The organism is Halomonas fontilapidosi (genome assembly GCF_014192285.1).
GTDB lineage: Bacteria > Pseudomonadota > Gammaproteobacteria > Pseudomonadales > Halomonadaceae > Halomonas > Halomonas fontilapidosi.
In genome coordinates, this window is record NZ_JACHXQ010000001.1 from 453,375 (window position 1) to 510,587 (window position 57,213).

Genomic DNA, 57,213 nt, shown 5'->3' on the forward strand with positions numbered 1-57,213 from the left:
GGAAGCCGCCTACCAGAACCTCTGGGACACCCTGGCGGATGGAGAGAGCTGGAAAGGCCTGGTCAAGAATCGGCGCAAGAACGGTGACCACTATTGGGTCGAGGCCAGCGTCTCCCCGATTGTCGAGAATGATCAGGTCGTCGGCTACGCATCGGTACGGGTCAAGCCGTCCCGGCAGGATGTCGAGAAGGCGGATAAGGCCTACGCACTGATCCGCGAGGGCAAAGGTAGACGCTTTGCCCTCGAGCGTGGGCAGCTGCGCCGCCGCGGTCTTGCCGGCCGCCTGTCGAGACTCAATTTTCACAGCTTGCGAGCACGTGTCGTGACCATGGTGGTGGTAGCCGGCGTGTTGCTCTCGGCGAGTGGCGCCATGGGGCTTTTCGGCCTGCAAGTCTCCGGTGAGCGCCTTCAGGCACTGGACCGAGACGGCCTGCAAGATGTTGCCCGTCTGCAGCAGATCGACCAGTTGGCCACCCGAGCTCACCAATCGCTCTCTCGAAGCGAGCGATTCATGCTGTTGGAGAACAGGGACCAGCATGCCGAAGAGCTTCAGGAGATCGAGACATCCCTGGAGACACTATGGGCCAACTACCGAGCCCGAGCGGTCAACCAAGGTGGACAGGGCGACACCTTCGATGACGTCCTCACGCAGTACCTGGAAGAAGGCATTGGACGGGCCATCACCCTGCTCCAGAGTGACGACAAGTTTGACTTGTTCACCAACCTGCCACCACACATTGAAGAGATGCAGACGATGGGCGGTGCGCTCTCCTCTGCCGTCAATACGCTCATTGAAGGCAAACAGGTGGATGCGGCAACGCTGGCCAATGAGGCCCGAGCAGAGCAACAGAAGATGCTGATGGTGCAAGCCAGCATGCTGGCCATCGGCCTCTTGGTGCTGTTGGTGATTGGTGCCTTGACCCTGCGCGCCATGTTGCGCCCGCTACGTGATGCAGAAGCCTTCACCATGCAGATTGCCTCGGGCAACCTGGCGGCCGACGTGCCAGCGCGGAGACGCGACGAACTAGGTCGCCTGCTGGAGGCCCTGAACATCATGCGCAAGAGCCTTGGCAGCATTGTCGATGACGTCAGCGGCGGCATCCGCGTGGTGACGCCGGCAGCGCGCGACATCGCCTCGGGCAACGAGGACCTCTCTGCCCGCACCGAGCAACAGGCCGCCTCGCTGCAACAGACGGCCTCGAGCATGGAAGAGATGACCACGACGGTTCAGCACAATTCCGACAATGCCCGCCAGGCCAGTGGCCTGGCCTCCGAGAATGCCGCTCGCACCCAGGAAACCGGCGAGTTGATGCACCAGGTCGTGGACACCATGGGGCAGATTACCGCCGAGTCACGCAAGATGACGGAAATCATCAATGTCATCGACTCGATCGCTTTCCAGACCAACATCCTGGCCTTGAATGCATCGGTCGAAGCCGCTCGGGCCGGTGAGCAGGGACGCGGCTTCGCCGTGGTGGCCGGCGAAGTTCGCAAGCTGGCCGGCCGCAGTGCCGATGCGGCCAGCGAGATTCGTGAGCTGATCGATGGTTCGGCCCGACAGATCGATGGTGGCGCCGACCTGGTTCGCAAGGCGGAGACGTCTCTCAATGCGGTCATGGAGGCCTCCACTCGTGTGAACGACATCATGGGCGAGATCACCGCCGCCTCCGAGGAACAGAGCAACGGTATCGGGCAGATCAACCAGGCAGTCGTGGAAATGGATCAGGTAACTCAGCAAAACGCTGTCCGCGTCCAGGCCTCGGCGCGCGCCGCCAGCGAGCTCGAGCAGCAGGCCAGCCTTCTCGGCAATGCCATTTCGGCCTTCCGCCTACGCGGCGCGGGCATGGAGCGAGCCCTCTCCAAGGCGGAGCGTCACGCTCGCCACACGGCCCCCGAAAGCAAGCCAAAACCTGGATCAAACGCTGATCAAGGGGACAACCGCCGGACGCGTCGCAACGACACGGAGCACCTGAGCGAGGCCGCCGAGGAATGGGAGGCGTTTTGAGCGATCCCCGAGACATCGCCGTGGCGGCGGAGGAAAAAGGCTGGGGTAGCGGGCGGCACGAGCGAGACCTCGAACTTACCGATGAGGATTTCGGCAGAATCCGCCAGCTTATCTACCAGCGGGCCGGCATTGTGCTCGCGGAGCACAAACGCGAGATGGTCTACAGCCGCCTGGCAAAGCGCTTGCGCCATCATGGCCTGACGCGTTTCGTCGATTATCTGGCTCGCCTCGAGCGGCAGCCCGATGCCCGAGAGTGGGAAGCCTTCACCAATGCCCTGACCACTAACCTCACGGCGTTCTTCCGCGAGGCGCACCATTTCCCGCTGCTGGCCGAGCATGTGCAACGACACTCCGGGAAGGTACGTATCTGGTGTGCCGCGGCGTCGACGGGAGAAGAGCCCTACTCCATTGCCATGACGCTGATGGAAGCCATGGGCTCGAGGGCCAGCCAGGCAGAGGTCATAGCGACGGATATCGATACCGAGGCCTTGGCCAGGGCCCGGGCCGGTATCTATCCCCTTGAGCAGGTTTGCAAGCTCGAGGATTCGAGGGTCAAGCGCTTCTTTCAGCGCGGCAAGGGAGCCCACAAGGGCTTCGCGCGCCTGCGCCCGGAAGTCACCGGCCTGCTTGACTTTCAGCCTCTCAACCTACTTGCCCCCCAGTGGCCTGTCTCGGGGCCCTTCGATGCCATCTTCTGCCGCAACACCATGATCTATTTCGACAAGACAACCCAGGCCCGGATTCTCGAACGCTTTGCTCCACTGCTCAAACCCGATGGTCTGCTGTTTGCCGGCCATTCCGAGAGCTTTTCCTACATTACCGAGGCCTTCCAGTTGCGCGGACAGACCGTCTATACGCGCAGAGGCCAACGGTAAACGTGGTGCACTATTAAAGTCTCGCCAGTTATGGCCGATAGAGGTCTCGTGGCCGGCCCGCACGGCTCCCCCGCGGGCTGCTGAGAGAACAGGAGATAACCTCTTGAGCGCCAAAAGAATCAAGGTCCTGTGTGTCGACGATTCGGCGCTGATACGTGACCTGCTGACAGAAATCATCAATCAACAGCCCGACATGGAAGTCGTGGCCGTCGCACCGGACCCCATTGCCGCTCGTGATCTGATCAAGCGTCACGATCCGGACGTGCTGACGCTGGATGTGGAAATGCCGCGCATGGATGGTCTCGATTTCCTCGAACGACTGATGCGTCTTCGCCCCATGCCGGTATTGATGGTCTCATCGCTGACCCAGGCCGGCTCTGAGGTGACACTGCGTGCCCTGGAGCTTGGCGCGGTGGATTTCGTGGCCAAGCCCTCCTTGGGTATCCGCAATGGCATGAGAGAGTATGCGTCAGAGATTGCCGATAAGCTCCGGGCGGCAGCGCGCGCTCGGCCACGCACGGCGAGGCGGTCAGACACCCCGGGACCCAGGCCGCTCAAGGCCCCCATGGTATCCAGTGAAAAGCTGATCATCATCGGTGCCTCCACCGGTGGCACCGAGGCCATTCGTCATGTGCTCGAGCCACTGCCCGCCAATAGCCCGGCCATCCTGATTACCCAGCACATGCCGGGCGGCTTTACTCGCTCCTTCGCCGAGCGCCTCGACCGGCTTTGCCAGATCACCGTTAAGGAGGCAGCAGACGGCGAACGCATTCTGCCCGGCCATGCCTACATCGCTCCCGGTGACGTCCATCTGAAGGTGGCTCGCAGTGGTGCCAATTACGTCGCACGACTCGACGACGGTCCGCCGGTCAATCGACACCGTCCCTCGGTGGATGTGCTCTTCCACTCTGCCGCCACCCAGGCTGGGCGCAATGCCATCGGCGTGTTGCTCACCGGCATGGGCAAGGATGGCGCCGCCGGCCTTCTGGAGATGCGCGAAGCAGGAGCCCCGACCATCGCCCAGGACGAAGCCAGTTGCGTGGTCTATGGCATGCCGCGCGAGGCGGTCTCGCTTGGGGCGGCGGCCGAGATAATGGCCCTGGAGGACATCGCCCCCCACCTGCTCTCTCTAGCATCGACCTCGGGGCGCGCCCAGCGGGTATAGATCCCTCCTACCGGCGCCAGGCAAGGCGCCTCATCGAAATGCATGAGGAAACTGGCATGACACGTCTCTTGCGCAACATCAGCATACATGCCGCCATGGTGACCATCCTGGCAGCATTCGTGGTGTTCCTTGCGTTGGTGGCCATTGTGGGTCAAGTGATCAATCATTCGGCCAACGACACTCTGGAGACCCTCGATCAGGTCAACGTGACCCAACTCAACGAGATCAACAGGGCGGATGCCCTGCTGAGTGGCGCCATGCTTGACCTAGAGGTAGCAGCAAACCACTTCATGCTGGGCAAGCGAGGACAAGGCGATGAGCGCCTTGCCTCGGCATTGGACCAACTCGATCGAGCGCAGGCTCGCTTCGACACCTTTGTCAGCGCACCTCGAACGGACCAGGGAAAAGCACTTGGCGCCCAGGTCGCGTCCAACTTCGCCGAACTGCTCGCGCTGGTCCGCCAGCAACACCAATCGCTTGACCAGATGGACACGACGGGCTTCAACGTCCTGCGAGAACAGATGGTGGCCCCGGCCGAAGCGCAGGAGTCGACCCTCACCGAATTCGTTCATTATGCCGACCAGCGCGGCGACATGATGCTGGCCGAGCACAGGCAGACGTCGGCCATGTTCCAGCGCGTCGAGATCGGCTTGCTGGCAGTGGTGTTGCTGATAGTGGCCATGATCTACGTGGGACTGCGCAGAATCGTCATTACGCCGCTCCAGGTAGCCGTGGATACGCTGGAGACCATCGCCAAAGCAGACCTCTCCGACGAGATTCGAGTGATCGGCCGTAACGAGATCAGCAAGCTGTTTGCCGCTATGCGCGATATGCAGCAGAACTTGACGAGAATCGTGACTGATGTCCGGGAGAGTAGTGGCTCGATCCATGTGGGCAGTCGCGAGATTGCCAGCGGCAATGCCGATCTTTCCTCGCGAACCGAACAACAAGCCGCTTCCCTGGAAGAGACCGCCTCGAGCATGGAAGAGCTCACTACCACGGTGAAACAGAATGCCGACAACGCCCGCCAAGCCAGCAGCCTGGCCCTGGATGCGTCCACCACGGCAGAGCGCGGCGGCGAAGTGGTAGAGCGTGTGGTCAGGACCATGCACGGCATTTCCGGTAGCTCGAAACAGATCGCCGATATCATTGGCGTGATCGACTCGATCGCATTCCAGACCAATATCCTGGCGCTGAATGCCTCTGTCGAAGCGGCTCGTGCCGGTGAACAAGGCCGCGGCTTTGCCGTGGTAGCGGGCGAGGTGCGCAACCTTGCAAGTCGCAGCGCCGACGCCGCCAAGGAGATCAAGGGGCTGATCGAGGGCTCGGTGAGCCAGGTGCAGGAAGGTTCGACCCTTGTGGAACAGGCTGGGGAGACCATGCATGAGGTAGTCGCTGCCGTTCGCCGCGTTACCGATATCATGGACGAAATCTCAGCGGCCTCGCAGGAGCAGAGCGATGGCATCGAACAGGTCAATCAAGCGGTAGGACAGATGGACCAGGTCACTCAACAAAACGCCTCGCTGGTACAAGAAGCGTCGGCCGCTGCCTCTTCGCTGGAAGAGCAGGCCAACCGCCTGGAGCAGGCGGTGACCGTCTTCAAGCTGACGGAGACCGTAAACACCCCGCAGTCATCTCCTGTCGCCGGTCACTCCGAGGCGCAGTCGATGAGTACCGCGCCACAATCGACGCCCTCCTCGCCTCGGCGTCCTGTGCGCCAGGCAGCAGCAGAAGAAGAGTGGGAAGAATTCTGAATTCTGTCGGCACTGAGGTGCCGGCGCCTGCACATCACAATTGAAGAGGATATCCAATGGCAAACAAGGACATGAGCATCCTGGTGGTGGATGACTTCCCGACCATGCGACGCATCGTTCGCAGCCTGTTGAAGGAACTCGGCTTCACCAACGTGGAGGAGGCCGAGGATGGTCAGGATGCCCTGAACAAGCTCAAGAATGGCAGTTTCGAGTTCGTGGTCTCCGACTGGAACATGCCCAACCTGGACGGGCTGGAGATGCTCAAGCAGATCCGAGCGGATAGCGCGCTAAAGGATCTGCCCGTGTTGATGGTCACTGCGGAGGCCAAGAAGGAGAACATTATCGCGGCGGCCCAGGCGGGCGCCAGCGGCTATGTCGTCAAGCCCTTCACCTCGGCCACCCTGGAAGAAAAGCTCAACAAGATTTTTGAAAAACTGGGCATGTAAGGCGGCCGGGAAGGGTTCGACATCGAGGAGCGAGGATCATGAGTAACGAGATGCCATCGCAGGATCTCCCCGGAGAGTCCAGCGACGAGCTGGTACAGCGTATCGGGCAGCTGACCCGCATGTTGCGTGAGAGCATGCGTGAGTTGGGGCTCGACAAGGAGATAGAGAGAGCTGCCGAGGCCATACCCGATGCCCGCGACCGTCTCAGCTACGTGGCGACGATGACCGAACAGGCAGCGGAACGGGCACTCAATGCCATCGACCGCGCGCAACCGCTGCAGGATGAGCTCAGCGAACGGGCAGTGGCGCTGGACAACCGTTGGGCGGAGTGGTTTGCCGAGCCCAAGGAGCTCGACGAGGCACGCGACCTGGTTCGTGACACTCGGGGTTATCTAGCCGAGGTACCGAAACGCACCCAGGCAACCAACCAGGAACTGCTCGAGATCATGATGGCGCAGGACTTTCAGGACCTGACGGGCCAAGTGATCAAGAAGATGATGGACGTGATCCGGGAGATCGAACATCAGCTCGTGCAGGTGCTGATCGATACCGTACCTCAGGGCAAGGCGCGCGAGGACTTCCAGAAACGTGCCACGAGTCAGCGACACAGCGATGAGCGACGCCGTGAGGAGGAACTACTCAATGGTCCCCAGGTCAAGCCAGAGGGCGAGAACATCGTCACCGGCCAGGACCAGGTCGACGACCTGCTGGATCAGCTCGGTTTCTAGCTCCCGCCGCCCTACTCTTTTCAGATGAGGCCAGCAGTCGCGGATAAGGCCGCGATTACTGGCCCTTTTTGACGCATCATTGCTTTCCCTTCCCCGACACAATGGCCAAGGTCCGCACGACTGCCCGGTGAATGGCCATGGCCGACCAAGATAGCGACCAGGAAAAGACCGAAGAGGCCACCCCGCGACGACTGGAAAAATCCCGCGAGGAGGGCCAGGTCGCCCGTTCTCGGGAACTGGCCACGTTCATGCTGCTGCTGGGCGGCGTCGCCGGACTGTGGTCGATGGGCGGCATGCTCTATGACCAACTTGGACTGGTCATGGAACAGGCCTTTCTGTTCGAGAGACGTCATGCGCTGGAAACCACCCCGATGCTTGCGCACGCCCTTGACCTGGGCCAGCGCACGCTGTACGCGCTACTGCCCCTGTTCCTGTTGCTCACCGTTGTCGCGCTGGTGGCACCGGCCCTGCTCGGCGGCTGGTTGATCTCGGCCAAGTCACTCAAGCCACAGCTGTCCAAGCTCAACCCTCTCAAAGGGCTTAAACGCCTGTTCGGTGTCCAGGCGCTGGTGGAACTGGCCAAGGCCATCGCCAAGTCGCTGCTGGTCGGCAGTGTGGCGGTGATATTTCTTTACCTGAACCGTGGTGACTTCATGGCCTTGATGGACCAGCCAATTCAGCAGGCTCTTGCCAAGGCGATGTGGATGGCCGCCCAGGCCAGCGGCCTGATGGTCCTGACACTGCTGGTCGTCATTCTGATTGATGTGCCGTACCAGTTATGGAGCCACGCCAAGAAACTCCGCATGAGCAAGGACGAAGTGAAGCGCGAACACAAGGAGTCGGAAGGGGACCCCCAGGTGAAGGGTCGCATCCGCCAGCAGCAGCAGGCGATGGCTAGAGGTCGCATGATGAGCAAGGTGCCGGAGGCCGATGTGATCATCACCAATCCCTCCCACTATGCGGTGGCTCTGCAATATCAGGAGAGCGGCATGTCGGCTCCCAGGGTTGTCGCCAAGGGAGCCGATGCGGTGGCCGCTCGTATTCGGGAAGTCGGTGAAGAACATGGGGTTCCGCGATTATCGGCGCCACCCTTGGCACGGGCTCTTTACCGTCACGTGGATCTCGATGCCGAGATTCCCGTCGACTTGTATACCGTGGTCGCGGAGGTCCTGGCTTGGGCGTTTGGCCTGAAAAGAGCCACCAGGGAGGGCGGCGAGGCACCGCCCTCCCCTGACAACCTTGCCGTGCCAGCGGCTCTGGAGGTTCCTGCAGACGACGACACCGACACCGACGAGGCACGTTCATGAAGGCCTTGAACCACTACCTGGGCCAACGCGACTGGATGGGCAATGTGCCCATGAAGCTGCTGGCCGGCCCAGTGCTGATCCTCATGATTCTCTCCATGATGATCCTGCCGCTGCCGCCCTTCGCCCTGGACCTGCTTTTCACGTTCAATATTGCCCTGGCGGTGATGGTACTGCTGGTAAGCATGTTCACTCAGAAGCCACTGGATTTCGCTGCGTTCCCGGCCGTATTGCTGTTCACTACCTTATTAAGGCTGTCACTGAACGTTGCGTCCACTCGCGTCATCTTGATGGAAGGACATCAGGGCGGCGACGCAGCGGGCAAGGTGATCGAGGCCTTCGGGGAATTTCTGGTCGGCGGCAACTTTGCTGTGGGCCTGGTGGTATTCCTGATCCTTGTCATCATCAATTTCATGGTTATCACCAAGGGAGCCGGACGCATCGCTGAGGTCGGCGCCCGATTCATGCTCGACGCCATGCCGGGCAAGCAAATGGCCATCGATGCCGACCTCAATGCCGGGCTGATCGGCGAGGACGATGCACGGCAACGGCGCAGCGACGTGGCTCAAGAAGCCGATTTCTACGGTTCCATGGACGGTGCCAGCAAGTTTGTGCGCGGCGACGCCATGGCCGGCCTGGTCATCATGGTGGTCAATGTGATTGGCGGCCTGTTGATTGGCATGCTTCAGCACGACATGGATTTCGGGAGCGCGGCGCGTACCTACACGCTGATGACCATCGGCGACGGCCTGGTTGCCCAGATTCCCGCTCTGGTGATCTCCACGGCTGCCGGCGTGACCGTCTCGCGCGTCACCACCGACCAGGACGTCGGTCAACAGATGATCAGTCAGCTGTTCGTCAACCCGCAGGTGATGATCCTGGCAGCGGCAGTGATGGGGCTGCTGGGACTCGTACCGGGGATGCCCAACCTGGTGTTCCTGATCTTCACGGCATTGCTGGGGGGGCTGGCCTGGTGGCTGCTTCGCGAGAAGGAGCGCCGCCTTGTCGAGGAAGAAATCGCCACGGAGCCTGAACCAAGGCCTGAAGCACCGGAAGCCAGTTGGGAGGACGTTCAACTCGTCGATACGCTGGGGCTTGAAGTAGGACATCGTCTTATTCCCCTCGTTGATGCTCGCCAACAAGGAGAGTTGCTGGGCCGAATCAAGAGCGTACGCAAGAAATTCGCCCAGGAGGTGGGCTTTCTCCCTCCCGTGGTCCACATCCGCGACAACCTGGAGCTGGGCGCCAACACCTATCTGCTGACGTTGAAAGGCGCCGAGATCGGCCGTGCGGAAGCCTTCCCCGGCCAATGGCTGGCCATCGATCCAGGCCAGGTGACCGGTGAGCTCAAGGGCATGATGACCCAGGATCCGGCCTTCGGTTTGCCGGCCGTCTGGGTGGACACCAGCCAACGTGAACATGCTCAGGTCTATGGCTATACCGTGGTCGATGCCAGCACGGTGATCGCCACCCACCTCAATCACCTGCTCCATCGGCATGCCGCCGAGATGCTCGGACGCTCGGAAGTGCAAAAGCTGCTCGACAAGCTGAGCCAAGAACAGCAGAGCCTGGTGGAAGACGTGGTGCCCAAGGCCATTTCCCTCACGGTTCTGCAGCGTCTGCTGCAGAACCTGCTCGAGGAAGACGTCTCGATTCGCGACATGCGCACCATTCTCGACACCCTCGCCGAACATGCACCGCATCAGCAGGATGCCAATGAACTGACGGCTCTGGTACGTATCGCGCTGGGCAGGAGCATTACCCAGCAGTGGTTTGCCGGCCGCGAGGTGCTCAATGTCATCGGCCTGGAAAACCAGCTCGAGCAAATACTGACCCAGGCTATGAACGGCAACGGCGGACTCGAACCGGGGCTGGCCGAGACGCTGATGACCCAGGCCGAACAGGCCCTTGAGCGCCATGAGGCAAGCGGCGAACCACCGGTTCTGGTGGTCCAGCACGGCCTACGGGCGCTGCTGTCACGCTTCCTGCGGCGACGCTTGCGCCACCTGGTGGTGATGTCTCAGGCAGAAATTCCCGACGACCGCACGCTGCGCGTCACCACGCTGCTAGGAGGCCGCTGATAGATGAGTGTCATTCGATTCTCGGGCAACACCACTCGAGACGCCATGCGCCAGGTGCGTGAGTCGCTTGGAGATGATGCCTTGATCCTCGCCAACCGGCGCACCGAGCAGGGCGTGGAAATTCTGGCGATGGCTGACGAAGCCATGGAAGGCATCACAGCAACTTCGGTACAGGAATCGCTCGATGGCCCCTTCATACCAGAGGTTCCAGAGGCTGGCACTGCGCCCATGGACGAGCGCTCCCTGCAGTCCATGAGCGAGCAACTGCTTCGCGAGATGCAGGACATGCGCGCTCTGCTGGCTCGGGAGCAGGCACGCCATGTTCCGCCCCGGGATGGCCGCACGCGACTCAAGCGGCTGCTGCAAGAAGCCGGATTCAGTGTTGCTTTGGCCGATGAACTGCTGCAAGCGCTCCCTGCCGAACTCGATGACGGCAATATTGATGACCCTCGTGCCCTTGCCTGGCTGCAACGTCGACTGGCAGCCAGGTTGCCTACCCTCGAGCAGGAAGCACGTTTCTTCGACCCACCTGGCGTCGTGTCGCTGGTCGGCCCGACTGGGGTGGGCAAGACCACCACGACGGCCAAGTTAGCGGCTCGCTTCGTTCAACGCCACGGGGCCGAGCAGGTCGCGCTGATCACTACCGACAGTTTCCGCATTGGTGCCCACGAACAGCTGCGGATCTATGCCGAGCTGCTGGGGATACCCATGCACGCCCTCGCCCCCGGCCAACCCGTCGACAGCCTGGCTCGCCACCTCCAAGGTCGCCGCTGGGTCATCATCGATACGGTTGGCATGAGCCAGCGCGACCAGCGCATCATCGAGCAGGTTGCTCAGCTGCAGGCGGGCCGCGTCAGGGTACGAATGGTGCTCCTGCTCAACGCGGCCAGCCAGCCGGAGACCCTTGACGAGGTGGCCACTCGCTACCGTCAGGCTGCGAGAGCGACAGGTGCCGAACTCAATGATTGCCTGCTGACCAAGGAGGACGAGGCGGCGAGATTGGCACCAGCGCTGGAGACGGTGATACGCCATGGTCTGCGATTGACATTCGTCTCTCACGGACAGCGCGTCCCCGAGGATCTGGCCCCGGGTGATCCGATGGCGCTGATCATCCAGGCCCTGGCCACGCGCACGCCGCTTCCTCTGACTGAACCATCGGCCTCTCAGCAGCCCCGGACGCCGCCAGGGAACTTCGCGGGAGGTGACCTGCTCGGTCAGGGACGGCGGCTGTCGTCCACCCTCCAAGGGCTTCGTCAGCGACTGGTGGGCTTCCGTGACCTTGAGTCCGCCTGGGACATCTCCGCGCTGCCCGATGAACTTCAGGCAGCTCGTCTCGATACCCTGCTCCTGCAGGCTGCCAAGAGATGCGACCGCGTGGGCATGCTATGGAGCTCCCGGCGAACCTTGAAGGGCCATGACTGGGCAATGCCCGACCTGGGGGTAGACGCACAGGGCCATTGGTTAGCCCTACCGAACCTGCAACACAGACAACCCATCGGCCAGGTCAACCGGCTGGCCATGTCAGACGAAGTGCAGGGCGTCAGTGTCCATCTGCTCCCCTCCCTACCGGATACCGATGCCTGGCAGTGGCTTGATGGAGCGCAGGTCGCCTGGTCCAGCCAGGTCCGCGCTGGGCAGCGGGTGATCCATGGCGCAGAACGTCACGCCCTTTCAGAACTTGCCCAACTTGCCACACCATCCGTGCAGGCCAGTTGCCGACTCCGCGGCCAACCTTGCCAAGTAGCGCTGTCACAACTCACTGTCACGGCGTCTCCGGCCCGTCGAAAGGAAAGCGTGTCCGGAAAACCCCTGGAAGCCTGGTTCGGCATACTGAGCGATCCTGAAAGTGGCAAGGACCTTGGGCGTCGCTATTGGATGTCGACCGTCAGCCATCACGAGGACGCGTTGCCCCTTTTGCTTGGCCACCTACGGGCCGAAGGGCTTGCACAGCAGACTCGCCGTACCATGGAGCGTTTGACACGCCTGCTGCCTGCACCGACACGACCGGAATTAAGATTGCTGCTGGCGGCCGGCATGACCGCCACCGCCAGTCATCTCGAGCATGGCTGCGACCAAGCCGCCATGGATCTGCGCGCTGAACTCCTGGGGCTCGTGAAGGGGCGTCGTCGGCGCCGTGATGTCGCCCTGCTGGAAGCGTTGATCTATCTCTTCGGCGCCCGAGATGCCATTCGTCACGTCGGCTCAGCCGCGCTGGAGGAGCTGAGGTGATAGTCGCCGATCAGGCAGCTGGACTTCGTCAATGGGCAGACACCCAACCCGCGCTCCCCTCTCTCTCCAGGAGAGAGACAAGCGCTGCGCTTGCCCACAGAACACTCGTTGTGGTGGGTTTGCCGGGCACTTCACCGCACCAGACTCGACGGGTCATGGATCTGCTGGATCACTGGGCGGCGCAAGGACGCCGCTGGGTCGGGTCAGCCACTCAGTGGCGCGTGGTCCCGGTGACGCTCAGCAGTCCCTGTCTGCCAGAGCTGCTCATACAACAGCCACGTTGGGCCCTCTGGGTCGGCAACGACCCGGAGGCCTTCCGCCGGGCTTTCGGAGTATTGGCAAGTCTCAAGGACCGAGAAGGTCCCTGCAGACTCCTGGCCGTGCATGCGCCGGACATGCCGCGCAGGGGCCTACTGGACAACCTGCAACAGGCAGCCTGGAGCCGCCTGGGCATCGAGCTACTGGTGATGGCGAAATGAGACGCTATGCTCGAGTGGCTCTGGGACTGCTGGTTGCCGTCGTGTTCGGCGATCTGCAGGCCGCCGGCAGCTGGGTCGCCAATGCACCCGAGACGAGGGTCAGCCTGACGGGCCGCGAAACAGCGTCCGACGCCTTGAGACCGGTCGGCATGCAGGCCAGTGATCAGGCCATACACAGCCTCACCTGGCGCTATCGACTGGCGCCGGGAAGCAACCTGAGCGTCAGACTCTGCCATCCGGCCGGCTGTGTTCCCTTGTCAGCCATGCGTGGTACCACCCACGCTCTGGAAGGGCTAGCAGCCGATGAGGCGCTGGAGTTCCGTTTCTTCCTACCGGAAGGGCAGCGCCCCGAAACGGTAGGCGACCTTCAGGTGATCGTGAACCATCGATAAACCGAGTTCGGCAAGACCACCCCGCCAAGGGGACTGCCGCCCAGCTGTGAGGCAAGAGGATGTATACGGCACAAGGGAAGATCGATCAGGGCGAACTGTTGACAGAGTACTTGCCCATGGTTCGCCGACAGGCACTCGCCCTGCAGGTACGGCTGCCATCCAGCATCGAACTCGACGACCTGATTCAGGCAGGCACCGTGGGCTTGCTGGAAGCCATGGGACGCTTCAACTCGGGACAGGGCGCCAGCTTTGCCACCTTTGCCAACCAGCGTATCCGAGGCGCCATGCTGGATGAGCTGCGCAGCAGAGACTGGCTGCCACGCAGCGTGCGACGCAGCGCCAGGGCCGTTGACGAGACGGTTCGCCGATTGGAACAGCAACTGGGGCGCTCGCCGGAAGAGACGGAGATTGCGGCTGCGCTTGATATGCCCCTGCCGGAGTACCGGCGCCTGCTGAACGATACTAACAGTGGCCAGTTGCTGCCCTTCGAGGAACTGATGGCCGAAGGGGGTGAGTCTCGGCTGGAAAACCGAACACTGGAAAGCCCCTTCTCCCGACTGATGGATCAGGAGAAACGCCAGCAACTGATCCAGGCCATTGAGGCGCTGCCCGAACGCGAGAAGCTGCTCATGGCCCTCTACTACCAGGAAGAGCTGAATCTGAAAGAGATCGGGGCGGTGCTGGGTGTATCGGAATCACGCGTCTGCCAGCTGCACAGCCAAGCGGTCAGCCGCCTGCGAGCAAAGCTCCACGATTGACCATCCCCTCCGCCTGCCGCCGGAAGGCTACCCGGTTGTTGTCTTCCGGGTTAGGGCCAGGCAAGGAAGACGACCTACCTCAAACCACTGGGCCTTGCAGAGGGCTAGAACGGCTCATGCTGTACAAGAAAACGGTACAAAATAAATATATTGTATAAGTTATGTATCGGTATTAGGCTGCGACATGAGCAGGGGCGCGCTATCACCAGGCGCCCTCACCCGCCGCATCGCACAAGGAAACACTAACAATGAATTCACTCATGGCCAGAGTGGCACGCCTCGGCATCCGCGTCCGTCTCGTCTGCGGATTTTCCGCCGTCCTCGCTCTGATTGTCGTGCTCACCGTCATCGGCATCGAGCAGGTCAACCGCATCGACCGCAACCTGACCACCATTAATGACGTCAACGGCGTCAAGTTAAGGCATGCTATCGACTGGCGAGGCAGCGTCCACGACCGCGCCATCCTGCTGCGTGACATGACGCTGGTCACCTCAGAGGCTGAACTGGAGCGATTGCAGGCCGACTATCGAGTGCTTAGCGACAACTACCAGGCCGCCGTACAAGGCATGGAAAGCTCGCTGGAAGCCAGCGCTCCCAGCCAGCAAGAGCGTCGCCTGCTGGCGGCGATCGACACCCAGGCAGAACGCACCAACGCCCTGGCCAGTGACATCATTGCCTCACGCGATATAGCGGCAACATTGCCGAGTCGCGCGATGTCCTGCTCAGCGCCGCCGGCCCCGCCTTCTTCCAATGGCTCGATGATATCAATGCCTTCATCGACCATCAGGAAGCAGCCACGGCCGTCGACACGGCCAGTGCTCGCGACACCGCTTCCGGATTTCAGATGTTGATGCTCGGCCTATGCCTGGCGGCCCTGGTGATCGGGGGCCTCATCGCCTTCCTGCTGTCACGGCAGTTACCGAGGGAGTTGGGAGCGGAACCCTATGAGGTCAAAGCATTCGCTGAAGCCATAGGCCGCGGTGATTTGGCCACCGAGGGCCATCTGCGCAAGGGAGATACGCATAGCATCATGGCCGCCCAGGTGACGATGTCCCGCCAGCTTCAGGGCATCGTCGCTCAGGTACGCGCCGCTGCTGATTCATTAGCCATCAACAGCGAGCAGATCGCCGAGGGTAACGGTGACCTTGCTTCCCGTACCGAACAGCAGGCGAGCGCCCTGACGCAGACGGCATCGGCCATGGAAGAGTTGAACAGCACCGTCACTCAGAACACTGACAACGCCGAGCAGGCGAGTCGCGAAGCCGCAGGCGCCAGCAACACAGCCAAGCAAGGCGGCGAGGCAGTGCACGACATGACCCTTACCATGCATGAGCTCGACGAAAGCTCTAACGAGATCGCCAGCATCATCTCAACCATCGACAGCATTGCCTTCCAGACCAACATCCTGGCGCTCAATGCCTCAGTGGAGGCGGCTCGGGCCGGCAAGCATGGCCGCGGGTTTGCGGTCGTTGCGGCCGAAGTGCGAAAGCTGGCTCAGAGCAGTGCCGATGCAGCACGCGACATCGGCGATCTGATCCAGCGCAACGGTGAACGCGTCGAGCAGGGCAACCAGCGCGCCGCCGAGGCGAGCCAGGCCACGGAAGACATTGTGTCTTCCATCGGCCGGGTCAGCCAGATAATGCAGGAGATCAGCCATGCCAGCGCTGAACAGCGCGCCGGCGTCCAGGAAGCCGGCGCTGCGGTCACTCAGATGGATCGCGTGACCCAGCAGAATGCCGGACTGGTCAAGGAGAGTGCGACTGCCGCGGACCACCTGCGTCAGCATGCCCAGCAGCTCATGGCAGCCATGTCGGCATTTCGATTGCCGGAGAGCTCAACGGCGGTCGATTGCGACACGGCTGGCAGGATGGCGAGTATGTCGCCAAAACCTCAATCCCCCCAAAAGGGCACGAGGAACGTGGACTCTTCGGAGTTGGAGTGGGCAAGCTTCTGAGCCCGGCCGGGACTCTGTGATCTCCCATGAAAGCGCCCACTCAAGGAGTGGGCGCTTTGACTCTCTGAACTGCTACCAATGACCACCTGAGGTGAACCGCTGACGTCGAAACCGCCGGTGATCTGGTGGCCTCTGCGGCGCGCGGAAGAAAAGCCCATAGTGGCATATTGCCGTGGCTGCCTTACGCTTGCGTCCTTTTCAATCCAGTGAGCTATAAAGGCTTTAAACCTTGATAATATTTCTTTAGTGACTCGTCGGAGCTAGAAGCGCCCCATCAGGATATCGGTCTTTTCCAGGGCATCGATATAACACGCCTGCAGCCGCTGAACCGAATGTTCGGAGGTATTCTCCGCTAACTGCTGCTCGTACTCCTCGCAGATGGCCAGAATGGCGCCGAGGTGACCTTCATGCTGCTCGAGCGCCTGAAGGATTCTCTCGGCAAGAGGCAACTCGGCTAGCAGAGCCTCCTGATCCTCGTCGAGCAGCGCCGACATCATCGAGAACAGGCCCGTGGTGAAGGCCTCTTCGGGATCAATCGTGCGGAAGGGCTCGGCAAGGTTCTGGCACATGAAGGCTCGGATCAAGGCCATCCTGAGCGTGATCCGTGATGATGGCATGTAACTGGCCAGCGACATCGTCATCACCAGCCTGCGAAGCTCATTGAGTCCGATCACCTGTATCGCCCGGCGCAGGTCCGACTGCTGCTGGCGCTGGCCGAAATAGCTCGAATTGGCGCGACGCAGGATGGCCACATGCAAATGCGGCATCTGCAGAAGAAGGTCATGAAGACGAGCGAGGTCAACGTCGTCGCGATAGAGCTCATTGATAAGCCTGAGCTGCGCAGCACGATTGCCGTGCCGTCCCCGCGGCTTGGATACGTGGTAGTGTGGCCGTGACAGATAGCGACCATTCACATAATCGCAGCCACCCGCAAGGCATTGCTCGAGCTGTTCATGGTCCTGAACATGTTCGGCAAGCAATCGAAACCCCCTCACCTTGAGGGATTGCAACCTCTCCACGTCGAGAGGGCGAGAAGCATCGATCTCGATAATGTCGGCAATGCTCTCCCCGTCGGCATCCAACACACCATCAATGGTGTCGGGTACAGCGATGCGGTATCTCCGCTCACGAATCCTTCTCAGGCTGTCAGCCACCTCCGGCGTAATCTCCAGACTAGGGGGCAAGCAGATAACGACGCGAGCGGCTGGCGTCGGCAGAAGATCCTGACGCACCAGCCACTCGCTGGGCAGTTCGATGAACAGCTCTCTTGAAGCCAATCGCTGTCCATCATCAATTTCATACAGGGCCGCACTCAAGGCTCTCGCCGTGTTGCTCACAGGATCATCATGATCACTGTCATGCTGCTGATAGACGAGACGGTCGGCCACGTGAGAATAGTCAGCGTCGTGGATCGGGTGCATTGCGATGGTAAAATTGTCCGCCCCCTCTTGTCCTGCCATTCTCTCTCACTCCCTTCGATGAATAGCTGCTCCAAGCAGGCTGGAAAGCCGTTCTGGGCAGCTGATGCAGAGCCAAGGTTATCACCCTTTCCAGGAAGTGTCCGTGCGCAGCAGCAGCAAGATTAAAGTATCCTGCTCGCCGTCCGATAACGTCTATATGCCTTTGCCGCCTACTCTCCGGAGCCGTGTATGAACCCCTCGACACTGATCGGAATACTGGCCAGCTGCGTGCTGCTCGCCAGCGTTCTGCTCTTCACCGCCGAATCACCGCAAAGCTTCATCAACCTGCCGGGCCTCGGGATCGTCGTGGCTGGCACGCTGGCCGCAACGTTCATCAGCTACCCCCTCAAGGAAGTACTCAGGGTCGTTCGCCTGGTGGCCATCGTCTTTCGCCGCGAAAACACCTATATTCGCGACGATATCAAGGAGTTGGTGGATATCTCCCGGCTCTGGCTCAAGGGAGATGTGCGCGCGGTAGAGGCCTCCCTGGAGCAGACTCGCAACCCTTTCCTGCGCACCGGCATACAACTGGTGATTGCCAATACCAAGGAAGATGAGATTTTCGACCTCCTGCGCTGGCGAATCTCCCGGCTAAAGGCCCGCGAACACGCTGAAGCTCAGATCTTCCGTACCATGGCTACCTATGCCCCCGCCTTCGGGATGATTGGCACCCTGGTAGGCCTGGTCAACATGTTGGAGGTCATGGAAGCCGGTGACCTGCATGTGATCGGACCACGCATGGCCGTTGCTCTGCTCACTACCTTCTACGGCATACTGCTGGCTAACCTGGTGTTCAAGCCCGTGGCCGTGAAGCTCGAGCGTCGCACCGAGGAGCGCCTGATTGCAATGAACATGGTGCTCGAAGGCATCTCCCTGATCACCAAGCGCCGCCTGCCATCGTTCATCGAGGAGACGCTGAACTCCTTTGTCGCCAACTACCATGACGAGATTCGCGACCCGGAATCTCCAGCCGAGCGTCGTGACAAAGGTGAGACCGGTCAGCATGCGTGACAGGGACATCCGCCAGGCGCTCAGCCCGCCTGGCCAGGGTCATGATGACGGAGAAAGCTGGCTCATGAGCTATCTGGACGTCCTGACCCTGCTGATCACGCTCTTCGTCCTTCTACTGTCGATGACAGGCAATGGCCAGGCCACCCGCGGTAGCCAGCTCTCCGGCGATCACGCACAAGCGATTTCCCCTGCGGCGCAATCAGCCGCCATGGACATCTCGCCAGGACTCGCGCCGATGGCCTCCGGTATAAAGCCCCGCCATGAGGGACTGCAGCCTGGATTTACCGATTTGGGTATTGAGGGCGTCAGCGTGGCCGAGGGCGATAGGGGGATCACGCTACGCATAGACAATAACCTGCTGTTCTCCAGTGGGCAGGCCAGCCTCACCCCCCGTGGACAGAGGGTATTGCAAGACCTGATGGAAACGCTTGAGACATTTGACGGACGGATATCGGTCGAGGGGCATACTGACAACATCCCCATTTCCACCAACCGCTTTCCCTCTAACTGGGAGCTATCCACCGGGCGGGCGACCTCGGTACTTCGCTACCTCGCTGACGCTGGCCTGCTTGAAACGCGACTGCGAGCCATCGGCTATGCCGATACACAGCCCTTGGAGAGCAACGACACACCCCGTGGACGCGCAGCCAACCGCCGAGTTGAGCTACTCCTGACCCGGGAACCATGAAGATCAATTCAGCGGTGAGGCGCTGAGGAAAAGGGCAAGCCTATGAGTTATTGCGCAATGACGGAGGGTCGCTGCGGGCGGTGTGAAGGGGACCTCCCTTTCGAGTTCACCATGGCATTCCAGCCGATCGTCGACGTCAGTGAAGCACGCATCATCATGTACGAAGCGCTTGTACGCGGCCCGCAAGGGGAGTCGGCGTGGAGCATACTCTCCCGCGTGACCGACGATCTCCTTTACCGCTTCGACCAGGCCTGCAGGGTCCGCGCCATCGAGCTGGCCAGCAGACTGGGTATGCAGCAAGACCTCTCGATCAATTTTTTGCCCAACGCGGTCTACGAACCCGAGGCGTGCATCCAGGCCACGCTCGAGGTCTGCGATCGCGTGGCCTGGCCCACCAGCCGGATAGTGTTCGAGATCACCGAGACGGAGCGTGTCAACGACCGGCGCCACCTGCACCGAATCATCGAAAGCTATCGCGCCAAGGGATTCAAGACCGCGCTTGACGACTTCGGCAACGGCTTTGCCAACCTGGACATGCTGACGGACCTCAGGCCTGACCACCTCAAGGTCGACCGCGACCTGGTGATGGGCTGCAACAAGGACCTCAGACGACAGGCGCTGATTCGGGCCGTCAAGGGTCTGGGGGATGAATTGGGTATGCTGCTGGTCGCGGAAGGTGTCGAAACCCGCGGCGAGGCGATATGGCTGGCCAGCGTGGGCATCACACGACAGCAGGGCTTTTATTACGCACGGCCGGCGGTCGAGTCCTTAAGCGAGAACCTAGGTCCCATGCTGGCCAACCTGAAGGAAGCGGCAGAAGCTTATAAGTCACCAAGAGATGCAAGCTGAGCTCTGCGAGCCAACTTGCCGCAACTCGCGGCTCAAGCGATGCCCCCAGGGCAATCGCACGTCGAGATCCCAGGGCTATCGCAGTTGAGCGAACTGACGAATGAGGCTCAGTATTTAGTCGTCATTCCAGCCTGCTTGCTTTCGCTTGCCTTTCATTGACCCTTTGGAAGGCTCCAACTTGGCGACGTTGAACGCCAGTCGGCGCGGCAGGGCCAGGTTCTCAGGGCCATGATCTCGGGGATGGCGGCTCTGGTCTTCCTGCATCGTGACGTCCAGCACCCAGTGGAGGCGATTTTACCGACAACGACACGCTGGAGGCCTTGGAAGAACGCGGCATCGAGTACGTGGGGCGACTGCGCAGTCACTCGGGGCTTCAGAAGCTAGCGGCACCGTACCTGAAGCGCCCACCAGGCCGGACACCCGAACAGCCACGGGAGTGGTGCCACGGCCTTGAGTCCCAAGCCGGTTCCTGGCCAACGCCGCGGCGCGTCGTGCTGGTGGTGCAGGAGCTCCCCGATGACCTACTGCTTCATGCCTTCTTCCTGGTCACCAACCTCGGCAAGTTCGACTGGCCGCCGGAGAAGGTCCTGGCGCTGTACCGCAAGCGTGGCAGCGCCGAGGCGCACATGGGCGAGGTGAAGTCGGCGCTCGATGTACACCTTTCGTCGACCGATCGCGGTGTCTGCGCCTCCACCATCCAGGACGTGATGGCCCGCAACGAAGTGAGCCTGCTGCTGAGCCTCTACGCCTACCAGGTCCTGCCTGGGCTGCGGCGCTTGCTGGAGAGCCGTACGCCCTGATGCGGCTGCGCGAGCAGGTGCTCAAGGACGCGGCGACGTTGTCGCTGCATACCCGGCGCATCTCGGTTCACCTCGGCGATGCGGCCGACAAATGGTGGCCCACCTTGCTTAAGGGGCTACCTCGGCTGACCGCCCTAGTCTGACTCCCGGCGTCACCACGATCTATGCAGCAGGCAAGGCGACCACAAAGGGGGTCGGCGGGGACGGCTGCGCTGACGCTCGACATCAATTCTTAAAAGTCATGAAAAGACCAGTCAAAACCGATTCAGGTATATAACAACCGTCTATCAAGCGACCGCATGACGTTGAAGTGGGCCTATACGGCAACCCGTCGGTTGAAAACCCTCATTCGTCATCGTGATGAATGAGGCGGGGTGAATACATGCCCTGATGAGATGACGGCGACAGACACAGGTCAAGACGCCAAGAGCAGAGATTATGGGAATCGCGTCACACCAGGGCGTCGAGCCCCCGGGCAAGGTCGGCGCGGATGTCTTCCATGGCCTCCAGGCCGACCGCGATACGGATCAGCCCCTCGGTGATCCCGGCGGCCGCCTTCTGCGCCTCCGAGAGTCGCCCATGGGTGGTGGTGGCGGGATGGGTGATGGTGGTCTTGACGTCTCCCAGGTTACCGGTGATGGAGAGCATGCGCGTCGCATCGATCACCGACCAGGCCGCCTCGCGTCCCCCCTTCACCTCGACGCCCAGCACTGCGCCATAGCCCTGCTGCTGGCGACTGGCGAGTTCGTGTTGGGGGTGCGTGACCAGGCCGCTGTAATGGACCCGCGCCACGGCGGGATGCCCCTCCAGCCACTCGGCAAGGATCCGGGCGTTCTCGCAATGCGCCCGCATGCGCAGGTTGAGGGTCTCCAGGCCCTTGGTGAAGAGCCAGGCATTGAAGGGGCTCAGGCAGGGGCCGCAGGTGCGCACCACCCCGAACACTTCCTCAAGTTCCTTGTCACGTCCTACCACGGCCCCGCCGACTGCCCTGCCCTGCCCATCCAGGTACTTGGTGGCGGAATGGATCACCAGGTCGGCCCCCAGGGCAATCGGCTTTTGCAGCGCCGGGGTCAGAAAGCAGTTGTCGATGGCCAGTAGCGCCTCGTGGCGGCGAGCGATACTCGCCAGCGCGGCGATGTCCACCACCTCGGAGAGCGGGTTGGACGGCGTCTCGGCAAACAGCAGCCGGGTGGCCGGGGTGACTGCCGCTTCCCAGGCCTCGAGGCTGGAAAGCTCGACGTAGCGGGTGGTGATACCGAACTTGCCCAGATACTTGTCGAACAGGCTGACCGTGGAGCCGAACAGCGACCGCGAGGCGACGATCTCGTCGCCGGACTGAAGCAGGGCCAGCGCGGTGGAAAGGATCGCCGCCATGCCGGAACTGGTGGCCACACAGCGCTCGCCCCCCTCCATGGCCGCCAGGCGCTGCTCGAAGGTACGCACCGTGGGGTTGGTGAAACGTGAATAGACGTTGCCCGGCGCCTCGCCACTGAACTTGGCGGCTGCCTCGGCCGCGCTGTCATAGACGAAACTCGAGGTCGGAAAGATCGGCTCGCCATGCTCCTGCTCGTGGGTGCGCTGGTGACCGGCACGAATGGCCAGGGTCTCGAGCGCCCATTGCTGCTGCGATGTCGGATCCTGCTGCATGACGTGCCCCTTAGTCGTCGATGTCGTCTTCCTGATTGTGCATCCCCACCAGGGCATGATCGCCCGCGCTGCGCTGCGCCTTGGCGTCATCACTGCGCGAGGCCTCGAGATCCGACAGGTAATGCTCGTCGATATCGCCGGTGACATAGCGGCCGTCGAACACCGAGCAGTCGAAGGCCTCGAGTTCCGGGTTCACCTCCCGGCAGGCGGCCTTGAGGTCGTCGAGGTCCTGATAGAAGATCCGGTCGGCACCGATCAGCTCCCCCACCTCGGCCTCGCTGCGCCCATGCGCGATCAGCTCGCTGGCCGCCGGCATGTCGATGCCGTAGACGTTGGGATAGCGCACGGGTGGCGCGGCCGAGGCGAAGTAGACCTTGCGCGCACCGGCCTCACGGGCCATCTGGATGATCTGCTTGCAGGTCGTGCCACGTACGATGGAGTCGTCCACCAGCAGCACGTTCTTGTCCTTGAACTCGACGCCGATGGCATTGAGCTTCTGTCGCACCGACTTCTTGCGCTGGGTCTGACCCGGCATGATGAAGGTCCGCCCGATATAGCGGTTCTTCATGAAGCCCTCGCGATAGGTCACACCCAGGTGTTGGGCCAGCTCCAGGGCGGAGGTGCGCGAGGTATCGGGAATCGGAATCACCACGTCGATGTCGTGCGCCGGCCATTCGTTCTGGATGCGATCGCCGAGCTTGCGCCCCATCTGCATGCGGGTGCCGTAGACATAGGCGCCGTCGAGGATGGAGTCGGGGCGTGCCAGATAGACATGCTCGAAGATACAGGAGGTGAGTCGCGGATGGTCGGCGCACTGCTGGGTATGGATGGCACCGGTCATGTCGACGAAGATCGCCTCACCGGGCGCCAGGTCACGATGCAGGTCGAAGCCACCGACGTCGAGGGCCACTGACTCGGAGGCGATCATCACCTCCTGCCCCTCGCCCTCGTCGCGGGTGCCGAACACCACTGGGCGGATCCCGTGGGGGTCACGGAAGGCCACCAGGCCCACGCCGTTGATGATCGCCACTGCGGCATAGCCGCCTCGGCAGCGGCGGTGGACGCGACGCACGGCGTCGAAGATGTCGCCGGGCGCCAGGTGCAGGCCCTGCTTGCCCAACTCATGGGCGAAGACGTTGAGCAGCACCTCAGAGTCGGAGCTGGTGTTGATATGGCGCAGGTCGGAGGAGAACAGCTCCTGCTTGAGCTGGTCGGAATTGGTCAAGTTGCCGTTGTGAGCCAGGGTGATGCCGTAGGGCGAATTGACGTAAAACGGCTGCGATTCCGCCTCGCTGGAGGAACCGGCGGTGGGATAGCGCACATGCCCGATACCCAGGTTGCCCTTCAGGCGCGCCATGTGGCGGGTATGGAAGACGTCCCGCACCAGGCCGTTGCTCTTGCGCAGCAGAAAGCGGCCATCATGCCAGGTCATCATGCCGGCGGCATCCTGACCGCGATGCTGGAGCACCGTCAGGGCGTCATAGATGCCCTGGTTCACCGCCTGCTTGGCCATCAGGCCCACGATACCGCACATTCCACCTTACCTCGCTTGCCTGGAGCTTGCTTTGAAGAGTCGGGCTAGACCGTGGTCCGGCCCGTTTTCATGTGTCAGGGCGTCGTTGCGTCGCCGTCCGCTGGCGGGACCTTGTCAGTGTCCGGTGCCGGCAGAGAGAGGTCGCGCAGCGATTCCGGCGCCTCGGGCAGACGCCCCTCCCAACCTTCGAGATGGCTCAGCGCCCAGTCCCGTAGCTGCTCGAAGGTCGGGCGCAGTTCGGCGTCCTGCCAGGCCTGCAGATTGGCCAGCGGCGTCAGATTGATCAGGATCGTCACCAGCACCAGGACCGCTGCCCCCTTGGCCATGCCGAAGGCGGCACCGGTCACGCGGTTCAGCAGCCCCATCCCGACCCACTCCACGGCCGCATGCAGCATGCGGATGACGATGCCGCAGAGCAGGATCACCGCGAAGATCACCAGCACGAAGGCCAGCACCAGACGCCCATCCGGGTTGTCGATCAGCCCGGCAAACAGATCCGCCACCGGCTCGGCCAGCAGGCGTGCCACCAGCAGGGCGATGATCCAGGCGGCCAGGCCCAGCGCCTCGCGAATCAGCCCGCGCAGCAGGCCGGTCAGCCCGGTCACCATCAGTACCGCCACGAACAGCCAGTCGATCCAGGTCAGCGCCATGCTCAGTTGTCCACCCGCACCAGCAAGCCCTGGAGGTTAGACTCGGCCTTGAGCGTGGCCATCACCTCCTCACCCTGACGAGAGGTGGCATAGGGACCGACATAGACGGTGGTCAGGCCGTTGTCCCGGGCTCTGCGATAGACGGGCAGGCCCTGGGCGGCCAGGTTCGACTCGAGGCGCTCGGCGTTGCCCGGCTCCGCGAAGCTGCCGACCTGGACGGCCCATTCGCCCTCGCGAGCCGGTGCGCGGCTTGCCTGCTCGGCCTGGCTCGACAGGCGCTGGTCGGCCGCCCGCGCCAGCTCGGCGATGGGATCCTCGGACGACGCATCGCCTGTCTCGGAGGCTCCCTCGGTGACGGTCTCGGCGGATTCGGCGTCGGCGCGCTCGGCGGCGGCCGACCCGATCTCGGGCGCTTCCGCCTGTGCGGCGGGCACCTCGCCACGCGCCTCCGCGCTGTCCTGATCGGGCGATGCAGACCCGCTGGGCGACTGTATCTGGCCGAGGCTCGACGGCGGCGTGGGGTCGGGTACGTCACGCCTCTCCACCTCCACCGGCTGCTCGATGGTCATCACCGGCTGAGGGCGCTCGCTGCGCGGCGCCGGCTCGTCAAACAGCATGGGCACAAAGATCACCGCCAGGGCGATCAGGATCACTGCGCCGCTGAGGCGTTCTCGCATTCCGTATCTCATCTCGCTCCCTCGATGACGCTGTCTTCCCCTGCAGTCTGCGCCGAGGCCTGGCTCGCCGCCAGCGGCCCTTCCAGCACTTCGGCCACGGTGAAGAAGGAGCCACAGACCAGCACGCGATCATCGGGCGCGAGCCGAGCCGCCAACCACTCGGCCGCCTCCACGGGCGAGCGGCCGCGATGCCAGACCTCGCCGCCATGGCGCATCAGGCGCCCGGCCAGATCATCCGCCGTACGAGCACGCTCCCCCGCAAGACTCGCCGGCACCCAGGCATCCACCACCGGCGACAGGGCGGCGATCACGCCATCGGCATCCTTGTCGCCGAGCATGCCCAGCAAGGCGATGGTGCGCCCGGCACAGGGCCGCGCCGCGAGACGCGTCGCCAGGTAGGTGGCCGCATGGGGATTATGGCCCACGTCCAGGCACCACTGCCCCAACCACTGCATACGCCCGGGCAGCGTGACGTCGGCAAGCGCACGGCGACAGGCCTCATCCGACAGTTCGACACCGGCCAGGCTCAGGGCCTGCAGGGCCGTGGCGGCATTGTCCAGGGGCAGGCCGGGGTCGGGGAGATCGGTGATGCGATTGGCCCCCCAGAAGCACCATCCTTCGCCATCGCCGTCACGCTGAAAGGCTTCACCCAGCGCGTAGACCTCGGCGCCGAGTTCATCGGCCACCTGGCGAACGCTCGCCGGCAGCGTCATGCTGCCCAGCACTGCAGGCCGTGAGGCGCGCAGGATTCCGGCTTTCTCGCGGCCGATACCCTGCAGGTCGGTGCCAAGGAAGGCCGCATGGTCCTGGGCCACGGTGGTGATCACGGCCACATCCGGATCGATGATGTTGACGGCATCCAGGCGACCGCCCAGGCCCACCTCGAGGATCGCCAGGTCGGCGTTTGCTCGCGCGATGGCCCACAGCGCGCCCAGGGTACCCACCTCGAAGTAGGTCAGGCTGACCGGCTCGCCCGCCAGGCGGGCTGCCTCCACCGCCTCGAAGCCGGCGATCAGCGTCGCGTCGTCGGCCTCCTGGCCGTCCAGACGCAGGCGTTCGTTGTAGCGCAGCAGATGCGGCGAGGTGTAGGTCGCGGTGACCCATCCATGAATCCGGGCCAGGGCCTCCAGCATGGCCACGGTCGAGCCCTTGCCGTTGGTCCCGGCCACGGTGATGACCCGCTCGCAAAGCGGGGCGTCGAACAACCCCATACGACGCGCGACCTCGGCCACGCGCTCCAGGCCAAGGTCGATACCCACCGGATGGGCCGCTTCCAAGCGAGCTAGCCAGCCTGGAAGCGTATCGGGAAGGGCTTGGTTGCTCATGCCGATCGGTCAGCGCGCCGGGTTGGGGCGTTCGCCGGCTTGCTCGGCGGCAGAATCGTCCGCCGGCGCGGTTGTCGGCGGTTCGCCCGCTATCTGCCCATCGTCCTGCTTGTCCACTTCATCGAGCTCGGCCTGCTCGGCCGCCTGCACCAGATCAGGCTGGCCGACGACCTCCGCGTCCTGCCCCGCTGCGGGCCAGTGCGTCAGCTTGCGCAGCACGCCGCCCAGCCGTTCACGGATCTCGCCACGGTGGACGATCATGTCCACGGTGCCGTGCTCGAGCAGGAACTCGCTGCGCTGGAAGCCTTCCGGCAGCTGCTCGCGAACGGTCTGCTCGATGACCCGAGGGCCGGCGAAGCCGATCAGCGCATTGGGCTCGGCCACGTTGAGATCGCCCAGCATCGCCAGCGACGCCGAGACGCCACCGAACACCGGATCGGTCAGCACCGAGATGTAGGGCACGCCGGCCTGCTTGAGCTTCTCCAGGGCCGCCGAGGTCTTGGCCATCTGCATCAGCGAGAACAGTGCCTCCTGCATCCGCGCCCCGCCAGAGGCGGAGAAGCAGATCAACGGGATGCCTTCCTCGAGGGCAAGGGTCGCGGCACGCACGAACTTCTCGCCCACCACGGCGCCCATGGAACCGCCCATGAAAGTGAACTCGAAGGCCACCACCACCACCGGCAGCCCCTCGAGGGAGCCGCGCATGGCGATCAGCGCATCGTTCTCTTCGGTCTCCTTCTGGGCGGCTGCCAGGCGGTCCTTGTACTTCTTGGAATCGCGAAACTTGAGACGATCGACCGGCTCGAGGTTGGCGGCAATCTCTTCGCGACCCTCCTTGTCCAGGAACCAGTCCAACCGCTTGCGGGCGGTCAGCCGCAGGTGATGGTCGCACTTGGGGCAGACGTTATGGTGCTTCTCCAGTTCGGGGAGATAGAGCACTGCCTCGCACTTGGGGCACTTGCGCCACAGGCCGTCAGGCACGCTCGCGCGACGATCCTTGCGCTGGATGCGGCCCACCGAGGGCACGATCTTGTCTAGCCAGCTCATGTCAGAAACACTTCCGTATAGGCTGATGCCCCCGGCAACAGCGGGGGCAGGGTCGATTCGGTTGGCGACGGGCCCGACTCAGGCATCCAACGCCTGGCGCATCTCCCCCAGCACCGCCTTGAGAGCGGCAGGGATCGCCTCGGGACGCTCAACGTTCTCGGCGATACGATTGACCAGCGCCGAGCCGACAATCACGCCATCGGCCACCTTGCCCACCTCGGCTGCCGAAGCGCCGTCGCGGATACCGAAGCCCACGCACAGCGGCAGATCGGTCATTTCACGCAGCGGCGCCAGGTGGTCGGCGACATCGTCGGCATTGATGCTTGCCGAGCCGGTGACGCCCTTGAGCGAAACATAGTAGATGTAGCCCTCGCCGTGGGCGCATATTGTAGCGGCCCGGGCCCGCGAAGTGGTAGGGGCGACGAGGAAGATCGAGGCCAGCCCGCGCGACTTGAGCAGCGGGCCGACATCGTCGGCCTCCTCCGGCGGCATGTCGACGATCAGCACGCCATCGACCCCCGACGCCGCGGCCTGGTCGGCAAAGTTTGCCAGACCGAGGCGCTCCACCGGATTGAGGTAGCCCATCAGCACCACCGGCGTCTCGCTGTCGGTCTGACGGAACTCGCGCACCATCTCGAACAAGTGAGACAGCCGCACCTTGTGCTTGAGGGCACGCTCGCAGGCCTTCTGGATCACCGGCCCGTCGGCCATGGGATCCGAGAACGGCACCCCCAGCTCGATGATATCCGCGCCCGCTTCCACCAGGGCATGCATGAAGCCGACGGTGTGCTGCGGGGCCGGGTCGCCGGCGGTGATATAGGGAATCAGCGCGCGGCGGCCCTCGGCCTTGAGCGCGGCGAAGCGTTGGTCGATACGATTCATGGTCTGGGCCGTCATCAGAATTCGATCCCGTCGATCTTGGCTACCGTCATGATGTCCTTGTCACCACGACCCGAGAGGTTGATCACGATGTTCTGGTCGGGGCGCATGGTCGGCGCCAGCACCTTGGCGTAGGCCAGGGCGTGAGCGGTCTCCAGCGCCGGCATGATGCCCTCGACGCGGGTCAGCTCGCGGAAGGCCTGAAGCACGTCATCGTCGTTGGCGGCCACATAGTTGACCCGTCCGACGTCCTTCCACAGCGCATGTTCGGGGCCGACGCCCGGGTAGTCCAGGCCGGCCGAGACCGAATGGGTATCGGAGACCTGACCACCCTCGTCGGACATCAGGTAGGTGCGATTGCCGTGCAGTACGCCGCGCGGCGCGCCGGACGCCAGGGGCGCGGCATGGCGGCCGGTCTCGACGCCATCGCCCCCCGCCTCGACGCCATACATGGCCACCTCGTCGTCCTCGACGAAGGGATAGAAGAGGCCCATGGCGTTGGAGCCGCCGCCCACGCAGGCAATCAGGGCGTCGGGCAGCTTGCCGAACTCCTCGAAGGACTGGCGGCGTGCCTCGCGGCCGGCCACGGCGTTGAAGTCGCGCACCAGCATCGGGTACGGGTGGGGGCCGGCCACGGTACCAATGATGTAATAGGTGGTGTCGACGTTGGTCACCCAGTCGCGCAGCGCCTCGTTCATGGCGTCCTTGAGGGTGCGGGTGCCGGACTCTACCGGAATGACGTTAGCCCCCAGCAGGCGCATGCGATAGACGTTGAGCTTCTGACGCTCCACGTCAGCTGCCCCCATGTAGACGTCGCACTCCAGCCCCAGGCGAGCCGCCACCGTGGCAGAAGCGACGCCGTGCTGGCCGGCGCCGGTCTCGGCGATCACGCGTGGCTTGCCGGTCTTCTTGGCGAGCAGCGCCTGGCCAACCGTGTTGTTCACCTTGTGGGCCCCAGTGTGATTGAGGTCCTCGCGCTTGAGCCAGATCTGCGCCCCGCCGATCTGCTTCGACCATCGCTCGGCGTGATAGAGCGGTGACGGACGGCCCACGAAATGGGCCAGGTCATAGTCGAATTCCGCCAGGAAGTCCGGATCGTTGCGCAGACTCAGGTAGGTCTTGGCCAGATCGTCCAGGGCGAAGCTCAGGGTCTCGGAGACGAACCGGCCGCCATAGGCGCCGAAATGGCCTCGGACATCCGGCAGTCGGGTCAGGTCACTGAACTTGCTCACGAAAGACACCTCACAGGGTCGCCAGAAGGGGTGTAGGGGAAATGGGCTGTAGCTAATAGTTCACGCCTCGGAGGGCGCGTCGTCGGCGCCACGCACGGCCCGCAGGAAGGCCGCCATGCGCGCCACGTCCTTGATGCCGGCGCCGGCCTCGATACCGCCGGAAACATCCACCGCGAACGGGGCCACGGCGGCGATCGCCTCGGCCACGTTGTCCGGCGTCAGGCCTCCGGCGAGGATAACAGGTTTTGCCAGGCGTGCGGGGATTCGCGACCAGTCGAAAGTCTCACCGGTGCCACCCGGCACGCCCGGCCGGTAGGCATCCAGCAGCAGCGCCCGAGCCCCGGAATACGCCGCGGCCGCGGCATGCAGGTCGAGACCATCGCGCATGCGCAACGCCTTGATCCAGGGGCGTCCGGCGGCCAGGCAAGTGTCGGGCGACTCGTTGCCATGGAACTGCAACAGATCCAGGTGCTCGGCGCAGCGTGCGACCAGCGCCGGGTCCGCATCGACAAACAGACCGACCCGGGTCACGAAGGCCGGCACGCGTGCGGTCAGCTCGACCAGGCGCCGCTCGTCGACGGCGCGCTTGCTGCCCGGCCAGAGCACAAAACCCAGGGCATCGGCGCCCGCCGCCACCGCGGCATCGACGTCTTCGGGGCGGGTCAGGCCGCAGAACTTGATGCGGGTACGCCCGCTCATGTCGCCGCCTGCTCCGCCGCAACTGGCTTGCCGCGACGAAATTCGACCATCGGGCAGTCGGGCAGCGCTCGCTCGCCGGTCCACTCGCCGAGAAAGGCCAGCAGGTTGGGGCCCAGCGGCTCGCGAGGCAATTCCCAGCTCGCGTCGTAAAGCGAATCGACGAAGTGCAGGCCGCAGGCCGGGGCGGTGACATCGGCCAGCCGCCGGTTCTTCAGCGCCATCAATTCACCCAGGTAGTCATCGCCGCGTTCGCCACGCCCTACCGTGACCAGGGCACCGACGATATTGCGAACCATATGGTGCAGGAAGGCATTGCCCTGGACGTCGACGACCACCAGTGGGCCATGGCGATGCACCTCGATGAAATGCAGGTGGCGCCAGGGGGTCTTCGACTGGCAGCCGGCGGCCCGGAAGCTCGAGAAATCGTGTTCACCGACCAGCGCCTGGGCGGCCCGATGCATGGCGTCAGCATCCAGGGGATCACGACACCAGGTGGCATTGGCCCGCTCCAGTACCGGACGGCTCGGCTGGTTGAGAATCACGTAGCGGTAGCGCCGAGCCAGGGCCTTGAAGCGGGAGTGAAAGGCATCGGGGACCGACCTCACCCAGCGCACCGCGACATCACGGGGCAGGTTGGCGTTGACACCGAACACCCAGGCCTTCTGTGAGCGAGGCACCGGGGCATCGAAGTGAATGATCTGGCGGGTGGCGTGCACACCCGAATCGGTGCGACCGCTGGCATGCACGGTAATGAATTCGTTTGCCACCTTGGCGAGCGCCGCCTCCACGGCCGCCTGCACCGAAGGCGCATGCTTGAGTCGCTGCCAGCCGCAGTAGCCACTGCCGTCGTACTCCACCCCCATGGCCAGGCGGCCAGTCAGGGGATGGCGGTCATCGAGGGATCGGAAAAGGGTCATTCGGCCTCATTGCGCGGATTGATCCAGCAATTCCTGGGCCTCCTGCCGAGCATCCGGGTCGTCGGACTCGTCGATCAGGCTCTCGAGCAGAGCGCGGGCCTGGCCGGCCTCGCCGGCATCCATCAGGCGCCGTGCCTCGGCCAGCGTCGACGTGGAGGAAGCCGCTGCGGAAAAGTGGGCATTATCTCGCGACAGCGGCGGGAAGGCCACCTCCTCGACATCCCACTCTTCGGGCGTCTCCCGGGCGGAACGGAATCCGGACGTGGCATCTGCCCCGCCGGCAGCGTCGGGAGTGGACGAGGTAAACTCCACGCTGGGCTGCATGGGTGTCTCCTCGCGGGGCGAGGGGGACGCCTCGAGGGACGGCGGACGGTAGTCGATGATCTCGCGCCCGTCGTCGGCCTGTCGGGTCGTCAGCGGTTCGCTCGACTGTTCCTCGCGTCCCTGGGGCTGCTGGTCGAAGGACGCCTCATCGGGCGCCTCGCCTTGCTGGCCGGACGAGCCGGCGATGTCGGGACGCTGGGTGTCAGGCGCCTGCGGCGTCGCTTCAGGGCCCGGTTCCCGCTCCGGCGGGCGGTAGCGCGCCAGCGGGTCGGCCTGCTCGTCGGCCGATTCGGCCTCATGGTGGTTCACACCGCCGGGCTGGGCCGTCTGTGGTTCGCCGCGGGAAGAAGCCTCGTCGGAAGGTGCCTCGCGGGAAGGTGACTCATCGGCCGGCGTCTGCTGTGACGACGACGTCCCGCTGGAAGACGCCTCGTTCGTTTCGGGCGCTTCAGGGGCGTCGGAGGCATCGAAACGGCGCGGCGGCAGTTCGTCGGCCTCGGGGAAAATGGCCCGATCGGCCGTCGCGCCGGTCATGGGCGGCTCCGACGCCGCCGAGGCAGCACCGCGCCCATGGCGCTCCATCAGCTGCGCGACCTCGGCCTGGACGTCCGGGTCCCCACCGGCACGCAGCAGCTCGGCCTGACGCGCTGCCATCGCATGCTCGCCCTGCTCAAGCTGGACCCTGAGCAGCTTCAGCCTCAGGTCATCTCGGTCCGGCTCACGCGCCAGACTCGACTCCAGCAGCTCCCGCGCCTGGTCGTAGCGCCCGTAGGCGATAAAGATATCGGCCTCGTTGATCGCCTCGGCCTCGGGCATGGACGCACGCACTGGCGCTGGCCTGTCGTCACTGCGAGGCTCGTCCCGCGCTGCCCGGGAAGTGCCCGGCACCACCACACCACTGTCCGCCGCGCTTATCGGTCGCGCTTCGTTGAACACTGGTGCCGGCTCGCTCTCCTCGCGGCGACGCCACCGCACCAGCGCCCACAGCGCCAGCAGCGCCGCCAGCCCTGCCCCACCCAGCATCAGCGGGCGGTCGGTCGCGCCTTGATAGAGGGCGCCCCACCACGGTGTCTGTTGGGACGTGCTCGGCTCGCTGCCGGGTGCCACCACACCGCCACCGCCCGGTGCATCGGCGCCCTGCCCGCCGGCCGTCATTGCGGCCAGCTGATCGCGCATCGCGTCCAGTTCGTCACGCAGGTCACCGAGCTGGGACTGCAGGGCGTCACGCTCGCTGCGCACCGCCTCCAGCGCCTGACGATTCTCGCGCCAACGCGCCTCGAGGCGCAGCAGGCGTTGGTCATCGGTGAGCCCGCCGCTACCCCGGATCATCTCCAGTACCTCAGGCGCGATGAACGGCCCCTCGCCCTCGGTTCCAGGCGGCATGGCCAGGGAGGAAGCTGCACTCCCCTCATTCTGCGGCGTCGCGGCGGCTTCCCCCTGTTGCTCCGACACCCCCTCGACCGGGATACCCTCGGCGGCCACCTCGGCATCGCTGAGCAGGGTCAGCCGCTGGGTCTCCTCGCTACCATTTGCGGCCTGGCCACCGTCCTCGGCCTCATCGGACGCCGCTTCAACCGGTTCGGGCGCTGCGTTATCCCCCGACGCCGGCGCTGCCTCCCGCTGTGCCGGCGCACTGGCAACGGCCGATGTCGGTGCGTCGGAGGCACCGCCCAGCGCCACTCGCGCCGGCGCCCCGCTACCTCGATTGGCCCAGGCCTGATTCATGGCCTGGACGATACGCTCTGCCTCGGCAGGAGAGCGTGCCGCTATCGCCTCGCGGGGCGGAACCACGAGCGTGAACCCTGCGCGCATGGCGTTGATATTGCCCGAGGGAAAGACCTCCGGGTTGGCCTCCACCAGGGCCACCATCATCTGGTTCATGCTGATGCCGCTGTCCGGCCGCAGCCGTCCGGCGACCGCCCAGAGGGTATCGCCGCTGCGCACCCGGGCGGCACCGCCCGTGCCGGCATCGGAGGTTCGTGCCACCGGGCGCGACGACGCTTCTGCCGCGGAAGCGGACGAAGGAGGCGAGGATGCGCGCTCCTGCGCTGCAGAGGAGGAAGCCGCTACCAGAGCGGGAAGCTGGTCATAGTTCGGTGGGTCCAGCAGCAGGGTCACTTCCCGCAGCTGCTGGCCACCCGGCCAGTCGAAGCGCAGCAGCAGGTCGAGCCAGGGCTCGCGCACGGCCCGCTCGGTGGTCAGGTCGACCACCAGGCGCCCTTGTCGACGCGTCACCTCCATCTTCACGCTGGCGGCCAGCGGAGTACGCGGCAGGCCGGCAGCCGAGAAGGCGCGCTCATCGGCCACCGACACATTGAGCAGACCGGCCTGCAGGCCGCTGGTGTCGGTCAAGGGGATGCTCGCCCGCAATGGTGCATTGAGGGTCGAGTTCACCTCCGTCTCGCCCAGGCCCAGGGCCAACGCCAGCGGGCTGGTGGCGGAGAGCGAAAGCAGCATGGCGAGAGTCAGCTTGCGTTTCATCGGGTTCCCTTGCGTCGTTCCACTGCGCCCCGCCGACCCCGACGGTGACCTGGTTGTATATTCTTAATGTTTATCGTGACTAGGTTTATCAGGACTATGTATCACATTCCCTTTGCCAACGCCCTCACAGAGCATCGGCATTTATCGTACTTCAACATAAGCCATTGAACGCATGACGCGCGACCCCAACCCGCTAACGGGCAGCCACCAGCAAAAAGCGGGACGCCACCAGGGCGTCCCGCTTTCGTTCACACGGTCATGGAACAGCGCATGAGGCTTACTGCTCGCGCAGGATCTTGAGCATCCGCTTGAGCGGCTCGGCGGCGCCCCACAGCAGCTGATCCCCCACGCTGAAGGCCGAAAGGTACTCGCCGCCCATGGCCAGCTTGCGCAGACGCCCGACCGGAACGCTCAGGGTACCGGTAGCGGCCGCCGGCGTCAGGCCATCGATGGTGGCATCCTTATCGTTGCCAATCACCTTGACCCAATCGTTGTGGCGCGCCAGGCGATCCTCGATCTCGTCGATCGGGACGTCCTTCTTGAGCTTGATGGTGAAGGCCTGGCTGTGGGAGCGCATGGCGCCGATGCGCACACAGAGCCCGTCGATGGGGATCGGGTTGTCCTGGAGGCCGAGGATCTTGTTGGTCTCCACGGAGCCCTTCCACTCCTCCTTGCTCTGGCCGTTGTCCATGGCCTTGTCGATCCAGGGCAGCAGGCTGCCGGCCAGCGGGGCACCGAAGTTGTCGGTGGGGAACTCGCCGCTGCGCATAGCCGCGGTGACCTTGCGATCGATGTCGAGGATGGCGCTGCCCGGATCGGCCAACTCATCGGCCACGCTGTCGCGCAGGCTGCCCATCTGGTTGAGCAGCTCACGCATGTGCTTGGCGCCGGAGCCGGAAGCGGCCTGATAGGTCATGGAGGTCATCCACTCGATCAGATCTGCTTCGAAGAGACCGCCGAGGCCCATCAGCATCAGGCTGACGGTGCAATTGCCGCCGACAAAGGTCTTGGCGCCCTTGGCCAGCTGCGCATCGATGACCTTGCGATTGACCGGATCGAGCACGATGGTCGAATCATCCGCCATGCGCAGGGTGCTGGCGGCATCGATCCAGTAGCCCTTCCAGCCGCTCTGGCGCAGGTCGGCATAGACCTTCTCGGTGTACTCGCCCCCCTGGGAGGTGACGACCACATCCAGCGCCTTGAGAGCGTCCTGGTCGAAGGCATCCTTCAGCGGGGGAACGTCGACGCCAACATCGGGACCGGCCTGGCCGACCTGAGAGGTCGTGAAGAAGATCGGCTCGATGCCCTGGAAATCACCATCCTCGATCATCCGCTGCATCAGCACGGAACCAACCATGCCACGCCAACCGACGAAACCGACTTTCAACATGTAAAGCCCTCCAGAAATCGAATGTGCGAGACATTATACATGAGCCGGACCCGCCTGGCAGACGTCTACCGGTTCCGGCCAATGCAAGTCAGACGTAGCCGACCCCTATCGGTATTCCAGTGAAACAAGAATTGACAAAACTGTGACATTAGGTAAATTTATGTAATAAACACCAAATGTCCACGGTAACAAGCTCCAGGGGTCCCACTCGGCATTCAGCCCACTGGACCCATAAGGACACAGCCATGGCAAAGGGGCTCAGGAAATGCGCCACAATATTGCCGTCCCTACCACTAGGAACGCCCTGGACACTGAGGAGAAACGCGGGCTCTCAAGCTCGGCCGTCCCGTGTTACCACTACAGCAGTTACGGTCTCGTGCTCAGCTCGCAATTTGAACTCCCCGAGCTTCGCGTAACCGCGTCCTCGCCCACCCAAGATATCGAAATACTGGCCGGCTCCTTCTCTGACATCATCAAAAGTGAAGGCGTTATCGAAGCCGACCGGCAGTCTAGCGCCGACTGCTCCGAGTTCAGCATCGAGGGAATCGCCCGTTATCGAATCGAACAGGGAAAGCGTATCCTGATCGACCGACGGATGTTGAAGACCCACGGAACCGGCACGCCCAACAGGGATCTGCGAGGCCATCTGCTAGGCAGCGCAATGGGCGCGCTGCTGCACCAGAAGCACTGGCTTCCCCTCCACCTGAGCGCCCTGGAAACGCCAAGCGGAGTCTGGGGATTCACCGGCGACCACGGCGCTGGCATATCGACACTGGCCGCCTGGCTGCATTATCACCATGACTGGCCGCTTTTGACTGACGAGGTCGGCGTCATCAAACCGGATGAGGCGCTACCCAATCTGCACCCAGGGCCACCCAGGCTCAAGCTCAGGAGGGATGCCGTGGCGAGCCTGGGGTTCGATCATCAAAGCCTCAGCAGGGATCTGACACGAACCGACAAATATCACCTCATTCAACACCGGGGATTTCACACCTACGCCCAGCCGTTGAAGGCCCTCGTCCTGCTGGAACATGCCGACAGGGGCGCCGCTGCCAGCCTGGAGCCTCTCGACGGCCAGGAGGCCAGCGAGGTCGTCATGACGGCCCTCTATTTACCGGAGTGGGGGCAGGCCTTCAACGGCCCAGCGCGCCTGATGGCCTACGTCTCCGAGCTGTCCCGGCGCATCCAGGTCTACCGCTATCGCCGTCCCTGGTCGCTGGACGACATGGCGCGTAACCTGGCGCCGCTGGTAAAGCAGATTAATGCGCGCGCGTCATGACGCAGCTTGCTTGCATTACATCAGCTCGAAAGCGGACAGCACGGAGTCTCCCATCTCGCTGGTGGAAACGGTGCGAGTTCCATCGGAGGCGATGTCGGCCGTTCGCAGGCCATCGTCCAGCACCTTGCCCACGGCGGCCTCGATGCGGCTTGCCATCTCCGGCACGTCAAGGGAGTAGCGCAGCATCATGGCCACCGAGAGGATCGTCGCCAGCGGATTGGCGATGCCCTGGCCGGCAATGTCCGGTGCGCTGCCGTGGCAGGGCTCATACATCCCCTGGCCACTCTCGTTGAGCGACGCAGAGGGCAGCATGCCGATCGAACCCGTGAGCATGGCGGCGGCATCCGAAAGAATGTCGCCAAACATATTGCCAGTGACCACGACGTCGAACTGCTTAGGCGCTCGCACCAGCTGCATGGCGGCGTTGTCGACGTACATGTGGGAAAGCTCGACGTCCGGATACTCCGGCGCCAGGCGCTCCATCACCTCGCGCCACAGAATGGTGACCTCAAGCACGTTGGCCTTGTCGACACTGCAGAGCTTCTTGTCACGCTTCTGCGCCATCTCGAAGGCGACGCGACCGATGCGCTCGATCTCGCTCTCGGAGTAGATGTAGGTGTTGAAGCCCACCCGCTCGCCGTCACGCTCCTCGATGCCGCGTGGCTGACCGAAGTAGATGCCACCGGTCAGCTCGCGCACGATCATGATATCGAGGCCGGCGACCAGCTCGGGCTTGAGGCTGGACGCCGCGGCGAGCTGAGGATAGGTGATGGCCGGGCGCAGGTTACCGAACAGGCCCAGCTGCTTGCGCACGCCCAGCAGGCCCTTTTCCGGGCGCTTGGCGAGGTCCTCGATCTTGTCCCACTTGGGGCCGCCCACGGCGCCCAGCAGGATGCCACGCGCCGCCTTGGCCTTCTCCAGCGTCTCGGAGGGCAGCGGCTCGCCATGCGCGTCATAGGCGGCACCGCCCAACAGCCCCTCTTCGACCTCGACGTCGAGACCACGGGCCTGGCAAGCGGCCAGAATGCGACTGGCCTGGGCGGTGATCTCGGGGCCGATGCCGTCCCCGGGGAGAATAAGAACCTTATGTGTCATTACTTCGTCCTTGTGTCGTCACCACCAGTCCGGGGCTTTTCCGGGGACGCGCTTACAAGGGGGCGCTGTAAACCCATCCCTGGGCGAAACCGATGCCATCCATGGCATAGGACCTCCTTTTCAGCCTGTCCCCGGCGCCCCTCGGCGCTCTGGCTGGATCAGCCCGCGATCCCGGCGGCAAGAGTGTGAGAGGGGGTCAAGCCTGAGCGGAGTCGCGGAACAGCCAGGGCCGTGCGGCGCGATGCTGTGCCTCGAAGTCGCGGATGGCGTCCTCGTCCTTCAGGGTGATGCCGATATCGTCCAGGCCTTCCAGCAGGCACTGCTTGCGGAATTCATCCACCTCGAACGTGAAGATCTCACCGGAAGGCGTGATCACCCGCTGGTTTTCCAGATCGACGTCCAGACGGTAGCCCTCGTGTGCCTCCACCTCGGCGAACAGGCGATCCACGCTCTCTTCCGGGAGCGTCACCAGCAGCAGGCCATTCTTAAAGGCGTTGTTGTAGAAGATGTCAGCAAAGCTCGGCGCGATGATCACCCGAAAGCCGAAGTCCTCCAGCGCCCAGGGGGCGTGCTCACGCGAGCTGCCACAGCCGAAGTTGCGCCGCGCCAGCAGCACGCTGGCGCCCTGGTAACGCGGCTGATTCAGCACGAAATCGGGATTCTTCGGACGCTGGCTGACATCCTGCCCGGGCTGCCCCTCGTCGAGGTATCGCAGTTCGTCGAAGAGATTGACGCCGAAGCCGGTGCGCTTGATCGACTTAAGAAACTGCTTGGGAATGATCAGGTCGGTGTCGACATTGGCCCGGTCGAGCGGTGCGACGAGGCCTTCGGTGCGTTCGAACTTGTTCATGCTTCAGGCCTCCTGACCCTGGACATCGTCATTGGCAGCATCGGTGTTGCCCAAGCCCCTGACATCCACGAAGTGGCCGGCGATGGCCGCAGCCGCCGCCATGGCCGGGCTGACCAGGTGGGTGCGTCCGCCGAAGCCCTGGCGACCCTCGAAGTTGCGGTTGGAGGTGGAGGCGCAGTGCTCGCCGGCCCCCAGCTTGTCGGCGTTCATCGCCAGGCACATGGAGCACCCCGGCTCGCGCCACTCGAAGCCCGCCTCGATGAACACCTTGTCGAGCCCCTCCGCTTCCGCCTGGCGCTTCACCAGGCCGGAGCCCGGCACCACCATGGCCAGCTGGATGGAGTCGGCGACCTTCTTGCCGCGCGCCACCTTGGCGGCCTCGCGCAGGTCCTCGATGCGTGAATTGGTGCAGGAACCGATGAACACCTTGTCGAGGCGGATATCGGTGATCTTCTGCCTGGGTGCCAGCCCCATGTACTCCAGCGCACGGGTGTAGCCGCGCTGCATGGTCTCGTCACCGGCCTCGGCCGGGTCCGGCACCACACCGGAGATGCCGGTGACCATCTCGGGGCTGGTACCCCAGGACACCTGCGGCTCGATCTTGGCGGCATCCAGCGTTACCACCTTGTCGAAGGGGGCGTCGCTATCGGAGACCAGGTTGCGCCAGTCGGCTACCGCGGCGTCCCACATCTCGCCGGTGGGGGCGTAATGGCGGTCGCGCAGATAGTCGATGGTGGTATCGTCCACGGCGATCAGCCCGACGCGTGCGCCCGCCTCGATGGCCATATTGCAGACGGTCATCCGGCCCTCCATGGAGAGATCGCGGATGGCGCTGCCGGCAAATTCGATGGCATAGCCGGTACCACCGGCCGTGCCGATCCGGCCGATGATCGCCAGCACGATGTCCTTGGCGGTCACGCCGGTGCCGAGTTCACCCTCGACGCGCACCTGCATGTTCTTCATCTTCTGGGCCAGCAGGCACTGCGTGGCGAGCACGTGCTCCACCTCGGAGGTGCCGATGCCGTGCGCCAGCGCCGCGAAGGCACCGTGGGTGGCGGTATGCGAGTCACCGCAGACCACGGTCATGCCCGGCAGCGTGGCGCCCTGCTCCGGGCCCACCACGTGGACGATGCCCTGGCGCGGGTCGTTGATCTTGAACTCCTCGATGCCGAACTCGACGCAGTTGTCGTCGAGGGTCTGCACCTGAATCAGCGACACCGGGTCCTTGATACCGGCATTGCCCTCGGCGCGTTCCTTGAGGGTGGTGGGCACGTTGTGGTCCGGGGTGGCCAGGTTGGCATCGATGCGCCACGGCTTGCGCCCTGCCAGGCGCAGCCCCTCGAAGGCCTGAGGCGAGGTCACCTCATGGAGCAGCTGACGGTCGATGTAGATCAGCGCGGTGCCGTCACCACGCTCCTTGACGAGGTGCTGCGACCACAGCTTGTCGTAGAGTGTCTGGCCTGCCATATCGTTCTCCCGGGCCCTGGGCCCTGTGCTCAGTCTGGTCGGTCATTATGATGGGTGGGCCTTGCAAGCGGAGGCCACGACAGGTGGCTTCCACGGGGTCAGACCCCGGCCAGGCCACCAGGCCCATGATGGTGCGCTTCACCGGCCTTATCGACGCCGCCGGGGTCTGACCCCATGGCGGCACATAGAGAGACACCGGCTCATTTACGTCAGTTTCCCGCCCCTCGCCCATAAAAGCAATTCATGTTATTTATGGATTAGATTCCATATTGGAATTCAAATTCCCCTTCAGGGTCAGATCCCAAAGTTTACTGAAGGGTCTGACCCTAATGGATCCTTCGGAGGTCTTGGCTTGGACACGCAGAGTCTGCAGGCCTTTCTTGCCGTGGCCGACAGCGGCAGTTTTTCCCGCGCCGCCGAGCAGCTGCATCTCACCCAGCCGGCGGTGAGCAAGCGTATCGCCGTGCTGGAGGGGCAGATCGACGCGCGGCTGTTTGATCGCATCGGCCGGCGCGTCAGTCTTACCGAGGCCGGCCGGGTTCTGCTGCCACGGGCGCGACAGATCCTGGTGATGGTCGACGACAGCCGCCGGGCGCTGGGTAACCTCGAGGGCAGCGTGGCCGGCAGCCTGACGCTGGCCACCAGCCACCATATCGGCCTGCACCGCCTCCCGCCGTTGCTCAAGGCGTATACCCGCGAGCATCCCGAGGTGCGACTCGACCTTCACTTCCTGGACTCCGAGGAAGCCTATCAGGGCGTACTCGATGGCTCGCTGGAAATCGCCGTGGTCACCCTGGCGCCGCACCCCGATGCGCAGCTTCAGGTGGTCCCGGTATGGATCGATCGGCTCTGTTTCGTCTGTGCTGCGGACCATCCCCTTGCCGAACGGGAAAACCCCAGCCTGAAAACGCTGTGCGAATTCGACGCCGTACTACCCGGCCCCCTCACCTTTACCCGCGGCCTGATCGAGTCACGCTTCGCGGCCGCCGGCCTCCACCTGCCGGTGGCGCTCTCCACCAACTACCTGGAGACGCTGAAGATGATGACCGCCATTGGCCTGGGCTGGAGCCTGCTGCCGGCGCACCTGGTGGCCGGCGAGCTGCACGAACTCGACGTCGACCACCCGCCCATCCAGCGCCCGCTGGGCTATCTGGTGCATCGCAGCCGCACCCTCTCCAATCCGGCGCGGGCCATGCTGGCCCAGCTCGACGCGGCCCGCGAGCCAGCGGCCAGGGAGTGGCGCCGAGGTTAAATAGGCCAGGACATCAAGGGGTTGTTTGTAGGAGCCGCGCTCGCGCCGCGACCTATCGTGAAGCGGCGGCAGGGGCTTTTGTTAGCCGCCGCCCCAGGACAGATGCGCGAGGAATTGTTTAGACTGCTCATCTTTTGCGCCAGGAACCGCGCCAGTGCCCGACACCCCCCAGCCCAAGATCATCCCCCGCCATGCGCTAGCAGGCGGTCTGATTCTGTCCGGACTGCTTTTGCAGGTGGCACAGTTCACCGACCTGTTCCCACTGGCGCACGCGGTGAGCTACTGCCTGTGGCTGGCAACGGCGCTGCTGTGGGTCGACATCCCGCGGCGTACCCGCGGCCAGGCCGGGGTGCTGGCCGCGATCGGCCTGGGGCTGCTGGTGCTGGCAAGTATCTGGCACGACGCCCGGATCGACTGGCCGGGCATCCTCGACGGCAATACCTATGTGGTTGCCATGCTCGTGGGGGTCAGCTTCATCGGCCTGATCGGCAACCTGCGCGGGCGGTCGCGCCCCGCGGGCAAGGCCCTGACCGGCGCCCGCGGCATGCTGGGCACCTGGCTGGGGGTCCATCTGCTCGGCTCGATCCTCAACCTCTCCACAGTGTTCATGGTCGGCGACCGCCTGGAACGCCGCGGCCCGCTGACTACACCGCAGCTACTCGGCCTCAATCGTGGCCTCTCCAGCGCCGCCCTCTGGTCGCCCTTCTTCGCCTCCATGGGCGTGGTGATGACCCTGGCCCCCGAGATGCACTACGCCACGATCCTCGCCTTCGGCCTACCGCTGGCCATGGCCGCGGGCATGCTGACCGTGGGCGAGCTTACGCACCGTTTCGAGCTGGCCGATACGGCCGGCTTCTCGCTGTCGCCGCGCAGCCTGCTGATGCCGGTCAGCATGGCGGCCCTGGTGATGCTGTTCCATTACGGCATCACGCCCGACCTCTCCATCGTCAGCATCATCACCTTCCTGCTGCCGAGCGTGGCGCTGCTCTCCAACTTGCCCCAGGGGCCGCGCTGGACGCTGCGACGCGTGCACCAGCACACCCTCGTTCGATTGCCGGCCATGCGTGGTGAGATCTCCCTGTTCCTGTGTGCCGGGCTACTGACCCAGGGGCTATCGACCTTCATCGCCGCCGCCACCGACAGCAGCTGGACGCTGTTTGCCCATTTCGGTCCCGTGCAGGCCATCGCCAGCTTCCTGGCCATCGTGATCAGTGCCGCAGCCGGCCTGCACCCCATCATCGGCGTGTCGGTCCTCGCCTCGATGCTCGACCTGGATGGCGGACGACAGACCCTCTTCGCTTTCGTGGCCCTGGCCTCCTGGGCGGTCGGCACCAGCGTCGGCCCGCTCTCCGGCATCAACCTCTCGCTGCAGGGACGCTACGGCGTCAGTGGAACTACGATGATGCGCCACAACCTCGGCTATGCCGCGATCATGACGCTACTGGTGGTGGGGGCCATTGTGGTGATGGAAGCAAGCCTTTAAAGGCATTAGAAAGGCCGCCCCATGGGAAGCCACCTTCTCACTCCTTCGGCGCGCGCACGAAGTAGCGATGGCCGCACTGGTGACAGGGCTCGATGCGGGTCACGCCCTCCAGTTCGACGATGGCATCACAGTGCACGCAGGCCATGCGCCCGGGCACGGCCATCTCGCCGGCCACGTAGTCGGCGCGTGATGCCTCCAGGTCATCCTCGAGCCGCTCGCGCTCGATCACACTGCGATCGGCGATGGAAAACAGCGACTCCACCACCTTGCGCGATAGCATCGAAAGATCGATCCCCAGCCAGCTGGCGACACCCTCGCCACCGGCACTCAGGTAGCGACGCATCTCCTTGAGGTCGCGCTCCACCCAGGCGCGCAGCAGCGCCAGTTCGTCCTTGGTGAACTCCTCCAGTTCGTCCTCGAACTCGACCGCCTCGTCCAGCTCTTTCTGCAGATTCTCCCAGGTCAGCTCATCGGCGCCCTCGCGCAGCCGGTCGAGCATGCGCTCGTAGCCCTCGCGAAGGCGGTGTTCCTGATGCGGCTCCTTGTGCTCACTCATGTTGCTCTCCTCAATTCGCGACAGGGCTTGCAGGCCCGGCGGTGCTGCCCCATAGCCGCCAGGCGCCGTGCTGGGGTATCCTAGCGCACAGCCAGTTATTCCATTTAGACGACATCCCGCCGGAAATTCAATGGTTTCGCGCCGCCACGGCGCCAGACCTTGACGCCGGACAAGGGCCGCTGACATGCGCAGCACCAGGCCGCTGCGCTCGACTTTCAAGGTACCCGAAGAGAGCGATGGACGCACAGTACAAGCCCCACGAGACCGAACGCGACGCCCAGCAGTTCTGGGACAAAAACCAGTGCTTCAAGGCGGTGGAAGACGCCAGCCGCGAGAAGTTCTACTGCCTGTCGATGTTCCCCTACCCCAGCGGCAAGCTACACATGGGGCATGTGCGCAACTACACCATCGGCGATGTGGTCTCTCGCTACCAGCGCATGCAGGGCAAGAACGTCATGCAGCCCATGGGCTGGGACGCTTTCGGCATGCCGGCGGAGAACGCCGCTATCCAGAACCGGGTACCGCCCGCCAAGTGGACCTACGACAACATCGATTACATGCGCCAGCAGCTCAAGGCGCTGGGCTTCGCCTACGACTGGAGTCGCGAGTTCGCCACCTGCGATGTCGACTACTACCGCTGGGAGCAGTGGTTCTTCACCAAGCTGGTGGAAAAGGGTTTGGTCTACAAGAAGATGTCCACCGTCAACTGGGACCCGGTCGACCAGACGGTGCTGGCCAACGAGCAGGTGATCGAGGGCCGCGGCTGGCGCTCCGGCGCACTGGTGGAGCGCAAGGAAATCCCGCTGTGGTTCCTCAAGATCACCGACTACGCCGAGGAACTGCTGGCCGACTTGGAGCGCATCGATTGGCCCGAGCAGGTCAAGACCATGCAGCGCAACTGGATCGGCAAGTCGCGCGGCGTGGAAATGAGCTTTGATATCAAACCCGCGGAGGGCTCCCACATCCAGGCCGCCGATGGCGCGCCGGCCCAGCCACTCGCGGTCTATACCACCCGCCCCGATACCCTGATGGGCGTCACCTACATGGCCGTGGCCGCCGACCACCCGCTGGCCAAGCAGGCCGCCGAGCACAATGCCGCGCTGGCCGACTTCTGCGCCGAGTGCGCCCGCGGCGGCACCTCGGAAGCCGAGCTGGCCACCCGCGAGAAGAAGGGCATGCCCACCGGCCACCTGGCCGTGCATCCGCTCACCGGCCGCGAGGTGCCCGTCTACGTGGCCAACTTCGTGCTCATGGAGTTCGGCACCGGGGCGGTGATGGCCGTGCCCGGCCACGACCAGCGCGACTGGGAATTCGCCACCAAGTACGGCCTGCCCATCGAGGCGGTGATCGCCGACGAGAACGGCCAGGCGCCGGACCTCTCCGAGGGCGCCCACGCCGACTACGGCACCCTGATGCACTCCGGCGAATTCGACGGCCTGGACTTCGAGGCGGCGTTCGATGCCATCGCCCAGCGCCTCGCCGAGCTGGGACGCGGCGAGGTCAAGGTCAACTTCCGCCTGCGCGACTGGGGCGTGGCCCGTCAGCGCTACTGGGGCGCACCGATTCCGGTCAAGTACGGCCCCGAGGGCCAGACCGTGCCGCTCACCGACGAGGAACTGCCGGTTGCCTTGCCCATGGACGTCACCGTCGACGCCACCGGCTCACCGCTCAAGCGCATGCCCGAGTTCCATGATCTCGGCGACGGCTGGACTCGCGAGACCGATACCTTCGACACCTTCATGGAGTCCTCCTGGTATTTCGCGCGCTTCTGCTGTGCAGACAACATGGAAGCGATGCTGGATGAGCGCGTCGACTACTGGCTGCCGGTGGATCTGTACATCGGTGGCATCGAGCACGCCATCCTGCACCTGCTGTATGCCCGCTTCTTCACCAAGCTGATGCGCGACCTGGGGCTGGTGAAAAGCGATGAGCCCTTCCAGCGCCTGCTCACCCAGGGCATGGTGATCGCCGAGACCTACTATCGCCCCACCGAGAACGGCGGCAAGGAATGGTTCAACCCCGCCGATGTCGAGGTCAAGCGCGACGAGAAGGGCCGCGCGGTCAGTGCGGTTCTCGTCAGCGACGGTCAGCCTGTCGAGATGGGCGGCATCGAGAAGATGTCGAAGTCGAAGAACAACGGCGTCGACCCGCAATCGATGATCGACCGCTTCGGCGCCGACACCGTACGCCTGTTCATGATGTTCGCCGCGCCGCCCGAACAGTCGCTGGAGTGGTCGGATGCCGGCGTCGAGGGCGCCCACCGCTTTCTCAAGCGCCTGTGGCGGCTGGTCAGCGAGCATCTTGCGGCCGGCGAGCCCGGCACGTTCGACCTCGCCGCCCTCGACGACACCCAGCGCGAGCTGCGTCGCAAGACCCACGAGACCATCAAGAAGGCCGGCGACGACATCGGCCGGCGGACCACCTTTAATACCGCCATTGCCGCGGTGATGGAGCTGACCAACGCCCTCTCCAAGTTCGATGACAACTCGCCACAAGGCCGGGCCGTGGCGCGCGAGGCGGTGGAGGCCTGCGTGCTGCTGCTCGCCCCGATCACCCCTCATGCCTGCCACACCCTCTGGCAGGCGCTGGGCCACGCTGAACCGGCGATCGATGCTCGCTGGCCGGCGGTCGATGACGCGGCCCTGGAGCGCGATACCATTGAGCTGGTGGTGCAGGTGAACGGCAAGCTGCGCGCGCGTCTCGAGGTCGAGGCCGATGCCGACAAGGCTGCTATCGAGGCCCAGGCCCTGGAGGCCGAGAACGTGCAGCGCCACATCGAGGGCAAGACCGTCCGCAAGGTGATCGTGGTGCCCGGCAAGCTGGTCAATATCGTGGTCGGCTGAACGCCGGACCCTGACGGGGAGAGTTCCATGCAGCGCCGCACCCTACTGCAATTTGGCCTCGCCACCGGCGCCTCCCTGGCGCTGGCCGGCTGCGGCTTTCGCCTGCGCGGCCTCGACCAGCCGGTGGTCGCCATCGATGTTCTGGCCCTTGAGGGCATGGACAGCGAGCTATCCCGTAAGGTTGTCCGCCGGCTGACGGAGGCCGGTACCCGCATCGATGGCCAGGCCGAGTACGTCCTCAACCTGGGGCCGGAACGCTTCCGCGAACGCTCGCTGAGCGTGCTCGAGAGTGGGCCGCGCGAGCTGGAGATATCCCTGGAGGTACCCTTCTCCGTGCAGCGCCGCGCCGACAGCGCGTACTTGCTCGACCAGCAGCGCCTGGAAGTCAGCGAGCGCCTAACCGTCAACAGCGACGAACTGCTGGCCCAGGACGACCTACGCGAGGAAGCGCGCGAGAGGCTGCGCGACGCCGCCGTGAGCCAGCTGATGAACCGCCTGCGCGCACTGGATATCTCGTGAAGGTCCGTTCGTGAAGGTATTTGCCGACAAGCTAGAGGATGCGCTGGCCAAGAAACTGCCGCCGGTGGTGATCGTCGCCGGCGAGGAGCCGCTGCAGCACGTCGAGGCCTGCGATGCCGTTCGCGCCGCTTCCCGCCAGGCCGGCATAGAGGAGCGCGAAATCCTGCACGTGGAAGCCAACTTCGCCTGGGGACGCCTGACCGAAGCGGCCGCCAACCTCTCGCTGTTCGCTACCCGGAGGCTCATCGAAGTGCGGCTGGGCAGCGGCAAGCCCGGCCAGGATGGCGCCAAGGCGCTGCGTGACTACGCCGAATCCCTCAAAGACAGCGATGACGTCCTGCTGCTCTCCACCGGCAAGCTCGACTATCGCGAACAGAAGAGCGCCTGGTTCAAGGCCTTGGACAAGATCGGGCTCTTCGTGCCGGTATGGCCAGTGGATGCCTCGCGGCTGGGCTTCTGGCTACGCGATCGCGCCTCCCGCCATGGCCTCTCGCTGGACCTCGACGCCGCCCGACTGCTCGGCGAGCGCACCGAAGGCAATCTGCTGGCCGCCGATCAGGAACTGCAGAAGCTGGCCCTGATGCTGCCGCCGGGCGCGCGGATCGGCGCCCGGGAAGTCGCCGGCGGCGTCGAGGACAGCGCCCGCTATGACGTCTTCACCCTGATGGACGCCTGCCTTAAAGGCGAGCGGGTGCGGGTCACGCGGATCATGGCCGGCCTGCGCGGCGAAGGCGTCGAGGCGCCCATCGTGCTGTGGGCGCTGTCGCGGGAGCTGCGGCTGCTGCTCTCCCTCCAGCAGCACCTCGACCAGGGCCAGAGCCTCGAGCATGCCTGCAAGGCCCAGAAGCCGCCGATCTTCGAGAAACGCCGCCCCGCCTACCAGCAGGCCCTCGCCCGGCTACCTCTCAAGCGGCTGCACAAGCTGCTGCTGTTCGCCCAGCGCCTGGACCTGGCCATCAAAGGCGGCGGCAGCGTGCCGCTGTGGGATGGCCTGCACGACCTGGCGCTGACCCTGGCCGGCGGCCGCGGCCTGCTCGCCGAGCTGCCCTCCTCTTATCGGATCGGCTGAACTGGCTCCCAACTCCCCTCCCACAAGGGCATGAAATTTCACATCATTCCGTCCTATACTGGTGAGGAATCGTTCTCTCGGCGTCCTGCACGGAGGCAAACGCCGAGGCCTGGAATCGGAAGCCCAATTTGAGAAGAAGGAACACCGACATGATGAAAAAACTCTATCGTTACCTCAGCCCGCTGTTGATCGCCGCGCTGGTGCTTGGCAGCCTCCCGGTAGCCGCCGCGCCTGCCAGTACAGACAGTGGCCTGGTGAGCACCCAGGAGGCGCTGACGACCGAGCGCGTCCAGCAAGACCGGGAACGGATCCATGAGGTTCTCGCGCGTGACGATGTTCAGCAGCAGCTGGTCGCTCAGGGCGTTGACCCAGCCCAGGTCGAAGCCCGTGTCGCGGCCCTCTCCGATGCGGAAGCTGCCCAAATGGCCGAGCAACTCGAGCAGCTGCCAGCCGGCGCCAGCGTGGTCGGAGCTCTCTTCGCCGTTTTCGTGATCCTGCTGGTTACTGACATTCTCGGCCTAACCGACGTTTATCCCTTTACCCGCTGATTGGATGCGTCGTATGACCCCATGCCCTATCAGGCATCACGCCAACACGCTCCGCAAGAACGCCCGTGCCCCGGGCGTTCTTGCGTTGGTGCTGATGATGCTCAATATCGCCGGCTGTGCCAGCACACCTGAGCTTTCGGAGTCCACGAGTCAGAAGCTGCCCCAACAGACGCTGCTCGAAGAGGTCCCCTTCCACGGCCAACGCGACTACCAGTGCGGCCCGGCCTCGCTTGCCATGGTGCTCAACGCCTCTGGCGTGCCCGTGGACCTCGACACGTTGATCCCGCAGGTCTTCCTCCCCGGTCGCGAAGGCAGCGTTCAACCCGAGATGCTGGCTACCACACGCCGGCACGGCCGCATCCCCTTTGTGATCAACGGCGGTTTCGATGCGCTACTGACCGAGATCGATGCCGGCCATCCGGTGGTGGTAATGCAGAACCTGTCGTTGCCGACCTGGCCGGTCTGGCACTATGCCGTCGCCATCGGCTTTGATCGGGAGGAGGAAACGCTGATCCTTCACAGCGGCATGGAGCCGGAGCGAATGACCTCCTTCACGCGCTTCGATGCCACTTGGGCCCGCAGCGATCGATGGGCCTTCATCGCCCTGCCACCCGGCGACTTGCCCGCCACCACTGATGCAAAGAGCGCCCTGGAGGCCATTGCCGACTTCGAACGCGTCCAGGGAGCAAAAGCTGCCATACCCGCCTGGGAGGCTTTCGTGGCACGGCACCCGACACAGGCCATGGGCCACTTCGCGCTGGGTAATGCCCGTAATGCCATCGGTGATAGCCAGGGCGCCATCGAGGCCTTCGAGGATGCCGTCAAAGCGGATTCCGGCCTTGCCGTCGCCTGGCTCAACCTGGGGCTGCTGCATCGCGAGTTGGGGGAAGGCGACAAGGCCCACGAAGCCCTGCAGCGAGGGGCTACCATCCCCGGCGCCTGGCAGGAGCAGGCCAAGGAAGCCCTCGATGACCTGAAGATGGGAGGCGAGTAGCGATGGCCTATGACATCGTGCTCAACCGGATCTATCAGCCGATAGCCGCCGAGGATGGTAATGGCGTCGGAGCGCGGGTGAGGCGGACGCATCGCGAGTCGGTCAGTGCCAGACTCTCGCGGCGCTTGCCACGTGGCCAGAGACGATCGACCAGACTCGCGCACCAACTGGGGGAGATCAGCGCGGAAGTGTTTTTCACCCGCTACCGAGGAGAACTCCGCGAAGCGCCGGAGAATCTGATTCCGCTGATGCGCCACGCCCGACAAGGTCGGCTGACACTGCTCTCGGCGGCGCGGGACCTGGAAGGATAGCATCTTCCCGTTCTCAGCGAGGCTGTCCTGCAAGCGCTGCATCAGGAAGATGCGGCGGATCGTGAACTGGCCTCCCCACTCTGCTTCGCCCATCAGCGCCCTGGTGAACCGTACCGGGATTCCCGGAGGCTCCAAACCTTGAGAGGATGGAGCCATCAACACTTCCAAGCGATATGCCCCTGAGGTCCGTCAGCGGGCCGTCCGCATGGTCTTCGACCACGAGGCCGGCCACCCCTCCCAATGGGCGGCTATCGGCGCCATTGCCCCCAAGATCGGCTGCACACCGGAGACGCTACGTAGCTGGGTCCGTCAGACCGAACGTGATGCGGGGCGGCGGGAAGGCACGACCACGACTGAACGCGAGCGGATCAAGGCCCTGGAGCGCGAGAACCGCGAGCTGAAGCAGGCCAACGAGATCCTGCGCAAGGCTTCCGCGTATTTTGCCCAGGCGGAGCGCGACGGGCAGGCCCCCTGCGCCACGGCACGTAATGATCGAGTTTATCGATGATCACCGAGAGTCGTACGGGGTCGAGCCGATCTGCCGTATCCTGCCGATCGCCCCGTCGACCTACTACGAGCACAAGGCGCGTAACGCCCAGCCTGATCGAGCGCCACCCCGCATCCAGCGTGATCGCTGGCTGAGCGCCGAGATCCAGCGCGTCTGGGACGAGAACTTCGGTGTCTACGGCATCCGCAAGGTCTGGCGCCAATTGCATCGAGAAGCGATCCCCACCGCTCGTTGCACCGTCGAGCGCCTGATGCGCCGGATGGGGCTGCCAGGCGTGGTGAGAGGCAAGCCTGTCCGTACGACCGTGCCAGATCTCAACAAGGCCTCTCCCGCAGACTTGGTGTGGCGGCAGTTTCAGCCGGCTCAGCCGAATGCCTGTGGGTGTCGGATTTCACGTATGTCGCGTCCTGGCAGGGCTTTGTCTATGTCGCCTTCGTCATCGATGCCTTTGCCCGCCGGATCATCGGCTGGCGAGTCTCCCGCTCACTCCGCACCGACATAATGCTGGATGCGCTGGGACAGGCGCTTCATGAACGGCCTCAGCGACCTGGCAGCGACTTGATCCACCATAGCGATAGGGGCGTTCAATATGTCTCGATTCGATATACAGAGCGCCTGGAGGAGGCCGGCATCGCCCCGTCTGTCGGGAGTGTTGGCGACTCATACGACAACGCACTGGCCGAGTCGGTGATTGGATTGTTCAAGACGGAGGTAATCCGCCGAAGCGGGCCATGGCGGCACCTGGAAGCCGTTGAGTTCGCCACCCTGGAGTGGGTCGACTGGTTCAATCTCCGACGGCTCCTGGAGCCGATCGGCAACATGCCACCGGCCGAGCGAGAAGCGCTGTATCATGAGCAACAAGGTCAGGCCAAGAAGGTGGCCTGACTCAAACCAACGAGTCTCCGAGAAAGCCGGTACGGTTCACGCTGCTCCTTCTGCCCGGGTTTCCGTCAGCGGTACGTAAAAAAGGATCAAGAGCCGCCGGCCCTTGATCCTCGTCGTTCATGTATCGGCCTTCAGCGCCGGGTGGCGTCGTACCCCAGATCGGCACCGCGGCTTTCGTCGCTGCGACGGCGGGCGCTGGTCTTCTTGCGGTTCTCTTCCTCGCAGACCTCGTCCCTGCCGCCGCAGACGTCGCAGCCTTCCTTGAGGCCCAGTTGGTTGAGGCCGCCGCAGGTGCCGGCAATGGGCTTGCGCCCCATGATCACGCCCACGGCCATGGCGGCCACGATCAGCAGCATGAAGGCGAATGCCATCAGGTAAACGGTCATTGCAGGGCTCCTCGTTAGTGAAAAGGGCTGGCTGTCTTGCCTGTATGACAACGCTGACGCGCTTGAGGTCCACAGGCCAGGAATCTGGTGCCTGAGATGCCGACTGCGGATATTGGCGAGGCGATCGGCATGTCGGGCAGCAGATACAAAGGGGCCGGCCTGGTGGCCGGCCCGGGGTTCGCCGTGTGGCGAGAGATCAACCGCCGAAGTCGTCCAGCAGGATGTTCTCGGGTTCCACGCCAAGATCGATCAACAGCTTGATCACCGAGGCGTTCATCATGGGCGGCCCGCACATGTAGTACTCGCAATCCTCGGGAGCGGGATGATCCTTGAGGTAGTCCTCATAGAGAACGTTGTGGATGAAGCCGGTCGGGCCTTCCCAGTTGTCCTCGGGCTGCGGGTCGGAGAGCGCCAGGTGCCACTCGAAGTTGGGGAACTCCTCGGCGAGCTGGTCGTACTCCTCGTTGTAGAAGGTCTCGCGCCAGGAGCGCGCGCCGTACCAGAAGGAGATCTTGCGGTCGGTCTTGATCCGCTTGAGCTGGTCGAAGATGTGGCTGCGCATCGGCGCCATGCCGGCCCCGCCGCCGATGAAGATCATCTCGGCGTCGGTGTCCTTGGCGAAGAATTCGCCGAAGGGCCCCATCACAGTGACCTTGTCACCCGGCTTCAGCGCGAAGACGTAGGTGGACATCAGCCCCGGCGGGTAGTCGGTGTTGGGCGGCGGCGTGGCGATACGGATGTTGAACTTGAGGATGCCCTTCTCTTCCGGATAGTTCGCCATGGAGTAGGCGCGGATGATTTCCTCGTTGTTCTTGTGGGAGATGTTGAACAGCCCAAACTTCTCCCAGTCGCCCCGGTACTCCTCCTCGATATCGAAGTCGGAGAACTTGATGTCGTAGGGCGGCGCCACCAGCTGCACGTAGCCGCCGGCGCGGAAGGCCACTTCCTCGCCCTCGGGCAGCTTGAGGTTGAGCTCCTTGATGAAGGTGGCGACGTTGGGGTTCTCGATGACCTCGCACTCCCACTGCTTGACGCCGAAGACCTCCTCGGGCACCTCGATCTTCATGTCCTGCTTCACCGGCACCTGGCAGGAGAGGCGCCAGCCTTCCTTCTTCTCGCGCAGGGTGAAGTGAGACTCCTCGGTGGGCAGGATGGCACCGCCACCCTCGTCCACGCGGCACTTGCACTGGGCGCAGGAGCCGCCGCCGCCGCAGGCGGAAGAGAGGAAGATGCCGTTGGCGGCCAGGGTGTTGAGCAGCTTGCCGCCGGCCTGGGTGGTCAGGGTGTGGTCGGGGTCGCCGTTGACCTCGATGGTCACGTCCCCGGTGCTGACGAGCCTACTACGGGCAGCCAGGATCACCAGAACCAGGCCGATGACGACCAGGGTGAACATGACCACACCGAGCAAGATGACTGTTGTATCAACCATGTCGGGTTCCTATTGCTAGACGTTGCCTGGGCCCCGGCGGCACCTGCCGCCGCCGGGCGCGCACAACCTGCCTCAGAGCTGGATGCCGGAGAAGGACATGAAGCCCAGCGACATCAGCCCCACCGTGATGAAGGTGATGCCCAGCCCCTGCAGGGAATCGGGGACGTCGCTGTACTTGAGCTTCTCGCGAATGCCGGCCAGCGCGGTGATGGCCAGCGCCCAGCCGGTACCGGCGCCGAAACCGTAGACCACGGACTCGCCGAAGTTGTAGTTACGCTCGACCATGAACAGCACACCACCCAGGATGGCGCAGTTCACGGTGATCAGCGGCAGGAACACGCCCAACGCGTTATAGAGCGCGGGCACGTACTTGTCGAGGAACATCTCCATGATCTGCACCAGGGCGGCGATGACGCCGATATAGGAAAGCAGACCCAGGAAGGAGAGATCGATGTTCTCGGCACCGCTGATGCCGGTCCAGGTTAGGGCCCCCTCCTTCAGCAGGAGGCCGTAGACCAGATTGTTGACCGGCACGGTAACGGTCAGCACCACGATCACCGCGATGCCCAGGCCGAAGGCCGAGGAGACCTTCTTGGACACCGCCAGGAAGGTGCACATGCCCAGGAAGAACGCCAGGGCCATGTTCTCGACGAACACCGAGGCAACGAACAGGCTCAGATAATGTTCCATGTTACACGGCCTCCTTCGGCTGAGTGTTGGGCTTCATCTGGAACTCGTTCTCCTCGACCTGTTCCGGGTTGACGGAGCGCAGCACCCAGATGATCAGGCCGATGATGAAGAACGCCGACGGCGGCAGCAGCAGCAGGCCGTTGGGCACGTACCAGCCGCCATCCTGCACCGGCTGCAGCACGGTGAAGCCGAACACGCTGCCGGCCCCCAGCAGTTCACGGAAGAAGCCCACGGTCATCAGGATGAAGCCGTAGCCCAGGCCATTGCCGACGCCGTCCAGGAAGGACATTCCCGGGGTGTTGGTCATGGCGAAGCCTTCGGCGCGGCCCATCACGATGCAGTTGGTGATGATCAGCCCGACAAACACCGAGAGCTGCTTGGACATCTCGTAGGCGTAGGCCTTGAGGATCTGGTCGACCACGATGACCAGCGAGGCGATGATGGTCATCTGCACGATGATGCGGATGGAGGACGGGATGTGGTGACGGATCAGCGACACGAACAGGTTCGAGAAGGCCGTCACGAAGATCACCGCCAGCGTCATGACCAGTGACACGCTCATGCTGGTGGTTACCGCCAGCGCCGAACAGATCCCCAGAATCTGCAGGGCAATGGGGTTGTTCTTGAAGATCGGCGTCGTCAGGACGCTTTTTGCGTTCGCAGCAGACATGATCAGGCTCCTTCACTTTCAAGTTCGGCGTCGGTGCCCTCGGCCACGTTCGCGTTGGTGCCTTCACGGAACCGCGCCAGGTACTCACCGAAGCCCTGAGGGCTGAGCCAGAAGTGCAGCATGTTGGTCACGCCCTTGCTGGTCAGGGTGGCGCCGGAGAGCGCGTCGACCTCTGTCTCGCCGCTGGCACCGCCCTTGACCAGACTGATGGCCGGTTGCAGCTCACCTTCCTCGTCGTAGATCTCCTTGCCTTCCCACTGTGCCTGCCAGCGCGGGTTGTTGACCTCGGCACCCAGGCCGGGGGTCTCGCTGTGCTCGTAGTAGGTGATGCCGACGATGGTGTTGCCGTCGCCCTCCACGGAGAGGAAACCGCGCATCAGCCCCCACAGGCCCTGGCCGCGAATCGGCAGGATGATCTGCTCGGGGTCGTTGGGATCGCCGACCAGGTAGACGGTGCTGTAGAGCTCCTGACGCGAGAGACCGGCGATATCCTTCTCCCCCGACAGCGTCCGGCCGCTGGCCGGATCCCGACGCGCTTCGAAGGCGTTGTAGGTCGCCGGGTCATGCTCTTCGCTGTATTCACCGGTTTCCAGGTTCACCACGCGCGGCGTGATCGTCGACTCGAAGGTCTCGTTCACGTCCATGCCGGGCTCGTAGAGCTGGGCCACGTTAAGGATGTTGGTCTTGCGGTCGAGCTCCTGGTTGAACTCCTGCTTGGAACGCAGGGCCACCGCCGCGGTAGAGACGATGATCGAACACACAATACAAAGTGCGAACGCCACCGTCAGGATCTTCTTGATGGAGTTGTTGCTCTGTGCCATCAGGCAGTCTCCTCGGCCGGCACACCGGTGCGCTGCATGCGGCGCTTGATGTTGGCCTGTACAAAGAAGTTGTCGATCAGCGGCGCGAACAGGTTGGCGAACAGGATCGCCAGCATGATGCCTTCAGGGAACGCCGGGTTGACGACGCGGATCAGCACCGTCATGACACCGATCAGCGCGCCGAAGATCAGGCGACCCTGGTTGGTCATGGAGGCGGAGACCGGATCGGTGGCCATGAACACCATGCCGAAGGCGAAGCCGCCGACCACCAGGTGCCAGTACCAGGGCATGGCGAACATCGGGTTGCTGTCGGAGCCGATCAGGTTGAAGAGCGCGCTGGTCGCGACCATGCCCAGGAACACCCCGAGCACGATCCGCCAGGAGGCGATCTTGGTCCACAGCAGCACCACGGCGCCGAGCAGGATCGCCAGCGTGGAGGTTTCTCCCACCGAACCCGGGATAAAGCCGAGGAAGGCATCCCACCAGCTGAACTGGCTGGTGAGGGCCGCCATGCCGTCCGAGAAGGCAACGGAGAGCGCGGTGGCACCGGTGTAGCCGTCGGCCGCTACCCAGATCGCATCACCGGAGATCTGCGCCGGATAGGCGAAGTAGAGAAACGCACGGCCGGTCAGTGCCGGGTTGAGGAAGTTCTTGCCGGTGCCGCCGAAGATCTCCTTGCCGATCACGATACCGAAGGTGATACCCAGAGCCACCTGCCACAGCGGGATGGTGGCGGGCAGGATCAGCGCGTAGAGCACGGAGGTAACGAAGAAGCCCTCGTTGACCTCGTGGCCACGCTTGATGGCGAACAGCACCTCCCAGAAGCCGCCGACCACGAAGGTCACCAGGTAGATCGGCAGGAAGTAGGTGGCGCCCAGTACGAAGTTGGCCCACAGGCTGCCCGGGTCATGACCGCCGGCCAGCGTCATCATGATCGCCTCGCGCCAGGTACCCATGGAGCTGAAGCCCTCGGCGATGGCGCTGTTGGCCTGCCAGCCGGCGGCCCACATGCCGAAGAACATCGCCGGGAAGGTACAGGCCCAGACGGTGATCATGATGCGCTTGAGGTCGACCCCGTCACGCACGTGCGCCGTGGTCTTGGCGACATCCGGCGGCGAGTAGAAGATCGTGTCCACCGCCTCGTAGAGGGGGTAGAACTTCTCGTACTTGCCGCCCTTGTGGAAGTGCGGCTCGAGATTGTCGAGTGTCTGTCGAATAGCCATCATCAGGCCTCTTTCTCGATCATGGTGAGGTTGTCACGCAGGATGGGACCATACTCGTACTTGCCGGGGCACACATAGGTGCACAGGGCCAGGTCCTCTTCATCCAGCTCCAGACAGCCGAGCTGCATTGCCGTCTCGATGTCACCGACGATCAGCGAACGCAGCAGCTGAGTGGGCAGGATGTCCAGCGGCATCACTTCCTCGTACATGCCCACCGGCACCATGGCGCGCTCGGAACCGTTGGTCGAGGTGGTCGGGGCGTAGCGAGACAGGCCCTTGATCTTGGACACGTAGATGCCCATGACCGAGTGGCGGTTGAAGCCGGGCGACAACCAGCCCATCCACACGCGCTTGTTGCCCTCCTCGAGCAGACTGAGCTGGTTATGGAAACGACCCAGGAAGCGCAGACTGCCCTCGCAGGTGGCACCGGCGAACACCGAGCCGGAGATCACACGGGTACCATCCGGGTCGATCACTTCACCGTCGAGAAGTTCCTCGGTGCTGGCACCGATCCGGGTACGCAGCAGGCGGGGATTCTCGGCACGCGGGCCGCCC

Annotated in this window: 52 protein-coding genes, 2 pseudogenes and 1 other annotated feature (2 of these 55 running past the window's edge); of the genes and pseudogenes, 30 read left to right on the forward strand and 24 right to left on the reverse strand. The window is 63.9% G+C overall.

Features of this window, described 5'->3' with window-relative positions; translation table 11 throughout:
• The 14 genes from FHR95_RS02130 to FHR95_RS02190 form a co-directional block, all read left to right on the forward strand.
• Nucleotides 1-2,005 carry the 3' portion of a methyl-accepting chemotaxis protein gene (locus FHR95_RS02130; RefSeq protein WP_183313177.1) on the forward strand. Its footprint begins 185 nt before the window's first position, so 2,005 of the gene's 2,190 nt are visible here — the last part of the coding sequence; its start codon lies off the left edge, out of view; it ends in the stop codon at nt 2,003-2,005.
• On the forward strand, nt 1,990-2,880 hold the full coding sequence (locus tag FHR95_RS02135) for a CheR family methyltransferase (RefSeq protein ID WP_183313178.1): 891 nt from the start codon (nt 1,990-1,992) through the stop codon (nt 2,878-2,880). The genes FHR95_RS02130 and FHR95_RS02135 overlap by 16 nt, the downstream gene beginning before the upstream one ends.
• Before the next feature lie 103 nt (nt 2,881-2,983).
• Nucleotides 2,984-4,045, forward strand: a complete 1,062-nt coding sequence (locus FHR95_RS02140) for a protein-glutamate methylesterase/protein-glutamine glutaminase (RefSeq protein WP_183313179.1) — start codon at nt 2,984-2,986, stop codon at nt 4,043-4,045.
• 56 nt (nt 4,046-4,101) lie between these two features.
• Entirely contained in the window at nt 4,102-5,799 is a 1,698-nt protein-coding gene (locus tag FHR95_RS02145) for a methyl-accepting chemotaxis protein (RefSeq protein ID WP_183313180.1), read from the forward strand.
• A 56-nt stretch (nt 5,800-5,855) separates the two neighbouring features.
• Nucleotides 5,856-6,245 (forward strand): chemotaxis response regulator CheY, encoded by a 390-nt coding sequence (gene cheY, locus FHR95_RS02150; protein WP_040187054.1) that lies wholly within the window; start codon nt 5,856-5,858, stop codon nt 6,243-6,245.
• 38 nt (nt 6,246-6,283) lie between these two features.
• Complete coding sequence (cheZ, locus tag FHR95_RS02155; RefSeq protein WP_246378314.1) at nt 6,284-6,973, forward strand: protein phosphatase CheZ; 690 nt, start codon at nt 6,284-6,286, stop codon at nt 6,971-6,973.
• Between the two features lie 137 nt (nt 6,974-7,110).
• Nucleotides 7,111-8,280 (forward strand): flagellar biosynthesis protein FlhB, encoded by a 1,170-nt coding sequence (gene flhB, locus FHR95_RS02160; protein ID WP_183313383.1) that lies wholly within the window; start codon nt 7,111-7,113, stop codon nt 8,278-8,280.
• A complete protein-coding gene (gene flhA / locus FHR95_RS02165) occupies nt 8,277-10,358 on the forward strand; it encodes a flagellar biosynthesis protein FlhA (protein WP_183313181.1) in 2,082 nt (693 codons plus the stop codon). Before flhB ends, flhA begins: the two co-directional genes overlap by 4 nt.
• A 3-nt stretch (nt 10,359-10,361) precedes the next feature.
• A complete protein-coding gene (flhF, locus tag FHR95_RS02170) occupies nt 10,362-12,587 on the forward strand; it encodes a flagellar biosynthesis GTPase FlhF (protein WP_183313182.1) in 2,226 nt (741 codons plus the stop codon).
• 155 nt (nt 12,588-12,742) lie between these two features.
• A complete protein-coding gene (locus FHR95_RS02175; protein ID WP_183313183.1) occupies nt 12,743-13,066 on the forward strand; it encodes a hypothetical protein in 324 nt (107 codons plus the stop codon).
• Nucleotides 13,063-13,458, forward strand: coding sequence for a flagellar protein FlhE (locus FHR95_RS02180; RefSeq protein ID WP_183313184.1), 396 nt, complete (start codon nt 13,063-13,065; stop codon nt 13,456-13,458). Before FHR95_RS02175 ends, FHR95_RS02180 begins: the two co-directional genes overlap by 4 nt.
• Nucleotides 13,459-13,517: 59 nt before the next feature.
• Nucleotides 13,518-14,216: an RNA polymerase sigma factor FliA gene (locus FHR95_RS02185; protein ID WP_183313185.1), complete on the forward strand. Its 699-nt coding sequence runs from the start codon at nt 13,518-13,520 to the stop codon at nt 14,214-14,216.
• A 260-nt stretch (nt 14,217-14,476) separates the two neighbouring features.
• The gene (locus FHR95_RS17085; protein ID WP_246378315.1) at nt 14,477-15,067 is read left to right on the forward strand and encodes an MCP four helix bundle domain-containing protein; all 591 of its coding nucleotides are present in this window, start codon (nt 14,477-14,479) and stop codon (nt 15,065-15,067) included.
• Nucleotides 15,061-16,170: a methyl-accepting chemotaxis protein gene (locus FHR95_RS02190; RefSeq protein ID WP_246378316.1), complete on the forward strand. Its 1,110-nt coding sequence runs from the start codon at nt 15,061-15,063 to the stop codon at nt 16,168-16,170. Before FHR95_RS17085 ends, FHR95_RS02190 begins: the two co-directional genes overlap by 7 nt.
• Before the next feature lie 260 nt (nt 16,171-16,430).
• Here the strand turns inward: FHR95_RS02190 and FHR95_RS02195 are convergent, their stop codons facing one another.
• The gene (locus FHR95_RS02195; protein WP_183313186.1) at nt 16,431-17,630 is read right to left on the reverse strand and encodes an EAL and HDOD domain-containing protein; all 1,200 of its coding nucleotides are present in this window, start codon (nt 17,628-17,630) and stop codon (nt 16,431-16,433) included.
• Nucleotides 17,631-17,819: 189 nt separating this feature from the next.
• Between FHR95_RS02195 and FHR95_RS02200 the strand changes: the two genes are divergently transcribed.
• The 4 genes and pseudogenes from FHR95_RS02200 to FHR95_RS02215 all read left to right on the forward strand — a co-directional run.
• Complete coding sequence (locus FHR95_RS02200; protein WP_040187060.1) at nt 17,820-18,641, forward strand: motility protein A; 822 nt, start codon at nt 17,820-17,822, stop codon at nt 18,639-18,641.
• Complete coding sequence (locus tag FHR95_RS02205) at nt 18,634-19,329, forward strand: OmpA/MotB family protein (RefSeq protein ID WP_183313187.1); 696 nt, start codon at nt 18,634-18,636, stop codon at nt 19,327-19,329. The genes FHR95_RS02200 and FHR95_RS02205 overlap by 8 nt, the downstream gene beginning before the upstream one ends.
• 42 nt (nt 19,330-19,371) lie before the next feature.
• The gene (locus FHR95_RS02210) at nt 19,372-20,178 is read left to right on the forward strand and encodes an EAL domain-containing protein (protein WP_183313188.1); all 807 of its coding nucleotides are present in this window, start codon (nt 19,372-19,374) and stop codon (nt 20,176-20,178) included.
• Nucleotides 20,179-20,471: 293 nt separating this feature from the next.
• A pseudogene (locus FHR95_RS02215) lies at nt 20,472-21,121 on the forward strand (transposase); the annotation flags it as partial.
• Between the two features lie 307 nt (nt 21,122-21,428).
• Here FHR95_RS02215 and FHR95_RS02220 read toward each other — a convergent pair.
• The 12 genes from FHR95_RS02220 to asd form a co-directional block, all read right to left on the reverse strand.
• Complete coding sequence (locus FHR95_RS02220; RefSeq protein ID WP_183313189.1) at nt 21,429-22,625, reverse strand: O-succinylhomoserine sulfhydrylase; 1,197 nt, start codon at nt 22,623-22,625, stop codon at nt 21,429-21,431.
• 10 nt (nt 22,626-22,635) lie between these two features.
• Nucleotides 22,636-24,159 (reverse strand): amidophosphoribosyltransferase, encoded by a 1,524-nt coding sequence (purF, locus tag FHR95_RS02225; RefSeq protein ID WP_183313190.1) that lies wholly within the window; start codon nt 24,157-24,159, stop codon nt 22,636-22,638.
• Nucleotides 24,160-24,233: 74 nt separating this feature from the next.
• Entirely contained in the window at nt 24,234-24,809 is a 576-nt protein-coding gene (locus tag FHR95_RS02230; protein ID WP_183313191.1) for a CvpA family protein, read from the reverse strand.
• A 2-nt stretch (nt 24,810-24,811) separates the two neighbouring features.
• Nucleotides 24,812-25,486, reverse strand: a complete 675-nt coding sequence (locus FHR95_RS02235; RefSeq protein WP_246378317.1) for an SPOR domain-containing protein — start codon at nt 25,484-25,486, stop codon at nt 24,812-24,814.
• Between the two features lie 8 nt (nt 25,487-25,494).
• The gene (folC, locus tag FHR95_RS02240) at nt 25,495-26,811 is read right to left on the reverse strand and encodes a bifunctional tetrahydrofolate synthase/dihydrofolate synthase (protein ID WP_183313193.1); all 1,317 of its coding nucleotides are present in this window, start codon (nt 26,809-26,811) and stop codon (nt 25,495-25,497) included.
• Between the two features lie 9 nt (nt 26,812-26,820).
• On the reverse strand, nt 26,821-27,858 hold the full coding sequence (gene accD, locus FHR95_RS02245) for an acetyl-CoA carboxylase, carboxyltransferase subunit beta (protein ID WP_183313194.1): 1,038 nt from the start codon (nt 27,856-27,858) through the stop codon (nt 26,821-26,823).
• A 78-nt stretch (nt 27,859-27,936) separates the two neighbouring features.
• The gene (gene trpA / locus FHR95_RS02250; RefSeq protein WP_183313384.1) at nt 27,937-28,740 is read right to left on the reverse strand and encodes a tryptophan synthase subunit alpha; all 804 of its coding nucleotides are present in this window, start codon (nt 28,738-28,740) and stop codon (nt 27,937-27,939) included.
• Nucleotides 28,741-28,754: 14 nt separating this feature from the next.
• Nucleotides 28,755-29,969 (reverse strand): tryptophan synthase subunit beta, encoded by a 1,215-nt coding sequence (gene trpB / locus FHR95_RS02255; protein ID WP_183313195.1) that lies wholly within the window; start codon nt 29,967-29,969, stop codon nt 28,755-28,757.
• 60 nt (nt 29,970-30,029) lie between these two features.
• Nucleotides 30,030-30,668: a phosphoribosylanthranilate isomerase gene (locus tag FHR95_RS02260; protein ID WP_183313196.1), complete on the reverse strand. Its 639-nt coding sequence runs from the start codon at nt 30,666-30,668 to the stop codon at nt 30,030-30,032.
• Nucleotides 30,665-31,585, reverse strand: coding sequence for a tRNA pseudouridine(38-40) synthase TruA (gene truA, locus FHR95_RS02265; protein WP_183313197.1), 921 nt, complete (start codon nt 31,583-31,585; stop codon nt 30,665-30,667). The genes FHR95_RS02260 and truA overlap by 4 nt, the downstream gene beginning before the upstream one ends.
• A gap of 6 nt (nt 31,586-31,591) precedes the next feature.
• Nucleotides 31,592-34,390: a FimV/HubP family polar landmark protein gene (locus tag FHR95_RS02270; RefSeq protein WP_183313198.1), complete on the reverse strand. Its 2,799-nt coding sequence runs from the start codon at nt 34,388-34,390 to the stop codon at nt 31,592-31,594.
• A 277-nt stretch (nt 34,391-34,667) separates the two neighbouring features.
• Nucleotides 34,668-35,780, reverse strand: a complete 1,113-nt coding sequence (asd, locus tag FHR95_RS02275; RefSeq protein ID WP_183313199.1) for an aspartate-semialdehyde dehydrogenase — start codon at nt 35,778-35,780, stop codon at nt 34,668-34,670.
• 376 nt (nt 35,781-36,156) lie between these two features.
• On the opposite strand from asd, the gene FHR95_RS02280 reads away from it, so the two are divergent.
• The gene (locus FHR95_RS02280) at nt 36,157-37,059 is read left to right on the forward strand and encodes a hypothetical protein (RefSeq protein ID WP_183313200.1); all 903 of its coding nucleotides are present in this window, start codon (nt 36,157-36,159) and stop codon (nt 37,057-37,059) included.
• 15 nt (nt 37,060-37,074) lie between these two features.
• Here FHR95_RS02280 and leuB read toward each other — a convergent pair whose 3' ends face one another.
• The 3 genes from leuB to leuC form a co-directional block, all read right to left on the reverse strand.
• Nucleotides 37,075-38,154, reverse strand: coding sequence for a 3-isopropylmalate dehydrogenase (gene leuB / locus FHR95_RS02285; RefSeq protein WP_183313201.1), 1,080 nt, complete (start codon nt 38,152-38,154; stop codon nt 37,075-37,077).
• Nucleotides 38,155-38,350: 196 nt separating this feature from the next.
• Complete coding sequence (leuD, locus tag FHR95_RS02290) at nt 38,351-39,004, reverse strand: 3-isopropylmalate dehydratase small subunit (RefSeq protein ID WP_183313202.1); 654 nt, start codon at nt 39,002-39,004, stop codon at nt 38,351-38,353.
• Between the two features lie 3 nt (nt 39,005-39,007).
• Nucleotides 39,008-40,471 (reverse strand): 3-isopropylmalate dehydratase large subunit, encoded by a 1,464-nt coding sequence (gene leuC / locus FHR95_RS02295; protein ID WP_183313203.1) that lies wholly within the window; start codon nt 40,469-40,471, stop codon nt 39,008-39,010.
• Between the two features lie 352 nt (nt 40,472-40,823).
• Between leuC and FHR95_RS02300 the strand changes: the two genes are divergently transcribed.
• Together FHR95_RS02300 and FHR95_RS02305 are read left to right on the forward strand one after the other, a co-directional pair.
• Nucleotides 40,824-41,723 (forward strand): LysR family transcriptional regulator, encoded by a 900-nt coding sequence (locus FHR95_RS02300; RefSeq protein WP_183313204.1) that lies wholly within the window; start codon nt 40,824-40,826, stop codon nt 41,721-41,723.
• A gap of 154 nt (nt 41,724-41,877) precedes the next feature.
• Entirely contained in the window at nt 41,878-43,206 is a 1,329-nt protein-coding gene (locus FHR95_RS02305; protein ID WP_343065156.1) for a hypothetical protein, read from the forward strand.
• A 37-nt stretch (nt 43,207-43,243) separates the two neighbouring features.
• Here the strand turns inward: FHR95_RS02305 and FHR95_RS02310 are convergent, their stop codons facing one another.
• Complete coding sequence (locus FHR95_RS02310) at nt 43,244-43,762, reverse strand: zinc ribbon-containing protein (RefSeq protein ID WP_183313205.1); 519 nt, start codon at nt 43,760-43,762, stop codon at nt 43,244-43,246.
• Between the two features lie 236 nt (nt 43,763-43,998).
• Between FHR95_RS02310 and leuS the strand changes: the two genes are divergently transcribed.
• From leuS to FHR95_RS17250, 9 genes and pseudogenes are all read left to right on the forward strand, one after another.
• Entirely contained in the window at nt 43,999-46,605 is a 2,607-nt protein-coding gene (gene leuS, locus FHR95_RS02315) for a leucine--tRNA ligase (protein ID WP_183313206.1), read from the forward strand.
• 27 nt (nt 46,606-46,632) lie between these two features.
• Nucleotides 46,633-47,124 carry an LPS-assembly lipoprotein LptE gene (locus FHR95_RS02320; protein WP_183313207.1) on the forward strand — a complete coding sequence of 164 codons (492 nt, stop codon included), beginning with the start codon at nt 46,633-46,635 and terminating at the stop codon, nt 47,122-47,124.
• Between the two features lie 10 nt (nt 47,125-47,134).
• Nucleotides 47,135-48,193 (forward strand): DNA polymerase III subunit delta, encoded by a 1,059-nt coding sequence (gene holA / locus FHR95_RS02325; protein WP_183313208.1) that lies wholly within the window; start codon nt 47,135-47,137, stop codon nt 48,191-48,193.
• A 152-nt stretch (nt 48,194-48,345) separates the two neighbouring features.
• Nucleotides 48,346-48,741, forward strand: a complete 396-nt coding sequence (locus tag FHR95_RS02330; RefSeq protein ID WP_183313386.1) for a PA2779 family protein — start codon at nt 48,346-48,348, stop codon at nt 48,739-48,741.
• 13 nt (nt 48,742-48,754) lie between these two features.
• Nucleotides 48,755-49,735, forward strand: a complete 981-nt coding sequence (locus tag FHR95_RS02335) for a PA2778 family cysteine peptidase (protein WP_246378319.1) — start codon at nt 48,755-48,757, stop codon at nt 49,733-49,735.
• A gap of 2 nt (nt 49,736-49,737) precedes the next feature.
• Nucleotides 49,738-50,046 (forward strand): DUF488 family protein, N3 subclade, encoded by a 309-nt coding sequence (locus FHR95_RS02340; RefSeq protein ID WP_183313209.1) that lies wholly within the window; start codon nt 49,738-49,740, stop codon nt 50,044-50,046.
• Between the two features lie 154 nt (nt 50,047-50,200).
• Nucleotides 50,201-50,554: a transposase gene (locus tag FHR95_RS17240; protein ID WP_343065167.1), complete on the forward strand. Its 354-nt coding sequence runs from the start codon at nt 50,201-50,203 to the stop codon at nt 50,552-50,554.
• Nucleotides 50,479-50,609 (forward strand) — a sequence feature (AL1L pseudoknot). (Overlaps the previous gene by 76 nt.)
• A pseudogene (locus FHR95_RS17245) lies at nt 50,535-50,783 on the forward strand (IS3 family transposase); the annotation flags it as partial. Its footprint overlaps the feature before it by 75 nt. The gene FHR95_RS17240 and the pseudogene FHR95_RS17245, both read left to right, overlap by 20 nt.
• A gap of 113 nt (nt 50,784-50,896) precedes the next feature.
• Nucleotides 50,897-51,439, forward strand: coding sequence for an IS3 family transposase (locus FHR95_RS17250; RefSeq protein ID WP_343065157.1), 543 nt, complete (start codon nt 50,897-50,899; stop codon nt 51,437-51,439).
• 131 nt (nt 51,440-51,570) lie between these two features.
• On the opposite strand, the gene nqrM is transcribed toward FHR95_RS17250, so the two are convergent.
• The 7 genes from nqrM to FHR95_RS02380 form a co-directional block, all read right to left on the reverse strand.
• Complete coding sequence (gene nqrM, locus FHR95_RS02350; protein ID WP_183313210.1) at nt 51,571-51,825, reverse strand: (Na+)-NQR maturation NqrM; 255 nt, start codon at nt 51,823-51,825, stop codon at nt 51,571-51,573.
• 196 nt (nt 51,826-52,021) lie between these two features.
• Nucleotides 52,022-53,254 carry an NADH:ubiquinone reductase (Na(+)-transporting) subunit F gene (nqrF, locus tag FHR95_RS02355; protein ID WP_040186275.1) on the reverse strand — a complete coding sequence of 411 codons (1,233 nt, stop codon included), beginning with the start codon at nt 53,252-53,254 and terminating at the stop codon, nt 52,022-52,024.
• Nucleotides 53,255-53,326: 72 nt separating this feature from the next.
• Complete coding sequence (nqrE, locus tag FHR95_RS02360; protein ID WP_040186273.1) at nt 53,327-53,944, reverse strand: NADH:ubiquinone reductase (Na(+)-transporting) subunit E; 618 nt, start codon at nt 53,942-53,944, stop codon at nt 53,327-53,329.
• Between the two features lies 1 nt (nt 53,945).
• Nucleotides 53,946-54,614, reverse strand: a complete 669-nt coding sequence (locus FHR95_RS02365) for an NADH:ubiquinone reductase (Na(+)-transporting) subunit D (RefSeq protein ID WP_183313211.1) — start codon at nt 54,612-54,614, stop codon at nt 53,946-53,948.
• A 2-nt stretch (nt 54,615-54,616) separates the two neighbouring features.
• Nucleotides 54,617-55,435: a Na(+)-translocating NADH-quinone reductase subunit C gene (locus FHR95_RS02370; RefSeq protein ID WP_040186270.1), complete on the reverse strand. Its 819-nt coding sequence runs from the start codon at nt 55,433-55,435 to the stop codon at nt 54,617-54,619.
• Nucleotides 55,435-56,661 carry an NADH:ubiquinone reductase (Na(+)-transporting) subunit B gene (locus FHR95_RS02375; protein WP_040186268.1) on the reverse strand — a complete coding sequence of 409 codons (1,227 nt, stop codon included), beginning with the start codon at nt 56,659-56,661 and terminating at the stop codon, nt 55,435-55,437. Before FHR95_RS02375 ends, FHR95_RS02370 begins: the two co-directional genes overlap by 1 nt.
• On the reverse strand, nt 56,661-57,213 hold the 3' portion of the coding sequence (locus FHR95_RS02380; protein ID WP_183313212.1) for a Na(+)-translocating NADH-quinone reductase subunit A. The gene runs 797 nt beyond the window's last position; only the last 553 of its 1,350 coding nucleotides appear in the window; the start codon falls outside the window, past its right edge; it ends in the stop codon at nt 56,661-56,663. The genes FHR95_RS02375 and FHR95_RS02380 overlap by 1 nt, the downstream gene beginning before the upstream one ends.

What these genes read in the sequence shown, in the direction of transcription:
- FHR95_RS02135 (WP_183313178.1), top strand. Translation starts at nt 1,990, where the DNA reads ATGGGAGGCGTTTTGAGCGATCCCCGAGACATCGCCGTGGCGGCGGAG.
- FHR95_RS02145 (WP_183313180.1), top strand. Translation starts at nt 4,102, where the DNA reads ATGACACGTCTCTTGCGCAACATCAGCATACATGCCGCCATGGTGACC.
- cheY (WP_040187054.1), top strand. Translation starts at nt 5,856, where the DNA reads ATGGCAAACAAGGACATGAGCATCCTGGTGGTGGATGACTTCCCGACC.
- cheZ (WP_246378314.1), top strand. Translation starts at nt 6,284, where the DNA reads ATGAGTAACGAGATGCCATCGCAGGATCTCCCCGGAGAGTCCAGCGAC.
- flhB (WP_183313383.1), top strand. Translation starts at nt 7,111, where the DNA reads ATGGCCGACCAAGATAGCGACCAGGAAAAGACCGAAGAGGCCACCCCG.
- flhA (WP_183313181.1), top strand. Translation starts at nt 8,277, where the DNA reads ATGAAGGCCTTGAACCACTACCTGGGCCAACGCGACTGGATGGGCAAT.
- flhF (WP_183313182.1), top strand. Translation starts at nt 10,362, where the DNA reads ATGAGTGTCATTCGATTCTCGGGCAACACCACTCGAGACGCCATGCGC.
- FHR95_RS02175 (WP_183313183.1), top strand. Translation starts at nt 12,743, where the DNA reads ATGGATCTGCTGGATCACTGGGCGGCGCAAGGACGCCGCTGGGTCGGG.
- FHR95_RS02180 (WP_183313184.1), top strand. Translation starts at nt 13,063, where the DNA reads ATGAGACGCTATGCTCGAGTGGCTCTGGGACTGCTGGTTGCCGTCGTG.
- FHR95_RS02185 (WP_183313185.1), top strand. Translation starts at nt 13,518, where the DNA reads ATGTATACGGCACAAGGGAAGATCGATCAGGGCGAACTGTTGACAGAG.
- FHR95_RS17085 (WP_246378315.1), top strand. Translation starts at nt 14,477, where the DNA reads ATGGCCAGAGTGGCACGCCTCGGCATCCGCGTCCGTCTCGTCTGCGGA.
- FHR95_RS02190 (WP_246378316.1), top strand. Translation starts at nt 15,061, where the DNA reads ATGTTGATGCTCGGCCTATGCCTGGCGGCCCTGGTGATCGGGGGCCTC.
- FHR95_RS02195 (WP_183313186.1), bottom strand. Translation starts at nt 17,630, where the DNA reads ATGGCAGGACAAGAGGGGGCGGACAATTTTACCATCGCAATGCACCCG.
- FHR95_RS02200 (WP_040187060.1), top strand. Translation starts at nt 17,820, where the DNA reads ATGAACCCCTCGACACTGATCGGAATACTGGCCAGCTGCGTGCTGCTC.
- FHR95_RS02205 (WP_183313187.1), top strand. Translation starts at nt 18,634, where the DNA reads ATGCGTGACAGGGACATCCGCCAGGCGCTCAGCCCGCCTGGCCAGGGT.
- FHR95_RS02210 (WP_183313188.1), top strand. Translation starts at nt 19,372, where the DNA reads ATGAGTTATTGCGCAATGACGGAGGGTCGCTGCGGGCGGTGTGAAGGG.
- FHR95_RS02220 (WP_183313189.1), bottom strand. Translation starts at nt 22,625, where the DNA reads ATGCAGCAGGATCCGACATCGCAGCAGCAATGGGCGCTCGAGACCCTG.
- purF (WP_183313190.1), bottom strand. Translation starts at nt 24,159, where the DNA reads ATGTGCGGTATCGTGGGCCTGATGGCCAAGCAGGCGGTGAACCAGGGC.
- FHR95_RS02230 (WP_183313191.1), bottom strand. Translation starts at nt 24,809, where the DNA reads ATGGCGCTGACCTGGATCGACTGGCTGTTCGTGGCGGTACTGATGGTG.
- FHR95_RS02235 (WP_246378317.1), bottom strand. Translation starts at nt 25,486, where the DNA reads ATGCGAGAACGCCTCAGCGGCGCAGTGATCCTGATCGCCCTGGCGGTG.
- folC (WP_183313193.1), bottom strand. Translation starts at nt 26,811, where the DNA reads ATGAGCAACCAAGCCCTTCCCGATACGCTTCCAGGCTGGCTAGCTCGC.
- accD (WP_183313194.1), bottom strand. Translation starts at nt 27,858, where the DNA reads ATGAGCTGGCTAGACAAGATCGTGCCCTCGGTGGGCCGCATCCAGCGC.
- trpA (WP_183313384.1), bottom strand. Translation starts at nt 28,740, where the DNA reads ATGAATCGTATCGACCAACGCTTCGCCGCGCTCAAGGCCGAGGGCCGC.
- FHR95_RS02260 (WP_183313196.1), bottom strand. Translation starts at nt 30,668, where the DNA reads ATGAGCGGGCGTACCCGCATCAAGTTCTGCGGCCTGACCCGCCCCGAA.
- truA (WP_183313197.1), bottom strand. Translation starts at nt 31,585, where the DNA reads ATGACCCTTTTCCGATCCCTCGATGACCGCCATCCCCTGACTGGCCGC.
- FHR95_RS02270 (WP_183313198.1), bottom strand. Translation starts at nt 34,390, where the DNA reads ATGAAACGCAAGCTGACTCTCGCCATGCTGCTTTCGCTCTCCGCCACC.
- asd (WP_183313199.1), bottom strand. Translation starts at nt 35,780, where the DNA reads ATGTTGAAAGTCGGTTTCGTCGGTTGGCGTGGCATGGTTGGTTCCGTG.
- leuB (WP_183313201.1), bottom strand. Translation starts at nt 38,154, where the DNA reads ATGACACATAAGGTTCTTATTCTCCCCGGGGACGGCATCGGCCCCGAG.
- leuD (WP_183313202.1), bottom strand. Translation starts at nt 39,004, where the DNA reads ATGAACAAGTTCGAACGCACCGAAGGCCTCGTCGCACCGCTCGACCGG.
- leuC (WP_183313203.1), bottom strand. Translation starts at nt 40,471, where the DNA reads ATGGCAGGCCAGACACTCTACGACAAGCTGTGGTCGCAGCACCTCGTC.
- FHR95_RS02310 (WP_183313205.1), bottom strand. Translation starts at nt 43,762, where the DNA reads ATGAGTGAGCACAAGGAGCCGCATCAGGAACACCGCCTTCGCGAGGGC.
- leuS (WP_183313206.1), top strand. Translation starts at nt 43,999, where the DNA reads ATGGACGCACAGTACAAGCCCCACGAGACCGAACGCGACGCCCAGCAG.
- FHR95_RS02320 (WP_183313207.1), top strand. Translation starts at nt 46,633, where the DNA reads ATGCAGCGCCGCACCCTACTGCAATTTGGCCTCGCCACCGGCGCCTCC.
- FHR95_RS02330 (WP_183313386.1), top strand. Translation starts at nt 48,346, where the DNA reads ATGAAAAAACTCTATCGTTACCTCAGCCCGCTGTTGATCGCCGCGCTG.
- FHR95_RS02335 (WP_246378319.1), top strand. Translation starts at nt 48,755, where the DNA reads ATGACCCCATGCCCTATCAGGCATCACGCCAACACGCTCCGCAAGAAC.
- FHR95_RS02340 (WP_183313209.1), top strand. Translation starts at nt 49,738, where the DNA reads ATGGCCTATGACATCGTGCTCAACCGGATCTATCAGCCGATAGCCGCC.
- nqrM (WP_183313210.1), bottom strand. Translation starts at nt 51,825, where the DNA reads ATGACCGTTTACCTGATGGCATTCGCCTTCATGCTGCTGATCGTGGCC.
- nqrF (WP_040186275.1), bottom strand. Translation starts at nt 53,254, where the DNA reads ATGGTTGATACAACAGTCATCTTGCTCGGTGTGGTCATGTTCACCCTG.
- nqrE (WP_040186273.1), bottom strand. Translation starts at nt 53,944, where the DNA reads ATGGAACATTATCTGAGCCTGTTCGTTGCCTCGGTGTTCGTCGAGAAC.
- FHR95_RS02365 (WP_183313211.1), bottom strand. Translation starts at nt 54,614, where the DNA reads ATGTCTGCTGCGAACGCAAAAAGCGTCCTGACGACGCCGATCTTCAAG.
- FHR95_RS02370 (WP_040186270.1), bottom strand. Translation starts at nt 55,435, where the DNA reads ATGGCACAGAGCAACAACTCCATCAAGAAGATCCTGACGGTGGCGTTC.
- FHR95_RS02375 (WP_040186268.1), bottom strand. Translation starts at nt 56,661, where the DNA reads ATGATGGCTATTCGACAGACACTCGACAATCTCGAGCCGCACTTCCAC.